General features: G+C 49.6%; 47 protein-coding genes and 2 pseudogenes. 9 read left to right on the forward strand and 40 right to left on the reverse strand.

Annotation, left to right across the window (positions count from 1 at the left end; genetic code table 11):
• Positions 1–247 precede the first annotated feature (247 nt).
• Positions 248–1,003 (forward strand): M15 family metallopeptidase, encoded by a 756-nt coding sequence (locus KQJ23_RS21255; protein ID WP_216480922.1) that lies wholly within the window; start codon positions 248–250, stop codon positions 1,001–1,003.
• Here KQJ23_RS21255 and KQJ23_RS21260 read toward each other — a convergent pair.
• Positions 984–1,916, reverse strand: coding sequence for a radical SAM protein (locus KQJ23_RS21260; protein ID WP_249529965.1), 933 nt, complete (start codon positions 1,914–1,916; stop codon positions 984–986). The genes KQJ23_RS21255 and KQJ23_RS21260 overlap by 20 nt on opposite strands.
• Positions 1,917–2,093: 177 nt before the next feature.
• Between KQJ23_RS21260 and KQJ23_RS21265 the strand changes: the two genes are divergently transcribed.
• On the forward strand, positions 2,094–2,435 hold the full coding sequence (locus tag KQJ23_RS21265) for a cupin domain-containing protein (RefSeq protein ID WP_216480924.1): 342 nt from the start codon (positions 2,094–2,096) through the stop codon (positions 2,433–2,435).
• Between the two features lie 5 nt (positions 2,436–2,440).
• Here the strand turns inward: KQJ23_RS21265 and KQJ23_RS21270 are convergent, their stop codons facing one another.
• The 15 genes from KQJ23_RS21270 to KQJ23_RS21340 all read right to left on the reverse strand — a co-directional run bounded on the left by KQJ23_RS21270 (position 2,441) and on the right by KQJ23_RS21340 (position 20,285).
• A complete protein-coding gene (locus tag KQJ23_RS21270; protein ID WP_216480925.1) occupies positions 2,441–3,397 on the reverse strand; it encodes a 3'-5' exoribonuclease YhaM family protein in 957 nt (318 codons plus the stop codon).
• A gap of 350 nt (positions 3,398–3,747) precedes the next feature.
• Positions 3,748–5,937 (reverse strand): FMN-binding protein, encoded by a 2,190-nt coding sequence (locus KQJ23_RS21275; RefSeq protein WP_249529966.1) that lies wholly within the window; start codon positions 5,935–5,937, stop codon positions 3,748–3,750.
• Positions 5,938–6,282: 345 nt separating this feature from the next.
• Positions 6,283–6,603, reverse strand: a complete 321-nt coding sequence (locus tag KQJ23_RS21280; protein WP_216480926.1) for a hypothetical protein — start codon at positions 6,601–6,603, stop codon at positions 6,283–6,285.
• Between the two features lie 173 nt (positions 6,604–6,776).
• The gene (locus tag KQJ23_RS21285) at positions 6,777–7,244 is read right to left on the reverse strand and encodes a disulfide oxidoreductase (protein ID WP_216480927.1); all 468 of its coding nucleotides are present in this window, start codon (positions 7,242–7,244) and stop codon (positions 6,777–6,779) included.
• 17 nt (positions 7,245–7,261) lie between these two features.
• Positions 7,262–7,969, reverse strand: a complete 708-nt coding sequence (locus tag KQJ23_RS21290) for a DsbA family protein (protein ID WP_346779439.1) — start codon at positions 7,967–7,969, stop codon at positions 7,262–7,264.
• 206 nt (positions 7,970–8,175) lie between these two features.
• Positions 8,176–8,802 (reverse strand): 50S ribosomal protein L25, encoded by a 627-nt coding sequence (locus KQJ23_RS21295; RefSeq protein WP_216480964.1) that lies wholly within the window; start codon positions 8,800–8,802, stop codon positions 8,176–8,178.
• Between the two features lie 177 nt (positions 8,803–8,979).
• Complete coding sequence (gene ptsP, locus KQJ23_RS21300; protein ID WP_216480929.1) at positions 8,980–10,692, reverse strand: phosphoenolpyruvate--protein phosphotransferase; 1,713 nt, start codon at positions 10,690–10,692, stop codon at positions 8,980–8,982.
• Positions 10,685–10,960, reverse strand: a complete 276-nt coding sequence (locus KQJ23_RS21305; RefSeq protein ID WP_044480071.1) for an HPr family phosphocarrier protein — start codon at positions 10,958–10,960, stop codon at positions 10,685–10,687. The genes ptsP and KQJ23_RS21305 overlap by 8 nt, the downstream gene beginning before the upstream one ends.
• Before the next feature lie 257 nt (positions 10,961–11,217).
• Positions 11,218–12,063 carry a glucose PTS transporter transcription antiterminator GlcT gene (gene glcT, locus KQJ23_RS21310; protein WP_216480930.1) on the reverse strand — a complete coding sequence of 282 codons (846 nt, stop codon included), beginning with the start codon at positions 12,061–12,063 and terminating at the stop codon, positions 11,218–11,220.
• Between the two features lie 403 nt (positions 12,064–12,466).
• Positions 12,467–14,029 (reverse strand): flotillin lipid rafts scaffold protein FloT, encoded by a 1,563-nt coding sequence (gene floT, locus KQJ23_RS21315; protein WP_216480965.1) that lies wholly within the window; start codon positions 14,027–14,029, stop codon positions 12,467–12,469.
• Positions 14,030–14,041: 12 nt separating this feature from the next.
• Positions 14,042–14,587 (reverse strand): NfeD family membrane protein, encoded by a 546-nt coding sequence (locus KQJ23_RS21320; RefSeq protein ID WP_216480931.1) that lies wholly within the window; start codon positions 14,585–14,587, stop codon positions 14,042–14,044.
• Positions 14,588–14,676: 89 nt separating this feature from the next.
• On the reverse strand, positions 14,677–15,840 hold the full coding sequence (locus KQJ23_RS21325; RefSeq protein ID WP_216480932.1) for an iron-containing alcohol dehydrogenase: 1,164 nt from the start codon (positions 15,838–15,840) through the stop codon (positions 14,677–14,679).
• Between the two features lie 681 nt (positions 15,841–16,521).
• The gene (locus tag KQJ23_RS21330; RefSeq protein WP_430522326.1) at positions 16,522–18,111 is read right to left on the reverse strand and encodes a UDP-glucose--hexose-1-phosphate uridylyltransferase; all 1,590 of its coding nucleotides are present in this window, start codon (positions 18,109–18,111) and stop codon (positions 16,522–16,524) included.
• A 3-nt stretch (positions 18,112–18,114) separates the two neighbouring features.
• Positions 18,115–19,104 carry a UDP-glucose 4-epimerase GalE gene (galE, locus tag KQJ23_RS21335; protein ID WP_216480934.1) on the reverse strand — a complete coding sequence of 330 codons (990 nt, stop codon included), beginning with the start codon at positions 19,102–19,104 and terminating at the stop codon, positions 18,115–18,117.
• A gap of 2 nt (positions 19,105–19,106) precedes the next feature.
• A complete protein-coding gene (locus KQJ23_RS21340) occupies positions 19,107–20,285 on the reverse strand; it encodes a galactokinase (protein ID WP_216480935.1) in 1,179 nt (392 codons plus the stop codon).
• A gap of 129 nt (positions 20,286–20,414) precedes the next feature.
• Here KQJ23_RS21340 and KQJ23_RS21345 point away from each other — a divergent pair, with 129 nt between their 5' ends.
• The gene (locus KQJ23_RS21345) at positions 20,415–21,272 is read left to right on the forward strand and encodes an AraC family transcriptional regulator (RefSeq protein ID WP_216480936.1); all 858 of its coding nucleotides are present in this window, start codon (positions 20,415–20,417) and stop codon (positions 21,270–21,272) included.
• A 24-nt stretch (positions 21,273–21,296) separates the two neighbouring features.
• On the opposite strand, the gene KQJ23_RS21350 is transcribed toward KQJ23_RS21345, so the two are convergent.
• Entirely contained in the window at positions 21,297–22,067 is a 771-nt protein-coding gene (locus KQJ23_RS21350; RefSeq protein WP_216480937.1) for an NAD-dependent protein deacylase, read from the reverse strand.
• Positions 22,060–22,869, reverse strand: coding sequence for an HAD family hydrolase (locus KQJ23_RS21355; protein ID WP_346779440.1), 810 nt, complete (start codon positions 22,867–22,869; stop codon positions 22,060–22,062). The genes KQJ23_RS21350 and KQJ23_RS21355 overlap by 8 nt, the downstream gene beginning before the upstream one ends.
• A 249-nt stretch (positions 22,870–23,118) precedes the next feature.
• Between KQJ23_RS21355 and KQJ23_RS21360 the strand changes: the two genes are divergently transcribed.
• From KQJ23_RS21360 to ilvD, 3 genes and pseudogenes are all read left to right on the forward strand, one after another.
• A complete protein-coding gene (locus tag KQJ23_RS21360) occupies positions 23,119–24,168 on the forward strand; it encodes an acyltransferase family protein (protein ID WP_216480938.1) in 1,050 nt (349 codons plus the stop codon).
• A 128-nt stretch (positions 24,169–24,296) separates the two neighbouring features.
• Positions 24,297–24,548: pseudogene (locus KQJ23_RS21365) on the forward strand (KGG domain-containing protein); the annotation flags it as partial.
• A 187-nt stretch (positions 24,549–24,735) separates the two neighbouring features.
• Positions 24,736–26,421 (forward strand): dihydroxy-acid dehydratase, encoded by a 1,686-nt coding sequence (gene ilvD, locus KQJ23_RS21370; RefSeq protein ID WP_216480940.1) that lies wholly within the window; start codon positions 24,736–24,738, stop codon positions 26,419–26,421.
• A 183-nt stretch (positions 26,422–26,604) separates the two neighbouring features.
• Here the strand turns inward: ilvD and KQJ23_RS21375 are convergent, their stop codons facing one another.
• From KQJ23_RS21375 to cymR, 21 genes and pseudogenes are all read right to left on the reverse strand, one after another.
• On the reverse strand, positions 26,605–28,023 hold the full coding sequence (locus tag KQJ23_RS21375) for a polysaccharide deacetylase family protein (RefSeq protein ID WP_216480941.1): 1,419 nt from the start codon (positions 28,021–28,023) through the stop codon (positions 26,605–26,607).
• A 138-nt stretch (positions 28,024–28,161) separates the two neighbouring features.
• Positions 28,162–29,925, reverse strand: coding sequence for a peptidoglycan D,D-transpeptidase FtsI family protein (locus KQJ23_RS21380; RefSeq protein ID WP_216480942.1), 1,764 nt, complete (start codon positions 29,923–29,925; stop codon positions 28,162–28,164).
• Positions 29,926–30,094: 169 nt separating this feature from the next.
• Positions 30,095–32,272, reverse strand: a complete 2,178-nt coding sequence (locus KQJ23_RS21385) for a methyl-accepting chemotaxis protein (RefSeq protein ID WP_216480943.1) — start codon at positions 32,270–32,272, stop codon at positions 30,095–30,097.
• A gap of 285 nt (positions 32,273–32,557) precedes the next feature.
• Complete coding sequence (locus KQJ23_RS21390) at positions 32,558–33,898, reverse strand: peptidase U32 family protein (RefSeq protein WP_216480944.1); 1,341 nt, start codon at positions 33,896–33,898, stop codon at positions 32,558–32,560.
• A 176-nt stretch (positions 33,899–34,074) separates the two neighbouring features.
• Positions 34,075–35,007 carry a peptidase U32 family protein gene (locus KQJ23_RS21395; RefSeq protein WP_216480945.1) on the reverse strand — a complete coding sequence of 311 codons (933 nt, stop codon included), beginning with the start codon at positions 35,005–35,007 and terminating at the stop codon, positions 34,075–34,077.
• Between the two features lie 25 nt (positions 35,008–35,032).
• Positions 35,033–36,076: an endolytic transglycosylase MltG gene (gene mltG, locus KQJ23_RS21400; RefSeq protein ID WP_249529967.1), complete on the reverse strand. Its 1,044-nt coding sequence runs from the start codon at positions 36,074–36,076 to the stop codon at positions 35,033–35,035.
• 84 nt (positions 36,077–36,160) lie between these two features.
• Complete coding sequence (locus KQJ23_RS21405) at positions 36,161–36,463, reverse strand: DUF1292 domain-containing protein (RefSeq protein WP_216480947.1); 303 nt, start codon at positions 36,461–36,463, stop codon at positions 36,161–36,163.
• On the reverse strand, positions 36,456–36,776 hold the full coding sequence (locus KQJ23_RS21410) for a DUF1292 domain-containing protein (protein ID WP_044479631.1): 321 nt from the start codon (positions 36,774–36,776) through the stop codon (positions 36,456–36,458). Before KQJ23_RS21410 ends, KQJ23_RS21405 begins: the two co-directional genes overlap by 8 nt.
• A gap of 12 nt (positions 36,777–36,788) precedes the next feature.
• Positions 36,789–37,205, reverse strand: a complete 417-nt coding sequence (gene ruvX, locus KQJ23_RS21415) for a Holliday junction resolvase RuvX (RefSeq protein ID WP_216480948.1) — start codon at positions 37,203–37,205, stop codon at positions 36,789–36,791.
• Between the two features lie 8 nt (positions 37,206–37,213).
• Positions 37,214–37,474, reverse strand: coding sequence for an IreB family regulatory phosphoprotein (locus KQJ23_RS21420; RefSeq protein ID WP_044480076.1), 261 nt, complete (start codon positions 37,472–37,474; stop codon positions 37,214–37,216).
• A 278-nt stretch (positions 37,475–37,752) separates the two neighbouring features.
• Complete coding sequence (gene alaS / locus KQJ23_RS21425; RefSeq protein ID WP_216480949.1) at positions 37,753–40,371, reverse strand: alanine--tRNA ligase; 2,619 nt, start codon at positions 40,369–40,371, stop codon at positions 37,753–37,755.
• Between the two features lie 438 nt (positions 40,372–40,809).
• On the reverse strand, positions 40,810–41,877 hold the full coding sequence (locus tag KQJ23_RS21430) for an AI-2E family transporter (RefSeq protein ID WP_216480950.1): 1,068 nt from the start codon (positions 41,875–41,877) through the stop codon (positions 40,810–40,812).
• A gap of 134 nt (positions 41,878–42,011) precedes the next feature.
• Positions 42,012–43,166 (reverse strand): mannitol-1-phosphate 5-dehydrogenase, encoded by a 1,155-nt coding sequence (locus KQJ23_RS21435; RefSeq protein ID WP_216480951.1) that lies wholly within the window; start codon positions 43,164–43,166, stop codon positions 42,012–42,014.
• Positions 43,163–43,600, reverse strand: coding sequence for a PTS mannitol transporter subunit IIA (locus KQJ23_RS21440; protein ID WP_216480952.1), 438 nt, complete (start codon positions 43,598–43,600; stop codon positions 43,163–43,165). Before KQJ23_RS21440 ends, KQJ23_RS21435 begins: the two co-directional genes overlap by 4 nt.
• Before the next feature lie 46 nt (positions 43,601–43,646).
• Complete coding sequence (locus tag KQJ23_RS21445) at positions 43,647–45,725, reverse strand: BglG family transcription antiterminator (protein ID WP_216480953.1); 2,079 nt, start codon at positions 45,723–45,725, stop codon at positions 43,647–43,649.
• A gap of 87 nt (positions 45,726–45,812) precedes the next feature.
• Complete coding sequence (locus tag KQJ23_RS21450; protein ID WP_216480954.1) at positions 45,813–47,237, reverse strand: PTS mannitol transporter subunit IIBC; 1,425 nt, start codon at positions 47,235–47,237, stop codon at positions 45,813–45,815.
• A gap of 334 nt (positions 47,238–47,571) precedes the next feature.
• Positions 47,572–47,778: a hypothetical protein gene (locus KQJ23_RS21455; protein ID WP_044479640.1), complete on the reverse strand. Its 207-nt coding sequence runs from the start codon at positions 47,776–47,778 to the stop codon at positions 47,572–47,574.
• Positions 47,779–47,791: 13 nt separating this feature from the next.
• A pseudogene (locus KQJ23_RS21460) lies at positions 47,792–48,311 on the reverse strand (PRC-barrel domain-containing protein).
• Between the two features lie 86 nt (positions 48,312–48,397).
• The gene (locus tag KQJ23_RS21465; protein WP_216480956.1) at positions 48,398–49,555 is read right to left on the reverse strand and encodes a cysteine desulfurase family protein; all 1,158 of its coding nucleotides are present in this window, start codon (positions 49,553–49,555) and stop codon (positions 48,398–48,400) included.
• 250 nt (positions 49,556–49,805) lie between these two features.
• On the reverse strand, positions 49,806–52,436 hold the full coding sequence (locus tag KQJ23_RS21470) for a cation-translocating P-type ATPase (RefSeq protein ID WP_216480957.1): 2,631 nt from the start codon (positions 52,434–52,436) through the stop codon (positions 49,806–49,808).
• A gap of 240 nt (positions 52,437–52,676) precedes the next feature.
• Positions 52,677–53,096 (reverse strand): cysteine metabolism transcriptional regulator CymR, encoded by a 420-nt coding sequence (gene cymR, locus KQJ23_RS21475; RefSeq protein ID WP_216480958.1) that lies wholly within the window; start codon positions 53,094–53,096, stop codon positions 52,677–52,679.
• 217 nt (positions 53,097–53,313) lie between these two features.
• Between cymR and mnmA the strand changes: the two genes are divergently transcribed.
• Both mnmA and KQJ23_RS21485 read left to right on the forward strand, forming a co-directional pair.
• Positions 53,314–54,447, forward strand: a complete 1,134-nt coding sequence (gene mnmA, locus KQJ23_RS21480; protein ID WP_216480959.1) for a tRNA 2-thiouridine(34) synthase MnmA — start codon at positions 53,314–53,316, stop codon at positions 54,445–54,447.
• A gap of 127 nt (positions 54,448–54,574) precedes the next feature.
• Positions 54,575–54,958, forward strand: a complete 384-nt coding sequence (locus KQJ23_RS21485) for a hypothetical protein (protein ID WP_216480960.1) — start codon at positions 54,575–54,577, stop codon at positions 54,956–54,958.
• A gap of 118 nt (positions 54,959–55,076) precedes the next feature.
• Here the strand turns inward: KQJ23_RS21485 and KQJ23_RS21490 are convergent, their stop codons facing one another.
• Positions 55,077–56,384, reverse strand: coding sequence for a replication-associated recombination protein A (locus tag KQJ23_RS21490; protein WP_216480961.1), 1,308 nt, complete (start codon positions 56,382–56,384; stop codon positions 55,077–55,079).
• A gap of 492 nt (positions 56,385–56,876) precedes the next feature.
• Here KQJ23_RS21490 and KQJ23_RS21495 point away from each other — a divergent pair, with 492 nt between their 5' ends.
• Positions 56,877–57,176 (forward strand): CD3324 family protein, encoded by a 300-nt coding sequence (locus KQJ23_RS21495; RefSeq protein WP_216480962.1) that lies wholly within the window; start codon positions 56,877–56,879, stop codon positions 57,174–57,176.
• Positions 57,177–57,255: the final 79 nt, after the last annotated feature.

Here is a 57,255-nt window from a genome sequence, read left to right on the forward strand (position 1 = left end):
AGGAGACTCCAACAAATAAGTGACATTTTCATAGCACAGTTAAGGTGACATTTTCACAGACGATTGACAGATAGAATAAATAGAAAAATCTCCAAGCCGTTATAAGGCTAGGAGATGAAAAAGAGCTGTTTAATCCATATCTATTTCCGTTACAATTATATAGTAGAGAAAATATAGTAATTATTGGAGGTTCTATTATGCTGACTTATCTCGCTTATCCCCATGTCCTCGTCTAGCGGCTCTCGGCATGGCACTAACCATGCTCGCCTCTTCGTCCGGCTTCGACAGCAGGATTGCAGCGGCAGCAGCCCCTGCAACGGCAACTGCCGGCACCGCAGCAACAGTGAATTCACCTACACCCGAAGCTTCAGCACCCAAGGTAGAACGCGGTACACTTCCCAAGGGATTTGTCTACGTAGATGAAGTCATTCCGAGTGCTCTGTATGATATTCGCTATTATAGTGAAGAGAATTTTATCGGCACCCAAATCGACGGATATGAAGCACCGCTGGCTATATTGACCACAGAAGCTGCAAATGCGTTAAAAAAGGTCAATGAGGATCTGGAAAGTCAAGGATACCGCCTCAAGATTATTGATGCCTACCGCCCGCAAAAAGCAGTAAACCATTTTATTGCATGGTCCAAGGATCCGAAGGACACTTTAATGAAGGAAATCTTCTATCCGGATGTAGACAAGAAGAACCTGTTCAAGTCAGGATACCTCTCTTCGAAATCCGGCCACTCCCGGGGCAGCACAGTGGATGTGACCATGGTCTTTAAGCGGACCGGCGAAGAAGTCGATATGGGAAGCCGCGTCGATTTTCTTGGACCGATCTCTAGCCACGGTACAGATCTGATTAACAAGGAGCAGCGCAAGCACCGCTACATTCTCAAGACCGCCATGGTCAAGCAGAGCTTTAAGCCGTATACCAAGGAATGGTGGCACTACACGCTAAAGAACGAGCCGTTTCCGAGTACGTATTTTAATTTTGATGTGAAGTAGGGAATAGCGCCTCATAGGCAGGACATGGCTCCCGATCCAGGAAGTCGCGTAAAGGCTCCGGCATCTCTTCGTAAAGACGGGTCAGAGAGGTTCCTTGATAAATGTTGCCGATGATGACTGGATAGCATAGCTCCGATATCAAGATATCCCCGTTCCCATGAAGATGAAGCTGCTTCTTTCCTTCAATGCAATGAGGAAAATACACGCCCGGCTGTTCCTTGAATCCAAGCTCGGTCATGAAACGGTCCATGCAGGTAAAGTAGAGTGTTGTATCTTCCTTTTTTCTCGCAATCAGGCTGTTTACGGCTTGCTTGAGCGCCTCCCGGGCAGCAATGGATTTCCAGCCGGTATGATCCATGATGATGCTGTTCTGAATCTCATGCGTCCTTACGCCAAGCTGATAAACATGGTCGCTGATCTCATCCATCCGGTGCTCGGTCTCACTGAACAGCAGGGTTTCAAGCACCGTATCTATTCCCGCCTGGACACACATCGAGATATTCTCCCGAATCTTATAATAGATACTTCGGTGGATTCCGTAATAAGTGGAGAAGTCACCCGCATCAATGAAGTTAAATGAGATATGGATATTCGTCAGCCCGGCTCCGGCCAGCTGATGAATTCGTTCTTCGTTCAGAAGACTTGCGTTGGAATTGAGCTGGGTATGGATCCCCCGCGAAGAGCAGTAGGCAACCACGTCAACACAGTCCTGAAATTTAAGCGTCACTTCCCCGCCGGACAAGCGTACTCTTTTCAAACCGGGCAGTTGTTCAAGCACTTCGATTATTTGAGCCGACCCAATGCTGTTTCCGTCATTACGTTTATATGCACAGCAGTAATCACAGCGAAAATTGCAGCTTGAGGTTACGCCGACCTCCAATCCTTCCAACGAATAAATATCAGGTTTGTTCATTTCCAATGCTTTATAGGCCATTGTAGCAGCATCCTTCCCTATGTGTTCGCCCGGAGGTGTCATTCCGGCATTTGCGATTATAAGGTTTTTCCTTGGAGATGAATATGACAAAATTGATCCTCATCAAGTTTCGTTTTCGGAAATGCAGGTAAAATACAATCAAGGAGGGATTTAATCATGGAAAAAAACATACTGGGCTCCCTGCAGGAATATCAGGAAGCCCGTTTTACGAAAAGAGTAGCTTTTCAAAAAGGAGAAAGTGTCGTATTTGTGCTTAACTTCATGCCCGGGCAGCAATTGCCGGCGCATCAGCATCCGGGTACGCATGTCTTCATTCTTGCTCTGGAAGGTACGGGAACGGTTACCGCTGACGGAACCGCCTACGAGCTTCGCAAGGGAGATATCATCCACCTTGAAGGAGACGAGACCTTTGCCTATGTGAATGACGGGCAGGAAAATGCTTCCCTGTACGTAATTTTAACGAAAACACCGGGGCCCGAATACGCGAAGAACGTTTAAACCGTTTAGATCCGGGTCTTGTATATCGCCTTATTTTCCAATCCCCTAATCATAGGGGTCCATTCATCCTTGTCCGGGGTAGTGTTCATCGCATCTTCCACCATTTGCATCTTGGCATCGAGTGCATCGATGTGATGGAGTGCCACTGCCTCGGCCATTTGTGGTTGAACCGGACTTCCCCATTCCCCCAAATTATGATGAGACAGCACCAAATGCTGCAGTGCAATTACCTTCGGAGAATCAGCCGCGATCCCCATCTTCAGAGCTGCTTCCGTAATCCAGCTTGAAGCCATCGCGATATGTCCCAGCAGCTTGCCCGGTACGCTGTATTCTGAGACAATGCCAAGCTGGGCAACCATTTCTTCCGGCTTCGCAATATCATGCAGAATAATCCCCGCCTTTAACAAGTCAGCGTTCAGGAACGGCCGCTGCTTGCAGAGGAACTCCCCGAGCTCAAGCATGCGAACCATATGATAAGCCAGCCCGCCGTAATAGTTATGGTGGTGAGTCTTGGCTGCCGGCGCCTGCTCCAGCTGATTTTCCACCTTTTGAACACAGAACTCTACAATTTCCCGAAGCTCCGGGTCTTTAATTTCCTGTACAATCTTCATGATAGTCTGAACCAAAGTATCGGACGGGACCGGTGCAGAACGGATAAAATCGGTAAGCTTAACCTGATCTTCCTCTTTTGCAGGTCTGATCTGCAAAATCTTGATCTGAAGCTTATCCCGATAAGTCTGTACAAGCCCCTTCACCTTCACCAGCCCCATCGGGAAGAAGGTTTCCTTGTCCAGCGCAGAAGCATCCCACAGCTTGGCCGGCAATTCACCGCTGCTATCACATAATACGATATCCAAATAATCCTTAGGAGGCGTATTGTTTGTTTGCTTGATCTCGACCTCCTTCAACAGATAAAAACCTACGAACTCATCCTGGCTATTCAATTGATTAATCAATGTCACGGGCGATTCCTCCACACACTTCGTAAGATTACTACTTCGTGATCAAAAACTGATTTTTTGAACTTCCTCGTTCAATAAAGGTTCAAAAGGTCAGCTTTTCAGCACCGAGAAGGTTGCGAGAACCCGAAGAAGGAGGAACGGAGTGTAGGAGAACCCTACATGAGTACCGGACTTCAAGGGTGAACGCAAGATTCGATGCCGAGTCAACTTCCCGAACCACTTCGTGATCAAAAGCTGACTTTTTGAACTTCCTCTATTATACAGCAAAAAACAAGCTTGCTCCGCTTCATAAGGAAGGAAACAAGCTTGTTTTGCTCAATAGAGCTGGTTCATACCGCTAGAATCAGCTATTAAATTCCGGCATTTTCAAGCGCTGATTTAATAGCTTCTACGACTTTGCCGGAGACCGCCTTCACTTCATCGCTGTCTCCGAAGGCTGCCGGGCGGTATCCATACTTATGGAGTCCATTCGTTGTGCCTTCTTCAATCTCTTGTCTAACCGCCAATTGGTCAGCAGACAGCTTGTCGTCCGCGATAATTTTGCCGGCTTGATCAAGGAAGTAGACCTGCATTTTCACAGGAATATTCTTCTCGATAGTAGCCATAACATAGACCGATTTGTCGGAGTTCGTACCTGGGAATACGCCATTAGCATAGGCCGTCTTATACGATTCCGAAACCTCTGCTCTCTTGTATGCCTGACTTACCGCAGACTTCAAAGCTTCGCTGCTGCTGGTAGCGCCAGATACAGCATCGACTTGTGCAGCATTCTCGCGGGTAGCTCCATTAATGAAGCTTGCCTTCAGGATCGGAATCGCTCTGATCACATCTGCATAGGCAGAGGATCCGCGGTCAACCAGGTTGACACCCACACGGTACAGATCAACCGCTACGATTTTTCCGTTACGAAGAGTTACATCCGCCTGATTCGCACCCTTATCATAAGCGCCGCCATAACCGGTGAACTTACCGTCTTTGTAGTTGCTTTGTGTCTTGGAGGCGTTATCCAACGCATCCTGCAAGGCAGCCTTGGCTGCGAGCGTCAATCCGCCCTCACCGCCGATGGAGCCCAAGTTTGCGCCCTTCAGCACGAGACCCTCATTGGCCGCTGCCACAAATGCTTGTTGAGCTTCAGACAGGTCTTCATTCTTAATCAGCTTGCCTGCTTCATCGAACAGATACGTCGTTACCTTGGCAACCTTATCATTCTGAATATCTGCAAGAAGGAGTACGCGGGACTGGTTATCTACCCCTGCGAATGTACCTTCAAAGTATTTCTTGCCATCCTGTACAGCCAGCGCTTTCTCAAACGCTCTCTCTACGGCTTCATTCCAGCTGTGGCTGCTCTCGGTTGCTCCGGAGATCGCATCCGCATCACTGTAATTATCAATATAGGAGCCATTTGCAAGCAACTTGGCAGTCATTGGCGCATTGGCCTTGACCACGTCAGCATAAGCTGTGTCTCCACGGTCCAGCAGATTCGCACCAAGTCTGTACAATTGTACGTCTACGAGCTTGCCATTGCGGATATAAATATCCGCTCTTTCTACTCCCTTATCTCTTGCCTCACCATAAGCGGAGTAGAATCCGTCAATATACTTCACACCACTATCAATCTTGGCATTTTGTTCGGCATCCCAGAAAGCATTAATTGCAGCCTTGAATTCCGCTTCCATTCCCTTCACTGCCACGGCCTTTGTGCCTTGATAGAGCAGGGCATTAGCCAGCGTGTATACCTCTTTTGCCTGTTCAGCCGTCATGTTGGCTTCATCAATGGCCTCGCCCTTCTCAGTCAGCGGATAAACCTTAACGCCGAGCAGGCGGTTGGCATCATAATTTGCAAACACCATATATTTGCCTTCAGGATCCACGCCCATGTGCTCACCTTCGAAGTAAACCTTGCCAGCAGGTTTCTCAACGAGCGCTCTTTCAAAGGCACGATCCACTGCAAGCTTCCAGCCATCGCAAGAACGGGTTGCACCGGAGACCACATCAACTTCAGCAGCCTGTTCCCGGGTCTTGCCGATGATGCTGCTCGTCATTGGCTCATAGGCTTGCCAGAGCCCGCTGTAATTGTTGCGAACATCGCGGTCGATCAGCTTAGGGCTGGTACGCAGCAACTCCAGATCTGCTACCTTGCCATCCTTAATGGTGACCTTGGCTCCTTCTGTTCCTTTGGAATAGGCGTTGCCGTAAGTAACATAGACGCCATCCTTGTATGGATTGGCCGGTGTTACCACAGGCTCAGCAGCAGGTTCTGTTTTTGGTGTTGTCGTTGCTGGTGTTGTTGTCTTTGCAGGGGTTGTCGTCGACTTCGCCGGAGTTGTTGTCTTGGATGGTGTAGTCGTCTTGGACGGTGTAGTTGTCTTGGACGGTGTAGTCGTCTTCGCAGGCTCCTTGGACGGAGTGGTTGAAGCCTCCTCTGATGCGGCAGAGACTGCATCGATGTTATTGATTTTGAGCGGTGATAAATCTACGGTCAGCGCAAGCGATGACAATACCATTGTCGCACTAAGTGTAACGGCAATAAATTTTTTCAAGTTCTGTCCCTCTCCTTTACAAAAATATGAAGTATGTAGCACCTTTGATGTACGGAATAAGTCATTGTACATCTTTCCCGTCTTAATCCATCCTCCCCCTCGACCATTCCCCAACCGCCAGCCTCTTGCATTTGAAGTGATTTTTTTCACATTTTATGCTATACAAAAAAATCCGGCATTTGGCGTTGATTTATGATACTAAGAAAGGAAAAATGTATCTGTGAAATGAATCACAACCACAGGAACATTTGTCACTCTTGTGTGAAAAATCGCTTCATCAAACCGCTTGACGGATTTCAGGCGGTACAGCTTCTCACTGTTCCCGCCTGATAATATCTCCCTTGATTAGTCAAAGTCCCAGGGCTTGTCGTCAATAAGCTTGCCGCTTGTCAGAACACAATCTGCAACCCAGACAGTTTCGAGCGCCCCCGGCTTTCCCCGGGGAAGCGAAGGAGTTTCAATCGCAGCTACCGCAACACTCGGATCATTCCCTATTTCCTGAATAGACTCTTCCCCTTCTGTATATTCTTCCACAGGTGTAACATCCGGATAGTAATGCAGCATCAATTTCTTTCGGTTTGAGGATTCGCTTGTTCCAGAATAATTCGGACTAAACAACGACTTTATAGAATTACGTGACTTGATGGCGCCCATTTGTTTTTTCAAGACCGCTCTCTCCTTTTACCCAGTTCATACTCTCCTGCATCATATGCATGGGCCTAGGCGATCGTCACTAATATACAGCTCTATCACCGCAGTTTCGTGTGAGAGCCCAGCAACGCAGCAATATAAAACTGGCTAGTGATCTGCGTGCGCACCGTAGGCTCGCCCTTTTATGCTCAGTTGCTTTGCTGACCTGCGTCTTCGCCTGCCAAGGATTCGGTGCCATGCTCAGGCTTGTCCTTCGCCGCCCACAAGCACACGATGATAAGAACCGCAGCAATCAGCGCCAGCAAAGGAATCGTGATGAATCCCCACCAGTTAATATAGTCGAAATTACACGGAATGCCGACTTTGCATGGCAGCAGCTCAGACATAAATGGAACCTTCTGAAGCGCATAATGGTAGACAGAGATGACTGCTCCCACGGCACTTAACGGAATCGAATACGTAATGATGTTCCGGTCCTGGCGATAGGCGGCAATCCCGAGCAGGATCACCTGAGGATACATAAATATACGTTGAAACCAGCATAGCCTGCAAGGCTCATAATGCAGGACTTCACTAAGATATAAGCTTCCTGCCGTCGCTACAAGGGATACAAGCCATGCCATATAAATTCCGTAGTTCCGGAAAAATGAGCGCATCCGCTCTGCCCCCTATCTTATTCGCTTTCTTTCAATGCTTCCTCAACCGCTTGCTTAAAGACCGTGTAATTGCCTAATTGGCCATGATATTCAATACCATTTATATAAAAGGTAGGCGTGCTTTGAACATTTAGCTCTGTAGCTTTGTTATATTGCTCAGCCACTTCCGATTGGTAGGTTTTATTCTCGATATCTTGACGAAGCAGATCGTAATCGACCGGAAGGTTTATGTCTTTCGCCAGCTCAACTAAAAAGTCAGCCGTTGCCCACTCCACACTTTCTTCGCCTTGGCGGGTGAATATGGCGTCAAAATAATCCCAGTATGCTTCTGCGTTCTGATGATAGACGGATTGGACGGCGAGGGCAGCCGTCGTCGAATCCGCAGCTAGAAACGGCAGATTTATAAAGTAAAAGGCCACATCTCCCTGCTCGATGTACTCACTATTCAATTGAGGCTTGATGGTCTCATTCGCAATTTTACAGGAAGGACATTTGAAGTCGCCGAATTCAACAATTTTAACCGGCGCATCCTCCGATCCAAGTACAGGCAGATTGGCATAGTCAAATTCTGCCGCCTTAACAACCGGCTTCAGATCCAATGATAATACGATAATAATCAGAACCAATAGAACGCCCACTGTGGAGAACCAGAGCAATCTTCTTTTCCGCTGCTGCTGTTTCAATCTCTCGCTCTCTGCTTTACGTTGATGAATTGTGCTTTTCACTTTTTTCGGCGGCATGGAACCCCTTCTTCCCACAAATTATTCAATAGATCAGAATAACCTAGCAATCTATCGATCCTGCAACCATTCTAGTTACAATTTCGTGACAAGTCAAGCTCTGCTATACAAGTTGGACTGATGCTGGCACATGAAAACAGGACCCTTCCCGCACGGTTCCCCGTACGGAAAAGATCCTGAATTGAATTCTCTTATTCGGCTGGTGTTTCTCCCTCGTCCACAACCTCGCCTGTCTCCTGTGCCTCTTCCGAGGCCAAGAGATCCTCATCGACTACCCGCGGCAATACGATGGACGCCAGCAGCTCTTCCGGGGAAGCCATCAATGTAATGCCATCCGGCAGCTTGACGTCGGCTGCAAGTAGCTTGTCCCCCGTCCCGAGCGAGGTTACATCCACGGTAATCATAGGGGGAAGATCGGTAGGAAGTCCTTCGACCTCCAACTCCGTCGCCTGAACCTGAAGAATACCCCCAACCTTGGTGCCCTCCGGAGTCCCTTCAAGCTGAAGCGGTACCTTGACCCGCAGCGGCTTGTTTTTAAGCACCTTCTGAAAATCCGCATGCACGACTTGACCCGCACGTTGCTGAATATCTTTGATCAGGACCGGAATCGTCTCTCCACCCTCCACCTTCAAATCAAAAAATTCAGATCTGCCTGTCCGCGATACCCGGATCAGATCCTTGGCATCCACATGGACGGGAATGCTTTCCGTCTGGGCCCCGTATACTACCGCTGGAACGCGTCCGCTGGTTCTCAATTCACGGAGTGATGAACGGGCGAAATCCTGTCTTCGTACAGCTTCAAGATGTGACGTAGTCATCATGGATCAACCTCCTGTTATTGGACATATCAGTATATTACCCAATTATGCTCGCATCTAACGTCCGGTATTCCAGAAAAAGAAAAAGAGGACTGCTCATCAGATCCGTAGATCCTCTAAGTCAATCCTCAAAGTATTAGATGGAAAAGATAGGAGAAACCCTATTGTACAATTAAACTATTGCTTAATAGCTTGAACCAATTCTACAACTTCTTGTGCTGTCCGCTTCTGCAGCGCTTCTGCAGCCAGCTTCTCCATCTCGGCCTTAGACAGCTTGGAAATTTGCGATCTGGCAGGAAGAATTGAAGTCGCGCTCATACTGAACTCATCCAATCCTAATCCTAACAGCAATGGAATCGCGGTGGCGTCGCCCGCCATTTCTCCGCACATCCCAGCCCAGCGACCTTCCTTGTGGGCGGCATCGATCACCATTTTAACCAAGCGAAGAATCGCAGGGTTATACGGCTGGTACAGATAGGATACGCGTTCATTCATCCGGTCTGCGGCCATTGTATATTGGATCAGGTCATTCGTTCCGATGCTGAAGAAGTCGACTTCCTGGGCGAATTGATCCGCAAGAACGGCCGTGGAAGGAATCTCAACCATGATGCCCAACTGAATGGAATCGGACACCGTTGTACCTTCACCAACCAGCTTGGCCTTCTCTTCTTCAAGCAGCGCTTTGGCTTGGCGGAACTCGTCCAAGGTAGCAATCATCGGGAACATAATACGCAGATTCCCGTACACGCTGGCACGCAACAATGCCCGAAGCTGGGTACGGAAAATATCCTGGCGGTCCAGGCAGAGACGCACAGCCCGGAAGCCTAGAAACGGGTTCATTTCCTTAGGCAGATCCAGATAAGGAAGCTCCTTGTCCCCGCCGATATCGAGCGTACGCACGACAACCGGCTTACCTCCCATTTTTTCCAGTACGGTCTTGTAGGCCTGGAACTGAACATCCTCGGACGGAAGCTCGGTGCGGCCCATATACAGGAACTCTGTCCGGTATAAGCCTACGCCTTCTCCGCCATTCTCAAGCACGCCGGTCACATCGTTCGGAGTCCCGATATTCGCAGCTAGCTCAACATGCACCCCGTCCTGGGATACCGTTGGGAGATCGCGAAGCTTCTTCCATTCCTCAATCTGACGAAGATGGCGGTCCCGTTTTGCTTCATATTCGGCAACCAGCTCTGGCGCAGGATTAATAATGACTTCTCCATCCAATCCATCTACAATCAGCAGATCGCCAGACTCAATCTGGGACAGGATATCTTTCGTCCCTACTACGGCAGGAATCTCCAGAGAACGGGCCATGATGGCCGAGTGCGAGGTTCTTCCGCCGATATTCGTAGTAAAGCCCTTAACAAATTGACGGTTCAACTGCGCCGTATCCGAAGGGGTCAAGTCCTCGGCCACCACAATGACTTCCGTGCTAATTTCCGCCGGGTTCACATACTTTACACCCAGCAGGTGTGTCAGCACCCGCTTTGTGACGTCGCGCATATCAGCGGCACGCTCGCGAAGGTAAGCGCTTTTCATATTTTCGAACATAGTGATAAATTGCTTCGCCGTCTCATCCAGCGCAAATTCTGCAGTAACCAGCTCGTTAGTAATTTTATCGCGAACAGGGGTCAGTAGTTCCGGGTCATTCAAAATGAGCAAATGAGATTCGAAAATTTCGGCCTTCTTGGCGCCAAGCTCCTGGTGGGTACGTTCCTTAATAGCCTCCAGCTCTTGAATTGAAGCGGCCATTGCCTCTTCGAAGCGCTGAAGCTCTACTGCTGAATCCTTGGCATGCTGCTGCTTTACCGTATAGTCAGGATGTTCCAGCTTGAAGGCTGGAGCAATTGCTACTCCTGCAGATGCGGCAATGCCTGTAATCTTAAGCATGAACTTCTCCCAGCCCTTCACTAATCATTACATCGGTAAGCGCTTGAAGAGCTTCAGCAGCTTGCCCGCCTTCAACGGACAAAGTCAAGGTATCTCCCTTTTCCAGGCCCAAAGAGAGAACGCCGAGGATCGATTTCAAAGTCACTTTTCTGCCGCCTGATTCTGCAAATGCTTCGGATTCCTTAAATTTATTTGCGGTATTAACCAGTGCAGTCGCCGGACGAGCGTGGATACCGTCTTCATCTGTAATTCTGAATGTTTTTTCCATCATAAACAACTCGCTTTCATAAAATATTCTCTTGCTGATTCAAGTCAGAAGCACAGAACATACAACAAAAAGGCATGAGTCAACAAGAAATGATCCCTATCCCCTTAATACGGTTATAATACCCCACATATCAGAGATACAATCAAAAATCTAATCAACTCATGCCTGATCGAATCAGTAACACATTGTGATGATATTCAGTTGCAGTTCGTTAACGAAAGTATATCAAACCTGCTAGCTCGGTGCAAGTTTCTTCCCTAGTTAATCTCTTCGCGAGCCACACGGTGTAAATGCATCGTTAGATAGCTAATCTCAGCCCGGTAGACCGGCTTGTTCAGCCGCGACTCCATCAACCCGGTCAGCTTCCCGGCAAGTTCATATAAGACCGGATACTCATCACTCAGCATCCGTTCCAGCTTCTTCACTTCTTCCACCTGCTCGCCCCGGCGGATCCGCTCAATGGCAAACCGCAGATGCGTCAGCAGGCGGGAGTAATCCAGCGATTGCCGCTGAATCGTAATATGCAGCTCTTCTTCGATCATCTCTATAAGTTCGGCAATTAATTGGGCATGCCCCCGAACCTCACTGATATGACGATTGGTCATCGCACTATTAATATGAAGGGCAACAAATCCGATTTCATCTTCTCCCAGGTCAATGCCTAGCTTCTTCTGGATCAGACGGATCGCATATTCGGCCAGCTCATACTCCAGCGGGTATAGCTCCTTCGTCTCGTACAGGAACGGGTTATGAAAAGACAGGTCCTGGTCGACACGCTTAATGGCGAATGCCAGGTGATCCGTTAAAGCGATATGGATATGTTCATTAAGAGCTGATTGCGTCTTCTCAGAAATATAGTTAATAATCTCGCCGATAATTTCAATCAATTGCTCATCAATCTGTGGAACGAGCTGTTTGTACTGCTCCTGCTCCTGACGGCTGGTCAGAATGAACATCTTCTCCACGGATTCCAAGGGAATCGCTTCACCTGTCTTGCGGTTGAATCCGATGCCCTTCCCGATAATAACCACTTCACCATGAGCAGGATGATTCGCAATAATGACATTGTTATTCAATGCTTTTGACACTTGTAGGCTATTCACAACGGCACCTCATTTGGGGATGCTGATTCTTTTACTTTTTACTATAATACGTATTCAAAAAGTCAACCATTCAGCACCGAGAAGGTTGCATGAATCCGAAGAAGGAGGAACGGAATGATGTAGGCAGTCCTACAGGAAGTAGACAGACCCTACAGGAGCGAAATACTTCCATAGGAGCATACCTCGTAAGCATCCGCTCGGATTTCGAGGGTGAACGCAAGATTCGATGTCGAATCAACCTCTTGAATCACCTCTTGATCAAAAGATGACTTTTTGAACTACCTCTTATACTAAACAGCTTGTTCATTCATGCTTATTATAATCGACACGCCTGCTTGTTGCCACAATCGGGAGTAAATAAAAAGGCCATCCCCGGGGGTCAGCCGAAGATGGCGCACACTAATTAAATGATTTCTGAATCCGTGTCCTTAACAGGGGCTACCGGGGCTTCCTTCGCTGGCTTCTGTGCTACAGGAGCCGCAGGTACAGTAGGAACAGCTGGAGCAACTGGAGCAGCAGACCCTTTGCCTGTCAGCCGCTTGATCAACTGGTTCAGCTCGATGCCCGAGACATCCTTCAACATTTCCGGAGCGGTTGCCATCAACTCGGTCACATAATTGCTGACCCGTGCTGCGCCTTCACCTTTCCCCGTATCCACAACCGTCAATTTATCAATGGAAGAGATCGGAGCGGCAATTTTGCCTGCCAGATCCGGCAGCATTTTCACAACGATATCCAATACCGCAGCTTCTCCAAACTTCTGGAACGCTTCGGCAAGCTTCTCTTTGGCTTCCGCCTCCGCCAAACCGCGCAGCCGGATAATTTCTGCATCAGCAGTACCCTTCGCACGCTCTGCGTCCGCAATCGCCAGACCTTCAAGGCGCTTCTGCTCGGCCGAAGCCTTCGCTTGCGTCTCGATGGAATATTGAAGCGCATCGGCTTCTCTCATCTTGCGGGCCTTATCCGCTTCTGCGGCCTGTTCGACAGCATAACGGTCCGCATCGGCCTTCTTCTTCACTTCGGCATCATATTGCTTCTGACGAACGAGAATTTCTTTCTCCTGAAGATCAATCTCGCGTTCTTTACGGACGAGCTCAACCTTCATTTGCTCCTCTACCATCGTCTGCTTGGCTCTGGCTTCTTGGATATGATAAGCCTGGTCAGCTTCAGCCTTCGCCGTATCCTGATCCTTTTTAAATGAAGCAACCTTCAGTTCCTTCTCCTTGGAGGCCTCAGCGATATTCGTATCCCGCAGAAGCTCGGCCTTCTGGCCGGATTCCTCTGCCAAAGCTTTTTTGATTCTTGCATCGCGCATGGCTTCTGCTTCCGCAATATCTGCATCTCGCTTAACCGCTGCAATTCTTGGCTTCCCTAGCGCTTCAAGATAACCGTGCTTGTCGCGCACATCCTTGATCGTGAACGATACGATCTGCAGTCCCATTTTCTTGAGATCGCGGGCAGCAACGCCCTGCACTTCTTGAGCAAATTTATCGCGGTTCCGGTAAACTTCCTCTACTGTCATCGCACCGAGAATCGAGCGCAGATGACCTTCCAGCACTTCTTGTGCTTCGCCCTTCAAGGCATCGATAGGCTTGCCCAAAAATTGCTCGGCTGCAGTAGCCACATCTTCTACGGAGCTTCCGACTTTAATAATCGCCACACCGTCCGCCGAGACCGGAACACCTTGCTCCGTATAGACCTCTGGGGTCATGACATCGAGCTTGTGGGACAAGAGCGACATAAATTCCGCTTTTTGAAAAATCGGCCAGATAAATGCCCCGCCACCGCGCACGATCTTGATCCGGCGGCCTGATTCATCCTCTGAAATATTACGGCTTCCTAGAAATGAACCGGTTACGAGCATCGCCTCATCCGGGCTTACGGTCTTATAGCGTGCCCAGAATGCAAGGCCCAGTACCACAATAACAGCAATGACCACAACAGGGATTAGCAAAAAATCTGGAATCGGCAAATCCAATTACATCCTCTCCTTCTCTAGTTCATCAGATTCGTACAACTCAGTTACATGAACCACGCCGTCCTTCATTTCAACAATGACAACCAGCGCTCCGGCAGGAATACTGCGGCGGTCCCAGCTTGAAGCTGTGTGCAGCGTATTTCCGCCCACCATCTTGACCATGATCTCTCCGAACCCTTTAGCGGGAATCGGAACGGTCACTTCACCAAGCTTGCCAGGGAGCTCGGCATGGGAGAAGCCAACTGAATTCTCGCTGTTCTCCATCGGCTTGACATACACGAAATAAAGCAGGATGGAGACCACCAGAGCAATCAGAATTGCCAATACGACGATATTTCCGTGACTTAACGCCGTATAGCGTATCAGCAGAATGCCTGCTCCGCCAAAGGTGGTGATCGCGGAAGCGGTGATGACCGGCTTCAGAAAATCCACCGAGAACATATCGAAGATTCCTTCCAGCCAATTTCCGATAAGGTCACCTAGTATAGCGCTAAAGAAAGCAAACAGTGCACCGCCGATAAAACAGCTCCAAAATAAAGTCTCCATCCGCTTCTCCTTTCACTGCAGCCAATTGCCTTTCATGTAATATTTACGCAGTACGGTTTCCAATGTTTCACTTTTTTGTATTCATGAGCTTAGAGAGAGCTTCTGTATATGTCCAGTACGTCTTGTTTTTCCAATAGCGCGAAGTTGCCAAAAGCTCCGAAGCGAACCGCCTTGTCCGCCATTAGCTCCAGTTTACTATCGTCAATCTGGTAGTCTGCAAGTCTGCTAGGAGCCCCGATCGAGTTCCAGAAAGCCCGAAGCGCTTCGATGCCTGCTTCTGCAATTTCCTCGTCGCTCTTGCCTGCCGGATCAACCTCGAAGACCTGAATGGCCAAGCGTTTAAAACGGGCTATATCATGATGCATGACATGCTTCATCCAGTTCGGGAACAAAATTGCCAGACCTCCGCCATGCGGAATATCGTACACTGCCGAGACGGCATGCTCGATATTGTGAGTCGCCCAATCGCCCGATAACCCCATATTCAACACCCCATTAAGAGCCATCGTTCCGCAGTACAGAATCGTCTCACGGTAGGTTTCATTCTCCAAATCCTTGATAAGCAGCGGCGCAGTCTCGATGACCGTGCGCAGCACGGTCTCACAGAAGCCATCCTGTACCGGCGTATTAGGGGTTTGGTGAAAATAATGCTCGAACACATGGGACATGATGTCAACCATCCCATAAACAGTTTGCTCCTTGGGCAATGTTGCAGTATTAGCCGGCTCCAGAATCGAAAATGCCGGATAAGCCAGCTTGCTTCCCCAGCCCAGCTTCTCCTGAGTATCTTCATTAGTAATAACCGAATTCCCGTTCATCTCGGATCCGGTAGCAGCCATGGTCAACACGGTGCCCAAGGGAAGCGCATCGACAGGAGCAGCCTTCCGCTCGGCAAAATCCCACATATCGCCATCGTATTTGGCCCCTACAGCAATCGCTTTTGCACAGTCCAGCACGCTGCCGCCGCCAACGGCTAGCACCAGTTCAATGCCTTCTGAACGGCACAGCTCCACGCCGCGATGTACCGTTGAGAGCCGAGGATTCGGCTCCACGCCGGCAAGCTCAGTAATCTTTACGCCGAGCTCCTGAAGAATGGTAACGACACGGTCATACAACCGGCTCTTCTTAATACTGCCTCCGCCATAGACCAGCAGCACCTTGCTTCCATAGCGAGGCACTTCTTGCCGGAGCTGTTCTAATTGTCCCTTGCCGAATATAAGCTTGGTCGGATTGTGAAATTGAAATTGGTCCAAGACGAAATCCCTCCTAAAGATGGTGAAATAGACAAGCCGCTTAACTAATCTGATTATACCTTTCTTAGCGTAAACAGCAAAAGAGCCGGATTCTGCGTGCCAGGGGTAACGTGTGAGGTGTGCCTTCGATCGCTGTTGTTCGCGGATTCCTTGATTGAATAAGCCATACAAAGGGAGAAATCCACTCACAAAGGCGACCGCTATATGACAGCTAAAGCAGTATCCTCGCATCCCTCGATCTGCATATACAAGCTCGTCATCCGGCATAGGGCCACCGGACGATGCTGCTTTATAAACAATAAATATACACCACTGCACCAGACTCACAGTATCCTGCTTGCATGCACAAAGAGCCGTCCCGCTGACCAAGCTTCGGGACGGCCCCAACATTTGTTTGTTGCACATACGGCACTTGCTTCTCGCATTTGCACACACGCCAGTAATTTTATTGCATTTCGGCACTTATTTTGCCCAGCAACTTATCTGCTCACTCTGTTACTCATTGTCATTGATCACAAGAGTTTTCTACAACCTACGTTGTTGCTCATATGAGGGGTATGTCCTAAGCAGTTGATTTCTTCTTTGTGAGAACTTAGTCCAATTCAAGAAATCCGCGAACAACAGTGATCGTAAGCACACTTCACACGTTGCCCCCTAACTCGCCCTCCGATGTTTAGCTGTCTATGCTATTGCATGATAGCCTATAGCTCGGACGAAGCGTGTAAAGGCTTGCCGTCCTGCTGGATCTGTCTTGAATACGCCTGCATGCTCCAAGATCCGGGCAAACTTGCTGCCCACTTCTTGCCGGAGCAGCTCTTCTGCCTGCTCTGGAGGCACTGAGGTTCCATGCTGCCGAATAAGCTGCTGGATCCAATCCCCGTGCACGGCCAGAGGATGACCGGAGTTCGAGACCGCTGCTTGCAGAAGCTCCGTATTTCCTCCAAGAATCGCAGCAATATCAGCCAGCTCCTGCTTCAGCCGTCCAGGAAGAATGGCGAGCCCCATGACCTCAATTAAGCCGATGTTCTCTTTCTTGACATGGTGCATTTCCCGGTGAGGGTGGAAGATACCCTCCGGATGCTCCTCACTGGTGCGATTGTTGCGCAGTACGATATCCATCTCGTAGGCGCCATCTGCTCTGCGCCGAACAATTGGAGTCACCGTATTATGCGGCACTCGTTCCCCATTCTCCTCGCTGAAAGCAAGCACTTCGGCCGCGGGATCACTATATGCCTTCCAGGATTCATACACTTGATCAGCCGCTTCCAGCAGTAGGGAAGGATCATGACCGGACAGACGCAGAACCGACATCGGCCATTTCACCAAGTTGGCGGTTACGCCCGGATAATCCGGATGCGAGAAGGATGCCTCGGAAGGAGCGAGCTGAAGCGGGAATGTATGTCTGCCCCCTTGGAAATGGTCGTGCGTCAGAATCGAGCCGCCCACAATCGGCAGATCGGCATTTGAGCCGATAAAATAATGCGGAAAAGCCTCCGTGAAACTAAGTAGCCGTTTAAACGTCTGCTTGGTCAGCTTCATGGGAACATGGTCATGATGGAACACGATGCAATGCTCGTTGTAATACACATACGGCGAGTATTGGAATAACCACGGCTCATCGTTCAGTTCCAGCGGAATCACCCGCAAATTTTGTCTGGCCGGGTGGTTGATCCGTCCGGCATAGCCCACATTTTCCCGGCAGAGCTGGCATTTAGGATAGACCGGCGGCGGAAGAAGCTTCGCCATGGCGATTTCCTTCGGATTCTTCTCTGGCTTGGACAGATTGATCGTGATCTGCATGTCACCATACTCGGTCGGTTGATCCCAATAAATATTCTGGGCAACCCGATCCATCCGGATGTAGTTGCTCGCAACGGACAATTTGTAGAAGTCATCCGTTGCGGCTTGAATGCCGCCTTCCGCCGCCTTGCTGCGGAATGACGCGATGCATTCCGATGGACGGGCCATCAGCAGCCCCATAATCCGAGCGTCCAGCAAATCGCGGTAAGTATCTGTATTTTCCGGAATCAAGCCGACTTCAAGACCGTAATCAATCAGCACGGCAAGCGGCTCCTGGGGACCTTGCAGCGATTCATGCTCCAGAGCTTCAAGATAAGCTTCGTCAAAGCCGAACAGTTCCAGAAGACGATTCCGTGAATAATCAACATCCGTTTCTTCAATCATTGCCTGTTCCAGCGCGTAATGGACAAGACGTTCAATCGCCTTCCGGGCTTCAGACCTTCTCTGCTCTTCTGTACTCACGCTTCTCACTCCTTACTTGTCACCATAGCCGTCTGGATGATGCAAATGCCATTCCCACGCACTGCGGATAATATCATCTAGCTTATTGCGGGAAGGCTGCCAGCCAAGCACTGTTCTCGCCTTATCCGAAGAGGCGATCAGCACAGCCGGATCTCCGCCTCTGCGAGGAGTCACTACAACCGGGAAATCACGGCCGGTGACTTCCTTGACCTTGGCAATAACCTCCTTGACGGAGAAGCCTTGGCCATTGCCCAGATTGAATACGTTGCTATCATGACCTTGAATCAGATATTCAACCGCACGCAGATGCGCATCCGCCAAATCTCCTACATGAATGTAATCCCGTACACAGGTGCCGTCCGGTGTATTGTAATCATCACCGAATACTTGAATCGATGGACGCTGTCCGAGTGCTGCTTGCAGAATCAGCGGGATCAAATGGCTTTCCGGCGTATGATCCTCTCCGATCTTCCCGCTCTCATGCGCTCCCGCCGCATTGAAATAGCGAAGCGCCACATATTTAATGCCAAGCACCTGATCGAACCAGGCCATCATTCGTTCCATCGTCAGCTTGGTTTCACCGTAGACATTGGTCGGATTCGTAGCATCCGTCTCTTCGATAGGTACCTTTTCAGGTTCGCCATAGGTAGCTGCAGTCGAGGAAAATACGATTTTCCGTACGTCAGCCGCATGCATTGCTTCCAGCAGACACAGCGTCCCGTAAACATTATTGTCATAATACTTTACCGGATCTTTCATACTTTCACCGACCAGGGAATTCGCCGCAAAGTGAATGACAGCTTCAATCTGATTCTCGGAAAATAGCTTTGCAAGCAGCTCTTTATCGCGCAAATCTCCTTCATACAGCTTCCCGCCAAGCAATGCCCCCCGATGACCGGTCTGCAGATTATCAATGACTACAACTTCCTTCCCTTGTGCCAACAGCTCCGCTACAGTATGTGAGCCGATATAACCGGCTCCGCCAGTGACCAGAATTGCCATAATTAGTTCTCTCCCTTCATTTCATGGACTCCGTCGCCTACGCCGCATACATAGAAGTCACCTTCCAGGCCCGTGCGTTCCTTGTAAGCAGTTCCTACTTCTTGAACAAAACGCTCTACCGAATCCTCATGAACCAGCGAGACCGTACAGCCGCCGAATCCGGCACCGGTCATCCGCGAGCCGAGCGTGCCCTCAATCTTGCGTGCTTCTTCAACCATCACATCGAGCTCCAGACAGCTCACCTCGTACAGGTCGCGAAGAGAATCATGGGAAGCATTCATCAGGCCGCCGAAGGCTGCCAGGTCATTAGCTGCAAGCGCATCAACCGATTTCAGCACACGGGCATTCTCTTCAACCACATGAGTTGCACGCTTCAGCAGGACTTCACTGTTAAGCTTGCCCTTCAGTTCCCCGAACCGCTCCGGCGTCAACTGTGCCAGGAATTCGATCTCCGGCGCTTCTTCGCGGATCAAGCGGAGTGCTTCATCGCATTCGCTCCGGCGCTCGTTATACTTGGAGTCAACCAGACCTCTACGCTTGTTCGTATTGCCGATGACGAGCTTGTAAGCTCCTGTCTTGAACGGAACATGCTTATGCTCCAGCGTGTCGCACATCAGCAAGATGGCATGATCGATAGCCCCGTTCGCCACAGCGAATTGATCCATGATTCCGCTATTTACGCCGACATAGAGGTTCTCGGCCTTTTGGGACAGAACAGCGATCTCAACCTTATCGGCAGGCTTGCCTTCCATAGAAAGCAGTGCAAAGGCTGTAACTACTTCAATCGAAGCGGAGGAGGACAACCCGGCTCCGTTAGGAATCTCACCGTGATAGAACAGATCATAGCCGCTCGATAGGATTGTCCCTCTTTTCGCCAGCTCCACAATGACTCCGACCGGATAATCCACCCACTCATCACTTTTCTCCTTGCCCAACTCTTCAACCGGAATTTCAGCAGTATAAGGGAGGTTGGTCGAGGCAAAGGAAACCTTGCCGTCTTCTCTTTTGCGGACAGCCAGCGTTGTTCCGAATTCCAGTGCAGCCGGAAGCACGTATCCGCCATTATAGTCAATGTGCTCGCCAATCAAATTCACACGTCCGGGAGCGTTAAATACGCGAACAGCCTCCGCATTTCCTCCACATTTCGATATAAACAATTGTTCCATTTCCTTCTTCTTCATTCTTTACACCCCATCTTCATGGAATCTTGAATTTCTTGTCTTCAGTATAAGAAAAAGCGTTCTCTTTGATAATGCAACTATGCGTGTATAATATAGATATATGTGACTTCGAGAAATGGAGGATTTCATGTGATTCAAGAAACCTACAGCGCTGCGGCCAATCCCGAAATCAGCGAGACCAGCGAATTGCATGTGCTTTTTGCCGGCGAAAGCCAGACTGTAAACAACCATCGCCTGGGCCCAAAGGTTTACGATTACTACTTGCTTCATTATGTAGAAGAAGGACAGGGCTCCTTCCAGACCGAGTATGCCCAGTATGATCTTCAGGCAGGCGACTGCTTTCTCATTCTTCCAGAGCAATTGGTCAGCTATGCCTCTGATCCGGAGAATCCCTGGCGCTACCGCTGGATTGCCTTTGCAGGTGTACAGGCCAACCTCCTGATTGAGCGCGCAGGGTTCACCCCGCGCACAGCGGTATGCAGTCCAGGCACCGAGAGCGGCATTCCCTCTCTACTGGAGCAGGTCCTGCAAACCTTCCGCAGCAAAAAATCAAACTCCGATCTGGCCTCGCTGGGCTGTCTCTATCTCGTCATGGCGGAGGCAGAGCAGTCTCTCGTTCAAGCTGGGGCGCTTCCCGCTGGTGAATCCGGCGTACAGCGAATCGTAAAACAAATGATCCAATACATGGCAAGCCAATATGCACATCCCATGTCGATTGAACAGATGTGCTCCAGTCTTGGCTATAACCGGGCGTACTTGTCCCGAATCTTCAAGAAAGAGACCGGCTTCACGCCGGTTACGTATCTGCTCAAGCTGCGAATCGACAAGTCCCGGCAGCTGCTGCGCGAACGGCCTGAATTATCCATCGAGCAAATATCTTCTTCGGTCGGCCTGGCAGATGCCTTGTATTTCTCCAGACAGTTCCGCAGGTTCCACGGTCAATCGCCGAGTGAATATAGACGGGATGCCGCCCATGGCAACAGGTGAGAATACGCCCTGACCTGATATAGTTCACAGAACAACTGTTTTCAGGGCATCCATGACCGCCCCGATCGGATCCGTGATCAGCAGATCGGCTCTGCTGTCATAAGGCGTTGAGCCGGCATTCAACAATACCGTGCGGCCGCCTTGATAATATGTCACCAGATGGGCCGCCGGCTGTACCGTCAATGAAGTTCCCCCGATTAGCAGCAGATCTGCTTCAGCAATTGCACGAATGGAGCGCTCAATGGTATCATCATTCAAGTTTTCACCATACAGCACTACATCGGGCTTGATCACACCATGACAAGTTGTACAGAGCGGAACCGGTGCCGTACTCTGCATAACTTGATCCAGAGTGCAGAATTCACGGCAGCTCATGCAATAGTTGCGATGAATCGAGCCATGTAGCTCCAGCACATTTTGGCTTCCTGCCATTTGGTGCAAGCCGTCGATGTTTTGCGTAACGATTGCTTGAAGCCGCCCCGCCTTCTCCAGTGCCGCCAGCAGCTGATGAGCCGGATTCGGCCTGGCTTCCGGATGAATCATCTTGGTCCTGTAAAAGTCGTAGAATACTTCCGGATGCCGGTTGAAAAAGGGACGACTCAAAATTTCTTCAGGGGAATAGGACAGCTTGTTCTCCTGATGATAGATTCCGGCTGCCGATCGAAAGTCAGGAATTCCGCTCTCTGTAGAAATGCCTGCCCCGCCAAAGAATACGATTCGATTACTCTCAAGTATCCATTCTCCCAATTTTTCTATTTCTGGCTTGCACTTAAAGTCATGTTCAAGGTTATTCACGCTGTTTGTCCTCCTTCAGGGTCGTAGAATCCGCATTAGCAATCGGCTCCAGGACGGTATAATCCGGAATAATCCAATCTGCATCCACTAAATAATCCGTCGCATCGGGCTCTGAGGCAATGCCGATTGTGCCGTAGAGTCCTGCAAGCTTGCCCATCATCATATCGGCATTACTGTCTCCGATCATCAGGCAATCCTCCGCCCGGATTCCAAGCTCGCCCATTGCTACCTCCGCCATTTCGGGATCTGGCTTGCCATTGACCACCCGGTCCCTGCCCACAATACTCCCAAAATACTTGCGGATCCCTAGCCAGTCCATATGCTTCACTGCCTCTTTCGTTGTATCTGAAGTGACGACGCCTAACCGGATTCCGGCAGCCTCACAACGAGACAAGAAGCTATGGAGCCCCTGAATCGGAACCGCATTCTGCTTCTCCTCCAGCTTTTGCATGGCTACGGTATTGAAGGAGCGGATCTGCAGGAGCGCCTCATTCCAGGGAACACCTGCTGCATACAGCTGCCAGGCCAGTATTGCGGTTACCTCTTCTTCTGTGCCCATCGCTAGAGGGCCGGTCTTGTCATAGCCTTTCATCTGCCCGTCTGTATCCAGCATCAGCCCCAGCAGGCTCCCTACAGGAACCGTCGCTGCCGCTCCCATCACCGTTAGCTGGCCGTCCACCAGCCGGGTTAGCGTAAGCGCCCAATCACTCCATAGCGCCATAAAATCAAGCAAGGTTCCGTCCTTGTCCAATAGGATGCCGCGGCATGGGAAGATGCTGTCTTCTGTTCGTATTGCCGGCACGAAGCCACCTCCTGATTACTACTCTCTTCTTATTCTAACCCCGCCTCTCTTCCTGCACCAAATCAAAATTCATCACGATTCATGAGTTGGTCACATTTCAGCGCACTGATAGCGCTTTCTCTGGTGATTTTTATCACAAAGTTAAAGGGGCAAATCCAGTATCTTAGAGCCAGAAGCATTTATTCAAATTTTAAATATCCATTTTTCAAATCAAACTTATTGGATGTGCAGAAAGGAGTTAACGTCAATATGTCAGCACCTACATGGGAACAGCGGGGAGAGACGTTTTTCCTGAATCTGCGCTTTCTGCTCATACTCTGCGTGTTTGTCAGTAATGCCATTGAGCCGCTAATCTCACGCATGATCGGGATGAATTCGCTCTATATGTGGATTTTCACATTCCATATGCCCCTATTCGTATTTGTAACGGGGTATTTCGCCAAGACCAGCTTGACCGGAAGCGTTGGACGCAAGGTTCTAGTGCAGATTGGATTGCAATATGTTATTTTCCAGACGCTGTACTCCATCCTGGATATTACCGTATTTCAGGTCAACCATATTCATCATTCCTTCTTCGCTCCTTACTTGCTGCTTTGGTTCCTTGCCAGTCACCTGTGCTGGCGCCTGATCCTCCTTCTTCTGCAAAAGCTGTCGCCGTTCCGGCAGATTGCCGCCGCTCTCATTCTCGGCATTCTAATCGGATATTTGCCGCTTGACGGTACCTGGTTGAGCGTATCGCGAACCTTTGTGTTTCTGCCCTTTTTCATCGCAGGCTACCACTTCTCATTTGCCTGGATCGGACAGCTGTTGACCAAGAAATTCCGAGTGGTCGGAATTCTGCTATCAATTATCTTGTTCTTTACACTTGTGATCGTCGGAAATGAATTTGCACCGGGTTGGCTGTACGGCAGCATGACCTATATGCAGCTGGACACAGCATACTGGTACGCAGGCCTGATCCGATTCGCCCTTTATTTCCTGCAGTTGTTCGCAGGAGCGTGCTTCCTGGCCTTTGTTCCACAGCAAGCCTCAAGGCTGACTGATTACGGACGCCGCACTCTTTATGTGTTCCTGCTGCATGGTCTGCTCATCCGCTGGGCCGCCGCCTCGCCGTTATATGATTATATTGATAGCTATGCCGGTGCTTTTACAATCATTGCCTCAGCCGTATTGCTCACGATCCTTCTCAGCCAGCCAACGGTCAAGAAATGGACCTCGGCGGCAATTGAGCCTCCGGTAGAGTGGGCGCTGCACCTGGAACGCAGAGCTCTTGGAAATTCCGGAGCTGTCAGCAAGTAAATTCAGCCAAGGCGGCCCTTTCAGAAGGGCTTCTTTTTTTATTTTCGGCACATTTCGAGTTTCATCTTGCTAGCATGTGGTAAATAACACCATACCCTACCAAAAAATCAATCCAAGGAGTGATCTGCATGGCACGGGAAAATGGCAAGATGAGCCGGGAAGAAGCCGGACGTCTCGGAGGAAAGGCCACCTCCAAAAACCACGGTAAAGAATTCTACCAGGAGATTGGGCAAAAAGGCGGGAAAGCTACCTCCAGCAAGCACAGCAAGGAATTTTATCAGGAGATCGGCCAAAAAGGCGGGGAAGCTACCTCCGAGAAATACGATAAGGACTTCTACCGCAGCATCGGCCGCAAAGGCGGGCGGGCACGCGGCAGCAATTCATAATATGCAGACGGATCCTGCCAGGCGCGGATTTCCGTATAACAGCTCCGGTACAACGTACCGGAGTTTCTTTATTCTGTTGCTAGAAAAACAGGAATACATATGATAGACTTTATAAAAAGCTTTAGCGGTGTAAAGTTACAAAATTCACCAAGAGCAAAATAGATATGGAGGGATCTTTACTATGGCAGCTGGTAAAATGCGTTCAGATATGATAAAAAAAGGCTTTGACCGCGCTCCTCACCGCAGCTTGTTGCGGGCAGCAGGAGTAAAGGAAGAAGATTTCGGCAAGCCGTTTATTGCGGTATGCAATTCGTACATCGATATCGTGCCGGGGCATGTGCACTTGCAGGAATTCGGGAAAATAGTCAAGGAAGCCATTCGCGAAGCGGGCGGCGTGCCGTTCGAGTTCAACACGATCGGTGTGGATGACGGGATCGCAATGGGACATATCGGCATGCGCTACTCGCTGCCGAGCCGTGAGATTATTGCAGACGCTCTCGAGACGGTCGTATCCGCTCACTGGTTTGACGGTATGGTCTGCATTCCGAACTGTGACAAGATCACACCGGGCATGATGATGGGCGCTCTTCGGGTGAATATTCCAACTGTCTTCGTCAGCGGCGGACCTATGAAGGCTGGTGTTGACAGCAAGGGCCGCAAGCTCTCTCTCACCTCCGTCTTCGAGGGGGTTGGCGCTCACCAGGCTGGCCAGATCTCGGATGGCGATTTGTATGAATTGGAACAATTCGGTTGTCCGACCTGCGGCTCCTGTTCTGGGATGTTTACAGCGAACTCCATGAACTGTCTGGCTGAAGCTCTGGGACTGGCGATGCCGGGTAATGGCACAATTTTGGCCGTAGCCGAAGAACGCCGCGATTTCGTGCGGAAGTCCGCTCGCCAGCTCATGGAATTGATCAAGCTTGATTTGAAGCCTCGCGATATCGTTACAATCGAATCAATCGACAATGCCTTTGCCTTGGATATGGCAATGGGGGGATCCACCAATACGGTTCTGCATACACTTGCTCTGGCTCAGGAAGCCGGGATCGACTATCCGCTGGAGCGTATCAACGAAGTTGCCAACCGCGTGCCGCACATCGCCAAGCTGGCTCCGGCATCCGATATCTTCATCGAGGATGTGGATCGTGCCGGCGGCGTAAGCGCCGTGTTGCATGAGTTGCTCAAGAAACCAGGCGCCATCTATGGCGATCGTATCACCGTGACCGGCAAGACAATTGCAGAGAACGTTGAAGGCTGCGAAATTCTGGATCATAACGTCATTCATCCGATCGATCAGCCTCACTCCGAGAGGGGTGGCCTGGCCATCCTGTACGGCAACCTAGCACCGGAAGGCTCGGTCATCAAAGTGGGCGCCGTTGATCCATCCGTAGGCGGCTACCATAAAGGACCGGCAATTTGCTTCGATTCCCAGGAGCAAGCCCTGGAAGGCATCGCAAACGGAAAAGTGAAGGAAGGCTCTGTCGTTGTTATCCGCTATGAAGGACCTAAAGGCGGACCAGGGATGCCTGAAATGCTCGCTCCTACTTCCCAAATCGTAGGTATGGGACTTGGTGCGAAAGTCGGCTTGATCACGGACGGCCGCTTCTCGGGCGCTTCCCGCGGTATCAGCATCGGACACATCTCTCCGGAAGCGGCAGAAGGCGGCCCAATCGCATTCGTCGAGGATGGAGATATCATCGAGCTGGATCTGAATAACCGGAAGATTGAGCTTCACGTTGCCGATGAAGAGCTCGCCCGTCGCCGCTCCAATTGGAAAGGTTTTGAGCCGAAGGTGAAGACAGGCTATCTTGCACGTTATTCCAAGCTTGTAACGAACGCCAGCTCCGGCGGCGTACTTAAAATCTAACTATAATTTAGTTCAACTTATAGAATCACAAAAAATAAGGGTGTCCCAAAATCATCTTGCGACGATTTGGGGACACCCTTTTCACTGGAGCAAGATATTAAAATTTCTGGTGCTGCAGCTTAATTAGCTATGTTCCTGCAGTCTAATTTATAGCGTATGAATTTCATGAGTTCTATCTGCTTTTTAAAGGCTTGCAGGGATTGCAACCGGCTCCGGCTCTTCTATGCTCTCATTCGGATTCTCTGAAATATTTCGATGAGACCCATTTTCGGCATAATGTTCGGCAAGGTACCCAAGCGGCATCAGGATCAGTTTAGGAATCAGCAGTTCCGGAGATTGATTCAATCGTGATCCTCCTTCTGGATGGATGACCCGCATCAGAAACTTCAGGTAAATCCGGGATGACCCGGAGAACAATCCCTTAGGAAGATCTGTAACCGTAAATCCGAATTTCTCCGGTCCCCGGTTAATCATACTCACCCCATACAATGCCTTTACCTTGGCAAGCTCCGCATGATCGGATATATAACGGGCAATCAGCGGCATCTCCTGCTCCATTCGCCGGACCATCTTAATCGCAAGCTGTACAGGCGACTTCGACTTCATTCCCAGCTCGAACAACAGCTTATTATCAATATGCAGTTCCATGATCTGATCGCCTGATGTAAGTACAGAACCATCACTCATCGTGACTTGCTGTCCGCGATAGCTCCGGATGCGAAAATGCATCAGCGGGTTTTCAGGGTTAATCGTCTTCAGACGGAACAGAAGGTGGAACAGCTTCTCCCATGCCATCCACAATGCAACGATGGTCTTTTTGAACAGACTAATCTGCTTTTTCTTGGAATCGGCTTGCTGGACCGAAGAGTTCCGTTTCACCTTTTTCCCCTCCTTCGCCGCCTCGCTGATCCTAATCATCTCATCAATACGGATACTGTTCAGACCGCGGTTCCTTGCTTCCTTCAATACGCGTTCGAGCGCTACCATCATTTCACCCGGTGCCGTCGTATTGGCCCCCAGCGTCGCACCGCAATCATGCAGCAAAAACACCTCGCCGCCTCGCAATTTCTTCAGCATCCGCTTCGTCAATTTGTCGGCGCCAATCTTGACCCGCCAATCACTGAACATCGCCGACCAGAGTACGATCTGAGTTTCATTTCGCTTGGCGAAATCGAAGAGATTCACAATCCCCCAGGGCGGCCGATAGAAGTGCGTACGCGCGCCGGTTGCGTCCAGAATCACCTTGCCTGTCTTTTGAATCTGCTTTTTTACTTCAGCAGGTCCCATCAGCCAATTCGTCTTGTGGACATAATTATGAATACCGATCAAGTGTCCCTCTTCGTGCATTCTCTTCACCAGCTCTGGATGCCGTTCTGCATTCGAGCCAACCACGAAGAACGTGGCCTTGGCATCATAGCGCTTCAGCAGATCAAGCAATTCCGGCGTATATTGAGGATCAGGTCCATCATCAAAGGTAAGCGAGAAATATTCCTTGCTTATGCCGCGCCTAAACACGCGAAATCCGAAGATTCTTGTGATCAGCCCGGGAATAAAAGCATATAGCGATGAAATATAAAATAACCACAGCAGCAAAGTCTCCATGTCGTCTTCCCCACTTTTCTATAGTTCATGACTTTGGCATGCCCTAAAGCATAGCATCCCCACTATTTTATCATACAGACCTGCCAAGTTGGGGCATTTTTTTGGAAAAGAAGCTGTTGATGATGAAAGCTGACTATGCTAAGACATGTCCGCGTCCTGTGCGAGAATATCCATCACTCGCCGGAACACATCAGTTGCAAGATGGCGAGACCCGGCCGGACGGTTCTGAACCAATACAGCTACAGCGTATTGAGGTCGACTCACTGGCCCATATCCGATGAACCATTGCTGATTGAGCTTCTTAGTCAATTTCATAACTTGGGCTGTTCCTGATTTGCCTGCTAACTCCCATTTTGAGGATCGCATTGATCTTCCAGTCCCTTCAGTGACGACACGCCGCATCATGACAAGTAATTGATGTGACGTCTTAGGGGAAATTCCCGGTGCGCGTCCTGACTTTTTCACAGGAAAATCAGCCATCGTGGAACCATCCTTATACTTAACCTTGCTCACCAATCGGGGAGAAAATAATTGACCATCATGAAGCAGCGTTACTACCAAATTGGCTGCCTGAAGCGGAGTTACCAGCACATCCCGCTGGCCTAGCGCCGTTTGAGCCAGCACGCCGCCGTCAACCGCAGCAGTTGGATGAAAGACCCTCCCAGCCTCCTCTTGATCAATCTGCCGCAGTTCTTCACCGCCCATGAAGGAGTCAGCATGCCATCCGATTTTACGAGATAATCCCAGCCCCGATGCGGCCCTTGCAATTTGGGCCTGTGACAAGCGCTCTCCCAGCTCGGCAAACACCACATTACATGATTGCGCCAGGCCTTGCTCCAAGGAAATTTCGCCATGACCTCCGGCCTTCCAGCAGGAAAGACCGTAACGGTTATATTCGCCTGAGCAATGAAACATTTCTCCTGGCTTGGTCGCACCCGATTCCAGCGCAGCAGCCGCTACAACAAGCTTAAAGATAGAGCCCGGCGCCTCTGCCTTGACCGCTCTATTGCTCCAAGCTCCAGCTTCAATCTGAATACGGTTAGGATCATAAAATGGGCTTGAGACCATAGCTATAATATCTCCCTGCCGCGCATCCAGGACGACAATCGCTCCCTCTTCAACCTTCATGGCCTGGCTGAGCTTTTCCAGTTCACGCTGAATCCCTTCCTTTATCGTGGTCTGGACTTGGATCGGATAATAAGGATTATCCGTCGTTCGAATTCTGGTTCCGATGCTGGGCAATGAGCGGTACTTTCCGTCGGTGCCATAAGATACTCTGGTTCCGCCGATCCCTCTTAAGAAGCGATCCATGGATAACTCCAAACCTGAAGCCCCGACCTGCATTTGAATCGGAAAGGGCCTGCCGGACTCTTGTCCGATCTTCAGCCCTCTTATTACATCAGGGCGTTGAGCGACATAACCAAGCCATTGATTCCCGCTTGTCCCCTCTGGATACCGCTTCATATAAGGCAACCATTCCACTCCAACCGGCAGTTCGCCGATCGGCGGTTTTGAAGACTCCTTATTCTCTATCTCTAGCGCAAAAGGAGCTTGAATCATCTTCCATTTCGTCTTCAGCTCATCTAGTGACATATCCGCAAGAACAGCGAGCTTCATCAAGCTCTCCTCTTCGGGAAGATCACGGACAGGGAAAAGAGTGGGGAGCCATTGAATTTGCCCTGTGAGCCTAACCCCATCACGGTCAACAAAATGCCCCCGCCCTGAATCCAGTTCAATTCCTTGTTCCCGTTGTCTTACAGCCAGCTCGTTTATAGTTCGTCCTCCAGCGGTTACAGGGCGTGCGGCAGCACTCCATGCCAGCCAGCCCATTCTTACGGCAAACACCGTTAGTAGAAATGAAAATGTAAACAATACAATAAATATCCGTCGTTTCAAGCCCATGAACAATTTAACCGCCTCCTGTGTGTTAACATTATTTCCTGGGAAAAGATTGTTCACACTTCCAGGGACAAATTGAATTGAACGGATATTTTTTCATACAAAAAACAGGTCCATCATAGCTTATGACTATGTGGGACCTGTCTTGTCATTCATATTAAAATTGGAATGATTATACCGTAAACTTAGACAACGAGTCCTTCAGGCCTGTCGATACATTCTCAAGCTTCTTGGACAGCTGTACCAACTGTTCCCCAATCGTCTGCTGCTCGCTGCTTAACGATGCAACTTCTTCAGAAGTGGCAGAAGATTCTTCCGCTACCGCACTTACGTTGCTCATCGCATCGGAAAGGATATTTTGCGATTCGTTCAATTGATCGATCGAGGATGTAACCTTATCCAGATGAGTAATGAAGTTATCCATTTGCTGTTGTACAGAGACAAAGATCTGTCCTGTTTCCTTCACAGAGCTCATTTGCTCTTGGAACAATGGGCTGGCTTCAGAAAGTGCCTGTACCGTTTCATTCATTTCCTTCTGAATGTTGTCGGTAATCTCTCCTACCATGGCAATCGATTGCTTGGACTGATCCGCCAGTTGGCGAATTTCGTCCGCCACGACCATGAATCCGCGCCCAGCAGCTCCGGCGCGTGCAGCTTCAATCGTTGCATTCAAGGAAAGGATATTGGTTTGCTGCGTAATATTCTTCATAACATCAAGCACCTTCATTACTGAAGAGGTACTTGTCTTCAATTCATCCACCTTGTTGGTCAATTGGCTAATCATCTCGGCGGAAGCTTCTGTCTTGTCAAGCAGACCATTCAAATACTCGGTTCCCCGCTGACTGGACTCATGAACCTGATGCGCAGAGTGCTCCATCTGCTGGTTCACACTAATCACGTGCTCCATTTGACGGGCAATGTTATCCGTCAACGAGTTGCCCCGCTCAGCTTCGTTTGCTAAGCTGGTTGCACCATTCGCGATTTCTTCGGTTGCTGAAGCGATTTCTCTTGCGGAGATCGCCGTTTTATTGGAAGCATCCGTCAATTCTGCTGCGGTTTCCAGCACATCTTGAGCGGAATGATTGGTCTGACTAACCAGAGATGTAATCTGCTCCATCATCAGGTTGAAGCTGATCGAGAGTTGCCCGATTTCATCCTTCGCCCGAGTTTCCATACGGACATTCAGATTCCCCTTGGCTCCCTCTTCCATTAATTCCTTCATCTTGCCCAGAGGATGGGCAATCATGCGTACCATCCAGAATGCGATTAAGATGGTAATGAAGGCGACGATTAATGCTGACAGGAAAGTATAACTCAGAATACTCTTAGCATCCTTCGTCAATTCGGAAGTTGCTACAGTTCCAACCAACTTCCAGCCGGTCAACTCATGCTGCACGAATACAGCCAGGACGCTTTCACCGGATTGATCCTTAGTTATGAAGCTGCCGTATGATTCGGTTCCGGCTTTAGACATATCGATAGTATCTGTCAGACCCACATTCTCCGTATTCGAAGAGCTTACAACAAAATTGTCGGCTGTCATCATCTTGACTTCCGAGCCGTCTCCAAGGGAAACTTCCTTCAGGTAGTCTTCCAGTACCTTCAGCTTGATATCTGCCACCAACACAAAGCGCTCCATACTGGTTACGCTTTGAACCGAACGGACCAGACGGAAGACTTCAGGCGTGCTGCCGTCTTCTTTCGGAACAGGCATCCATTGGGTTGTCGTCTTCTCAGAGACTTCCTTAAACCATTCGGTATCCCGAATCGTACCTAAAAGCGCCGGATCGGTATTGCCTGCACTGATATCATCAATAGCCTGCTTGCTTGAAAGCATATAAATCGCTGTGAATCCATCATTTGAAAAGGTCAGTCCATTCAGGCGGGTTCTCATCTTTGTCACCTGAGTAAACCGGTCATAATCCGACAATCCCGGGAGATAAGCTTCCGTAATTGCTTTTTGCATCTCATCATCCAAAAATGCCTGTTGCAGATTATCCGCGAACTTCTGGAATACAATATCCAGCTTCTGTGTCGTTTGCAATATGGTCTGTGTATTGGAGGTCTCCGCATTACGCTGAATCGTATTTTTTGCGACTCCATAGGACATCAAACCAATGGCCAGAACAAACGTCATAATTGCTACAAAGAAGATTAAGAACAATCTTACGCCAACCGACTTGCTTGGGTTAATCTGACCAGGTATCATCTTACCGACAGATGACTTCCAGCCGCCCCCCGCCTTTTCCAATGAAGGGGGTTTCAATTTTCCCTTCAAAGCATTAAGGCCTTTCTGTTTCGATTCCTTGCTGTCCGTGTCTTGCTCCTTCTTCTTAGGAACCATACCCATTCATACTCACCTACCGCTCGTAATAGTCGTCGTACTTTAAGCATGGGTTTAAAGTCATACCATTTTCGATCTGGTGGTAAGACACCCTTACGTGCATAATTCGACATGCTTTGACGACTTCCTCTATAATATCGGAAAAGTTAACACCGAAAATTACATTTTTTTGTTGCAAAAATCAAATAAGGACTTTCGTCCCATGATCCCTCTCTTGTGCAAACGATTTCCATAAAAAGAAGACCTTATATGCCGAAAAGCACATAAGGTCTTCCTGATATTTTCAAGTAATCACTTCTTTTTTCTCATCATATCAAAATAAGCTACAGGCTGATTTACCTTGAATTTTACTCTTTGCAAAGGGTGGCGGGCTGCATCCAGCTCATTGCCTTCTTCATCCCAGATCGTTTCGACCGTCTGCTTGAAGAACGTGCCGCCAGGGCCGAAAAACTCCACTTCTTGCCCAGGCTTGAAGTGATTGCGCTGCTGCACCGTTGCCATACCTGTCTTGGAATCATATTCCATCACAAGTCCAGCAAAATCATAAGGGGCCGCCTTCTCTTCAGGTTCATAGATATGGTCCTCGTGATCCGGCGTGTCGTAGAAGAAGCCAGTGTTCAACGGACGATTCGCTGCTTTATTGATTTCTTCGATCCATTCCGGCTTCAGGACATAGTTGTCCGGGTCCGCCATGTACGAATCAATCGCTTGACGGTAAACATTCACCACTGTGGCAACGTAGTGAATAGACTTCATGCGTCCTTCAATCTTAAAGCTGTCAACACCGACATCGATCAGATCCGGGACATGCTCAATCATGCACAGATCCTTGGAACCCATCGTAAAGGCATTGTCATCTTCCGTAAATTGCGGCAACTGGTTGACTCCCAGCTGGAATTTTTGCAGAACCGGATCACTCAGTGCCTCTTCTTCCGAGATCCATGTTTCAGCCTCCGGACGTGCGTCCTCAAAAAGATCATATTTCCAGCGGCAGGATTGGCAGCATCCGCCGCGATTGGAGTCGCGATCCGTAAAATGGTTCGATAATACGCAGCGTCCGGAATAGGAGGAACACATCGCACCATGAATAAAGGCTTCAATCTCGACATCTACATGCCGTTTGATCTCTTCTATCTCTTCCATGCTTGTCTCTCGGCCCAGCACCACCCGCGGAAGGCCTTCTTCTTTCCAGAACTGGACTGCCTGCCAGTTCACTGTGGACTGTTGGGTACTTAAATGAACCTCGAGGCCAGGCACTGCCTTCTGCGCCGTCTCAACAATAATCGGATCCGCTACGATAATGGCTGAAATTCCGGCATTGTACAAGTTGCGCAAATATTCCTCGATTCCCTCCAGATCCTCATTATGGGCGTAGATGTTCGTGGCAACGAATACCTTGGCTCCGTATTGCTTAGCAAATTCAACGCCTTCTCGCATTTCCTCAAAGCTGAAGTTATCCGCATTCGAACGAAGGCCGTATTTTTGTCCTCCAATATATACCGCATCTGCTCCATAATGAATTGCGAATTTCAGCTTCTCCAAATTTCCGGCAGGTGCCAGCAATTCCGGTTTGCTGAGGCGATTTCGTCTGCCAGAATATTTATGCACATGTGTCTTGGTTGTTGTCTGCATCTCGTTCACCTCTCTGCTAAAGTGAGTGTTCAAAAAGTCGGCTTTTCCAGCACCGAAAGGTTGCGAGGACCCGAAGAAGGAGGAACGGAGTGTAGGGTGAACGCAAGATTCGATGTCGATTCAAGCTCTTGATACACTTCGCGATCAAAAGCTGACTTTTTGAACTGCCTCTTAAATTAATAAACCTGCTCTTTATAGAAGAAGCCGAAGGAGAGCTCTCGCTCAGGGTCTTGAACCCGGCGAATCTCGTCCATCCACGCCTCATTAAATTCATAGTCTTCAGGATTTTCAATATAGGTATCAATAGCTTGACGGTATGCCTGAATAACTGTCTTGTTATAGCTCATCGGCTTCATTAAAGTTTCAATCTTAAAGCTGTCGAGTCCGGCTGCCAGCAATACATGCAAATCCTCAAGAATGCATAAATCATCTGAGCTCATAATATGCGTACCATTCTCATCTTCATAGATCGGATACTTTTCATTGGGGCGTTCAGCTTCGATCAGGAACAACCCCCGCTTTGAACTGAGGTCGCTTCCGGAAACGGGCCGCCCCTGATGGGTCATATAGCTTTTGACCAGACGGCGCTTCGAGTGATAAATATTCGTCATGCCATGCACCTGCACCTCCGACTCAATGCGAAGTGACGGCTTCATTTCCGTAATTTCATCCATATTCAGCTCACGGGCAAGCACAACCCTGCTCGCTCCTCTGTCACCCCAATAATTAGCGGTTGAATAATTCGTCGAGGTCATCTCGGCGTTCCAATGGAGCGGCAGTTGGGGAGCTATCTCTTTGACAAGTCTAAGAACGGCAGGATCACCAAATTGAATCCCGTCTACCCCAGCGTCTGCCAGATGAAGAATATAAGTCTTAAGCTCCTCCAATTGCTCATTATGAAAAAGCTTGCTTATACTTACGTATATTTTCGCATTGTGCTGACGCCCATAGGCAACAGCTTCCCGAATGTCTTCGATCGAAAAATCACCGGGCAAACGCATCGCGTATTCTACATTACCAATCAATACAGCATTCGCTCCTGCTTCCAGGTATGCGCTGATTTCTTCCAGCGAACCTGCCGGTACCAGAAGCTCAGGTTTCTTGCACATTGCTTGTTCACCTCAATTAATTAGCCTAATTCTTGCTAGTCTCGATGTTTTTCAAATGCTCTTTATACGTCTTGGCAAACAGATGCTCCCCGCTGCCGTCCTTTTTGGTTACATAGAACAAATACTCGGAGGCTTCCGGTTCCAACGCGGCTTCAATGGACTTCAAGCTTGGCGCAGCAATTGGACCGGGCGGCAACCCGGCGTACAGATAAGTATTATATGGACTGTCTACACTGCGCAGATCCGAGTTAAGCAACCGTTCCTTGGGCTTGTCGAGCAGGTACTGAACCGTTGCATCGATTTCCAGCTTCATATCCTTTTCCAAGCGATTGTAGATTACGCCGGCCACGGTTCTTCGTTCAGAATCCGCAACTACCTCACGCTCGATCAGCGAGGCCATCGTCATAAGCTCATTCAAAGAAAGGCCGGTCTTCGACAGCTTCGCTTCGAAATCATCAATTCCGTCAAGCCGTTTGGCCGTCTCTTCTAACATCCGGTTAACAATATCAGCCTCTGTACTCCCCTTCTTCAGCTCATACGTTTCGGGAAAAAGATAACCCTCCAGACGGTATTTCAGAGCATCTTCACTCGGCAAATCACTTAACAAAGGAGATGTCAGCCCATTTCCTTGCTTCACTAACTCTAAAAATATCTCTTTATCCGCGATCCCCTGTTCCGCAAGCTTGTCCGCCATCTGCATAACGGTATAGCCTTCCGGAATTGTAAAGCGAATCATCTCTGCCTTTACAACATCGCCTGAATTGAGTTTGGAGATAATCTCGTCATAAGTCACGCCTGGCTTCAAATCATAGATGCCCGCCTGAAACCGGCTGCCTTCAGATTTCCATTTCAGATAAGACACAAAGAAAAATGAATTTTTGATAAGGCCATTCTCTTCCAACAGATCTGCGATGGCGTTCGTCCCGGTTCCAGGCTCAATCGTAATTCGCACATCCTGCTCAGCAGAGTCAACCGGCTGCATCCCTGAATATACATACCATCCGCCTGCGGCGGCACCAAGAATCAGGATCAGAAACAGAATCCCGAACCATTTCAATACCTTCCTCAACAGATCAACCCCTTTACAGCCAAAAAGAGCGGTTCTCCCGCCCTTCCCAGTCCGATCTATGATATCACACATTCCAGACCCGGTCTATTCCGGGAACGTTAATTCATCATACAGTTCCGCCACATTTTCCCACTCTTCATCGTCATCAATGGTAACGAGTTCAAGTCCTCCATCCGGCAGTACAACAATCTTCAGAAGCTCAGGCTCATCCTCTTCACGGCCTTCATCATTCCGCAGAACGGCATAAGAATTACCTGCAACGTCAAATTCCTTCTCCACGGAATAGTAGGAAGCCTTACCTGTCTCATCCTGCAATTCAACGATTTCACCGAACGCATCAGTGACACGGGTAGTCCATACAACTTGATCCGCCCGATACTCAGTCATGATCGTCCTCGCTTCCGTCGAACTCGTCAATGAGGGTGTTGAACGTCTCTTCAACAATTTCCCACTCCTCATCGCTCTCTATCGTATACAGCTTCAGGTCATCTCCGTCTTCTTCGTAACGGAATGCGTATACTTCTTCGCTCTCTTCATCTTCCTGTTCAGTTGAATCCAAAGGAACGACCATCATATACTTGGCATCCGAACCGTCGACTTCGAATTTCATAATCACTTCGAATTCTTCTTCATTCCCCTCATCATCAGGGATGTAAATAATTTCCGGTTCTTCTTCATTGCCGATACGATCTTTAGACATGTGCGATCACCCTCACCTTTGACTCTTAGAGTCCAAATAATTTTGCAAAATCAGACTTGCGGCCATCTTATCAACGACCCCTTTGCGCTTTTTCCTGCTGACATCCGCCTCGATCAGCGTGCGATGGGCAGATACCGTAGTTAAACGCTCATCCCATAAATGAACGGGAAGCTGGAGCAAGGCTCTCAGTTCCTCGGCAAAGGCTATGCATAATTCCCCGCGGGGGCCGATGGTACCGTTCATATTCTTCGGAAGTCCAACCACAACCTCCTCGATATGATGCTCCCGCACCAGGGCTGCGATCCGATCAAGCTCGGTTCCCTCTTTGCGTCGCTCAATAACCTCCAGGCCTTGAGCGGTCCAGCCGAAAGCATCGCTGACAGCTGCTCCGATTCGCCGATCCCCGTAATCCAATCCTAAAATTTTCATGAAATCTCCTAACGATGTCCGGCAAGATAATATCTGACCAATTCCTCGATCAGCTCGTCGCGCTCCTTCTTCCGAACCAAACTCCGGGCATTATTATGCCGGGGAATGTAGGCCGGATCTCCGGACAACAGATACCCAACGATTTGATTAATCGGGTTGTAGTCCTTCTGTTTAAGCGCTTCGTATACCGCAAGCAGGATTTCCTCCGAAGAAGCCTCCTGCTCGTCGCCTGTGACATTAAACTTGACGGTTTTATCCATGGAGTCCACGATAACACCTCGTTTCTTCAGACTGCGGCCTGCACTATTGCCTAGTTGAGTCTAATTCTACCTTTACTATATCACATCATAGGCCTCATAAGGAAATATCCGGTTTTATAAGTTGGATAATGATTCTAAGTTCCGCAGGCAACGTGTGAAGTGTGCTTACAATCGCTGTTGTTTGCGGATTTCTTGATTGAACTAAGCCATTTAACACTCCACACTTATGCCTAATATACGTATTATCAGTCCAACTTATAGACGGATATAATCACATAGCTAATTGCTTAGCCAGCAATTAGCTTAGCCGGCAGCTTCAAGGCTTCCTCCAGCTTGGAAATATCCTTCCCCCCGGCTTGAGCCATATCTGGCCGGCCGCCGCCGCCGCCGCCGCAGACAGCTGCTACTTCCTTCACCAGCTTGCCCGCATGCAGCCCGCGCTTCACTTCCTCTTGCGGCACCACAACGACAAAGCTAACTTTGTCTTCTACGCTTGCACCAAGCACAAGAACCGTATCCGGGAGCTTAACCTTCAGCTCGTCGGCCAGACCGCGCAATGCATCCATGCTGCTTGCCTGAACCTGAACCGACAGCAGCTTGGTATTTCCAACTTCAATCACGCGGTCTGTCAATTCCCCGGCTTCAATTGCGCTCAGCTTACTCTGCAGAGACTCGTTCTCACGTGCAAGCTCTTTAAGCTGTGAATGCAATGCTTCAATACGTTTCGGCACATCAGATACATTGGATTTAAGCAATGCAGCCGATTGCTTCAACAGTTCAAGCTGGCCATCCATGAACAGATAAGCGCCTCGGCCCGTTACTGCTTCGATCCGGCGAACACCGGAGCCGATGCCGCTCTCGCTTACCAGCTTGAACAGGCCGATTTCGGCTGTATTGCTCACATGGCAGCCACCGCAAAGCTCCAGGCTATAAGACCCGACTTGCACAACACGAACGATATCGCCGTACTTTTCGCCGAACAGAGCCATAGCTCCCATCGCCTTCGCCTCATCAATCGGCTTCAATTCAATCTTGACATCGAGCGCCTTCCAAATCTGTTCATTCACTCGGTGCTCAATCGTCGCCAATTCCTCAGCACTAATGCTGCCCAAATGCGAAAAGTCAAAGCGCAGACGATCAGCTTCCACCAAGGAGCCCGCCTGATTGACATGCTCGCCCAGTGTCTCCTTAAGCGCCTTATGCAGAAGGTGGGTCGCTGTATGATTCTTCACCACACCGCCGCGAAGCTCACGGTTTACCTCGGCATTCACGCTAGAGCCGCTGCGAAGCTCGCCAACCGTAACCGTAACCTGATGCACGTGCTGACCATGCGGAGCCTTGAACAAGCCTTGAACCTCCGCCGCTCCCATTTCTCCTTGAAGCGTTCCTTTATCGCTGACCTGACCGCCACTCTCTGCATAGAACGGAGTTTTCGACAGGATCACCTGGCCGCTCTGGCCGGCTGACAGAACATCTACGAACTGATCATCCGCAATCAAGGCTATAATCTCGGAGCGAACTTCAAGCTCATTATATCCAATGAATTCTGTTTTAGTCGTAAAGTCGGACAAGACCCCTCCCTGCACCTTCATACTGCCGCTTTCATGCCGGGCCGCACGAGCGCGCTCGCGCTGTTCTTCCATTGCCGCTTCGAACCCTTCCCGGTCAACACCGAGTCCATGTTCAGCCGCGAAATCTTCTGTCAGATCAAGCGGGAAACCATACGTATCGTACAACTTAAAGGCATCCGCGCCACCGATCCATGTTTTCCCTGCCGCTTTAGCTTCAGCGCTCATCTCAGCAAGAATGGCGAGGCCATCGCTCAGCGTCTCATGAAAACGCTCCTCTTCCGAGGAAATAACCTTCTCAATGAACTCACGCTTTGTAACGACATCCGGATAGTATCCACCCATAATATCGCCTACCGTCTCCACCAGCTGGTACATGAACGGCTTATCCAATCCGATCAGCTTGCCGTAGCGCACCGCACGGCGGAGCAGACGCCGGATCACATAGCCTCTTCCTTCATTCGACGGGAGAACACCGTCAGAAACAGCGAAGGCAACCGTACGAATATGGTCGGCAATAACCTTCAGCGCGACATCGCTTTCTTCCTTTTCACCGTAAGTTACCTTGGCAAGGGCAGCGCTCTTCTGAATGATCGGCTGGAACAAATCGGTGTCAAAGTTGGAATTCACATCCTGCAGGACGGAAGCAAATCGTTCAAGACCTGCACCGGTATCGATATTTTTATTCGGCAATGGCGTAAAGCTGCCGTCTTTATTGTGATTAAATTGGGTGAACACCAGATTCCATATCTCAAGGAATCGTTCGTTTTCCCCGCCCGGGAAGCATTCCGGATCACTAAGATCCCCATAGGCCTCTCCACGGTCGTAGAATATTTCAGAACATGGTCCGCACGGACCTTCACCGATATCCCAGAAATTTTCTTGCAGCTTAATAATCCGTTCAGCCGGGAGTCCAACGACCTCGTTCCACAGCTTGAATGCTTCCTCATCCTCAGGATAGACAGTTACAGACAACCGATCCGGGTCAAGCCCAATCCACTCTTTGCCCGTTAAAAATTCCCATGCCCAGGTAATGGCCTCCGCCTTGAAGTAATCCCCGAACGAGAAGTTCCCCAGCATTTCAAAAAAGGTATGGTGACGACGCGTCTTGCCGACATTCTCAATATCGGTGGTACGAATACATTTTTGCGAGTTGGTCAGACGCGGATTGTCAGGCTTGACCCGTCCGTCAAAGTATGGCTTGAGCGGCGCCATGCCGGCACTAATCCAGAGCAGCGACGGATCATTATGGGGAACGAGCGAGGCGCTGGGCTCCACCTTATGTCCCTTTTCTTCAAAAAATTGCAGCCATTTAGAGCGGATTTCACTTGCTTTCATCTATAACATCCTCCTGTACCATGGAATATGAAGCGAAATGGTGCCAAACAGAAAAAACGCCCCTGAATATCAGGGACGATTGTCTCGCGGTACCACCCTGGTTATCGCTTCTGAAATAGAACATCGCAGAAGGCGATCGCCTTGTACGGTCCGATAACGGGCACCAGCCGGTGAATTTTTAACTCACACTCGGAAAACAGCATTTCTGTCCGGCGAGGTTCGGGTTCTTTCAGCCATTCCCCGTGTATCTATTGCGCCAGTAAAATACTTATTGCAACGGGGAAGGAACACCTTCTCTGGGAAAATCGGGCGGACATACTTTTTTTCGTCAACGTTTTTATCAACATGTAGACATATAAATTTAGTATATAAGCGGACCTCTCTGCTGTCAATCTGCTTTGCAGTGCTTGCTTTACAGTGCTTTAAATTTTGGCACAGCTAAGCTGTTTTCCTGCGAATGTAGTAGGCGTAGAAATGCTGGATCACCACTTTGCATACGGCGAAGAAAGGGACTGCCAATACCAGGCCAATGATCCCGCCGATCTCCCCTCCGACAAGCAGAGCGAAAATAATAAACATCGGGTGCAAATGCAAGGTTCTGCCTACGACTTGAGGTGAAATAATATTGCTCTCAACCGTCTGGCAAATCATGTTGACGAGCAGCACCAGCAGTACCATTTTCCACGAGATTGTGGTTGCCATCAGCATGGCGGGTGCAGCTCCCAGGAACGGCCCCACATAGGGAATGATGTTGCAGACGGCAACAATACCGGCGAGCAGCAGGGCAAAGGGCATTCCGATGATCATATATCCAATATAGGCAAGCACGCCAATGATCACGCAGACCAGCAACTGACCACGGATATAATTGCCCAGCGCCTCGTCAATATTCTTGAGCAAAGTTACAATGGACTTTCTGCGCGATTTCGGGAGGATACGTAAAATCATGCGTTCTATCGACTCGAAATCCTTCAGCATGTAAAAAATTAAGAACGGTACGATAAAAGCGTTAAATACAACGCCAAGCGTGGTTCCCAGATTATCCAGAAAGCCCGAGATGGAAGCCGCAAGCCGATGCTCGAGCTGAAAAAACCAATTATTCATGCCCATTCGAATACTCCCCGGAAAAATCCCCTCATCCCAGCGATTCATGAGCTGCTGCGTCTGAAACGTGATCTGGGGCAAATGCTCGCCAAGCTCCTCCACCTGCTCAATGAACATCGGAATGACATTCATTAGAATGACGGCCAGGCTGGTCAGGAATACCGCATAGATCAGCAGCACCGCCACTGTCCTTGGAACCTTCCGGCTGCCTAGCATGCGAACAATGGGATTCAAGACATAGGAGATGATCATCGCGACAATAAATGGGGCGAAGATCGTGCTTAGAAACCGGTAGACCACTGCAAATAACGGGCGCAGCAGCCAAATGAAATACAAGATGACCAAACCAAGAAGCAGCCATACTCCGTAACGAAAAGCTTTACTTTTCATCAATTGCTCCATCCTTGTGTCCCCCTTCCGCACCTCGGAGTCGGACCAGCTATGATGAAAGTATATGCCCTTCCGGAAAAAAATAATCGCCGTCCGCAAATCCGTATATCACGGAGATGCAGCACGGCGACTATTTTTTGTCCTAATTAGACGCGGGATTGAAGAATTTCATATTGCTTCATCACTTCCTGATGTACCGGATGGGAGTCAGGAATTTGCGAATATTTACTGATGGTATAGGCCGGGCCATGCTCCTTAAGTGTCTCTTGTACTTCGTTAGCCTCAGGATCATCTGCTGCGGTAAAGAACAGGGCTGCAGCCATCGTTCTCGCCAAGTACAAATACCCGGTGCCAAGCTCATGTCCGCGCAATGCCGGCAAAGTCAGACGATCAAGCGGAGACAGCTTGCGGATAGGAGAACGGCCTACCCGGGCTACCTCATCCTTAAGAGCCGGATTCCGGAAGCGCTCCAGAGTGGTGGTGATATAAGCTTCATGCTCTTTTGGATCGAAGCCGTGCTTAGCAGTCAGCATTGCTCCTGTTTCTTTCAGAACAGCCGCCACATGGTTGACGACCTCGGAATCATTCATCGCGCTCTGGATCGTATCATATTCATGCAGGTTTCCGATGTAGGCTGCCGAGCAGTGTCCGGTATTCACCGTAAACAGCTTCCGCTCGATATAAGGCTCAAGATGCTCTACATACTTGACTCCTTCAATCACATGGTGCTCCGGAAGCAGTTGGGATTTGTCCACAACCCATTCAAAGAAGGGTTCTACCACAACCTTCAGAATATCCTCATGCTGCTGCAGCGGCACGATACGATCTACGGCGGCATCCGGGAAGGCAATATGCTCATCCGCATACTTTCTTCCTTCAGCATCCAGTTGTTCATAGACCAACTGCTTTAGTTGAGAGCTTGCACCGATGGCATTCTCGCAGGCAATAATATGTAGCGGTGACGATCCGCGATTTGCACGCAGGGTGATGCCTTTGGCGACAGCTCCAGCAATATGCTTCAAGATGGAGACACCGACAGCAGTCGTGACCAAATCCGCTTCAGCGATGGCTTCAACCAGCTCGGCCGTTTCTGTATTGCTGTTCACTGCAGTTACCCCGGTGACAATCGTTGTCTTCTGATCCTCATCCGCCAAGGTAACAGGATATTCTTTACGCTCCTTCAAAGCATCTACAAGACGCTCGTTGACGTCGGCAAAGCATACCTCGTAACCGGAACGGGCCAGAAGCAGCCCGATAAATCCCCGTCCGATATTACCCGCTCCAAAATGGACTGCCTTCATGCGAGATCTCCTCCTTGGAAGATGGATAGAATTTCTTCCTTCGTCTGGGCATCCATAACCTTCTCAATGCTGTCGTCATCCGAGAAAATCATGGCAACCTGCGTCAAAATCCCCATATGATCCCCGCCTGCTCCAGCGATACCGATCACGACAAATGCAGGCTCATCGCCGCCAAAATCAATGCCTTCCGGGAAGCGTACAATCGACATCCCCGTCGATTTAACCAGGGACTTGGCTTCTTTGGTGCCATGGGGAATTGCCAGCCCGCCTCCCATATAGGTGGATACAATTTCTTCGCGTTCAAGCATTTTATCCACGTAATCCTCAGTAACATGGCCCGCTTTTACTAGCAATTCGCCAGCCAGGCGGATGGCTTCATTTTTATGACTTGCTTTCGCATCCAATACAATTTTCTCTGTAGACAGTATGCTCATCAATTCTCTCTCCTTCAGTCAGATTTTGTTCTGAAGCAAACATTACCTAGTTATTCTCGAAAAAAGTCAGCAGCTCTTCGGCCAATTCATTGCGAATCTGCTCCTCGGAGCCGACCTCCAGCAACTGAACCACTTCAGCCTTCAGCAGCAGGGAACTGATCTCGCTTAATACCTCAAGGCTCTCCCTTGATAATTCGCGATTAGCGAGCATCAATAGAATGACCTGGACGGGCTCTCCTTGCCCTAACAGCATCGGTTGAGTCAGTCTGAATAATGAAACAGCCCTGTTATGGATAAATCTGCTTCTTGTATGGAACAACGCCAGTGAAGTGCCTGGAATGATCTGGGTCGCCATACGTTCCCGATCCGTCAACCTTTGGACGACTGCCGGAACATCTGCGATTATTCCATTTTCGCTTCCCGCCCCTGAGGCATTCATCAGCTCCAGCGCTTCCCCCAAGATTCCGTCCAAGGACCAATCGGTATTATCCAATTCATATAGGCGGAAGCCTTTTAGCAGGGAGACGATTTCATTGAGCATATTCCCCAGCTTTACAAGGCGGTGAATCGCTCCTTCCTCCTGGAAGTCGACCTGCTTGGGAGCCGAGCGCTCCCGCAGTGTGATGCTCTGGATATGGGCAAGCAATCGTTCCACATCCTCCTGGCTTAGCAACGGGCTCAAGCGGATATAACGATCCTCAGGAATCGGCAGATTAATCGTTGAAATAATAAGATCATAATCCTCCTCCGGAAGTCGTGCTGCTTCATACCAGGATGCATTGCGGAGCACTTCAATCTGAGGCATCTCCTTGGCCAGCCTTGTAGCCAACAGCTTGGATGAGCTTAGTCCGCTGGAGCAGACCAGAATTGCCTTCACATTCCTGCCCAGCTGGCTTAACCGTTCAGCCGAGGCGCCAAAGTGCATGACCAGAAAACCTATTTCCTCATCAGGCACTTCAAAGCTGCCTTTGATTTCATTGACGGAAGAGCGCATCACCTTGAACAATTCTTCGTAATCCTTCCGAATCGCACTGAGCAGCGGATTGCGGATTCTTGCTCCTTCCTTGATCCGTTTCAGTGCCGGATTCAGATGCTCTTGAAGTCCTGCACGAAGCGATCGATCTTCATGGAAGGGCAATCCTGTTCGCTTGACCACCTCTTCAATCAAACGCTCGACGATATCCATGATTTCCAGATCGACACGGGCTAATTCCGGCGAATCTTCCCGAGCCGCTAGAAATAGTCTTGCGATATGATGAATTTCGCCCGGAGGCAGTTGAATGTCGAACTCCCGCTCCAGCGCGCCTGCAATTTGTCTAGCCTGGTCGATGACCTGGTGTTCACCGCTCTCTGCCTGCAGATCGGCCTCTTGAAGCTCAATGGCCCTGCCAGAGGCCACCCTGGTCAGCATCACGGATAGAGCAATCAGAAGCGAGGTATAATGCTGCTCACTCAGCTTCTCGGTCCAATCCCAGTTCATGTCCCAAAGACTGTTCTCCAATTGCAGCAAGTTCGCTTTGCCCGCAAGCTGTAAGAGTCGGCGGGTAACCAAACCTTCCTTAGAGGAGGAATTCCCGATCAGATCTGAATATTCCAGCTCATCGGAAGCAATTTGGGCAATCGCGGCGCGAATATCCTCTTCTTCCCCTTCAATCTCTACACCGTAGCCCCTGCGCCGAATCAAGTTTAGCTTGAGTTTGGACAGCTCAGACTCCAGTACATCAAGATCGTTGCTGATCGTCGCCGAGGTTACGTTCATCGTGTGGGCCAGAGCAAACATTTTAACCGGCTCCACAGCCTCCAGCAGCTCGCACATTAACAGAATCAGCCGTTCCTCGCCGGAGAAGTCTGTCGGCTTGACGGACAGAACCGTTTCACGGAACGCCTTGAGCGTCTCTTCTCCCGGAATTTCTCCGCCTAGCAGGCGAATCGATATGCCGGTTCCCGATTTACGGTACAGCTCGAGACCGTAAGGGCTCAGTCTTAAGGCCAAATCATCCATCTCCCGGTGCACTGTGCGCACGCTCACGGAGATCGTCTCTGCGATTTCGGCGGCTGTCACCCCGTTTTTCCGGTTCAGGAGAAACATGAGAATTTGTCTTTGTCTTGCGGAAAATCTCCTCATATCATCCCTCCCGCATAAAACTAAGATAAACGCTGGAGGGGTGCTCCAGCGTTTTTAGGGAACGCAGTGATGATATCACGAATGCTGTTAGCCTTTCAAACGGTCAACGAGCTCATCGTACTTCGGACTCTTCAGGAAGTTATCGATGGAAATATGCTCGGCATCCGGCTTGGCAATTCTGGCGCGTTCGGTTAATTGATTCTGTGTAATGACGATATCCGCATCCGCAGGAATTTCGCTGACTGCCGAGTTCACCACAGTTACGTTAATACCTGCTTCCTGCATCTTCTTGCGGAGGATCGAAGCGCCCATGGCACTGGAGCCCATTCCTGCATCACAAGAGAATACGATCTTGTTCACATTTTCCTTGCGAACGCCGGATTGCGCGGCAGGAGCGGCGGAAGCGCCGGCAGCCTTCATTTGACGGCTCTTCTCGGCAGCTTCTTCCAGAGAAGTATCGTCTTCTTTTTGTTTACCCGTTTTCAGCAGCAATGCCGCAATCAGGAACGATACGATCGTTGCCGTGATAACACCGGAGAACACCGCCAGCAAGCCGCCCTTAGGAGCCATGGCAATGTAAGCAAAGATACTGCCCGGCGCTGGAGCTGCGACCAAACCTGCATTGAACAGCTGGAACGTGAATGTACCAGTAACACCGCCGCCAATCGCGGCTAGAATCAGACGAGGATTCATCAGGATGTAAGGGAAGTAAATCTCATGAATACCTCCGAAGAAGTGAATAATCGCAGCGCCCGGAGCAGATTGCTTAGCCGATCCTTTACCTACCAGCATGTAAGCAAGCAGGATGCCAAGACCAGGACCTGGATTGGATTCAAGCATGAAGATTACGGATTTACCAACCCGAAGCGATTCCTCCAACGCGATCGGGCCCAACACCCCGTGGTTAATGGCATTATTCAGGAACAGTACCTTGGCTGGCTCAATCAGAACGTTTACAAGCGGCAGCAAGCCTGCTCCTACCAGAACGTCTACGCCTGAAGATAACGCTTTAGTGATTACTTCAACGAAAGGACCAATCCCGGTCAAAGCGGCGATCGCCAGCAATGCACCAAGAATACCCAGCGAGAAGTTGTTGACGAGCATTTCGAAGCCGGACTTGATTTTTCCATCAACCAACTTATCGAATTGCTTCAAAATCCATGCGGACAAAGGACCTACAATCATTGCCCCCAAGAACATTGGAATGGATGCGCCCACGATGACACCCATCGTCGCAATTGCACCGATAACTGCACCACGCTTGCCGTGGATCATGGATCCGCCTGTATAACCGATGAGGAGCGGAAGCAGGTATGTTATCATAGGGCCTACCAATGTGGCTAATGTTTCATTTGGAAGCCATCCATCTGGGATAAACAAAGCGGTAATCAGACCCCAAGCGATAAAGGCGCCGATATTCGGCATCACCATACCGCTGAGCAAACGCCCGAATTGCTGGACCCGTACTCTTACCCCGCCACCGGATTTTGTTTCTGTTGTTTCCATACTCATATTTTGAACCTCCTTGGAAGCTTATATCGAAAGCTTGAGGGGCTCTGCCCTCGTGCTCTTCTTAACTCCATCCTATTTCATAGCGCTTTCATTATCAATCAATTGAAAATGTGATTTCGTCATGATCATTGTTGTCATTATTTAAATGTCCGTTGTAGCTTTTGCCGCGGCACTTTGAACTATGCAGATGAACGAATGATTATGCGATGGAGGCAGCGTGTGAAGTGTTCTTACGATCGCTGTGGTTCCCCGATTTCCTTGACCGAATTAAAAAAAGCAGCGGAAAGAGTTTTTTACGCTCCACCGCTGCATTCAAACCGATATCTATTTTGCTTTAAGTCAAATGCATTTGCGGATAATCCTGCATAACCTCGTCGCCAAAGAACAAATCATCCAGCGAGCTGAGCGTGCCGTCCTCTTCCACCTGATACACTGACATCTTGTCTCCATTTACCGTCAATTCAATAAAACAACCCCAGCAATAAAACTGATGGGATCCAATCTTCCCGATATCCTTAGAGCTACAATTTGGACACTTCATCTTCATTAATCACCTATCCGTTAACAGATTCAAGGTGCCTCAAGCAGCTCATCACTGTTGGGGGGCACCATAATTGCATTTTCGCCCTTGATCATGCCGTCTATGTAGGGCAGCACCTTGCGGCCTTCCATCAGGTCGGAGATTAAGCCGTCGCTGATTTCTATCCCTGTAATTGTATTTCCCATTTCCTGGTCAAAATAAACATCACTAACGTGACCAAGCATCGTACCGTCACCGGTCAGAACCGGAAGTTCCTTTAATTTCCCGTTGCCCGATAAAAAGGTAAGTTGTATATTCTCGGCTTCCCATTTGCGGATTGCCTGTCTATTGCGAATCATTACGGCATCTTCGCCGTAAGCGATAATGTCATCCCAGAACACAACCTTCACGCTGGATGAAAACATTTGCTTCCCTTCCAGCAAAATGCCGACGATGTTCCATTGTTCATTCAGCAGGACATCTAGGACATCCCCGACCTGTTTACCGTCTTCTACATCAAATACGGCCAAACCTGTCAATTCCTGAAGTTTCATGCGATGGATCCTCCTGTATGGGCAATCTTGTGGATCCCCTGTATTACGAGCTAACCTCCTCCCCGAAAAAACGTGCAGAAGCCCATTTATCTTCTATTACGAAGACGGTTCAGTATAGTTCCAATTTTTTCGGCGGTTTTCTCTAATTCTTCCCTAGTATTACCCAAACCAAAGCTGAATCGAATCGCTGAACGCAAAAATATTTGTGGAAGATTCATGGCAGCAAGCACATGGGATGGTTCCAGAGAGCCTGATGAGCAAGCCGACCCGCTGGCAGCCGCAATACCTTCAAGATCAAGATTCATCAGCATCGTCTCTGTATCACACGCCGGAAAGCTGATATTCACAATATGCGGCAATCTGTATCCAGCCTCAGGATGCCCGTTCAGATGATAGTTCTCGGCACCGACATGAAGATTCAGTGCTTGAAGCAGGCTTAATCTCATATGCTCATCCTGCTCCCTGAGCACCGGAAGCTGCTTGCCAGCTAACGAAGCAGCCGCAGCAAAACCGGCCATGCCGGCAATATTCTCGGTTCCCGCCCGACGCTTCCGCTCCTGAAGTCCCCCGAAGAACAGCGGATCAAGCGGTGTGCCCTGGCGGATATATAATGCTCCGACGCCCTGCGGGCCGTTGATCTTATGGGCGGAAAAGCTCATCAAATCTACCGCGAGCTTGCTTGTATCGATGGAAAGCTTGCCAAAGGCTTGTACAGCATCGACATGAAACAGGATCCCTCGGGCGGCCGTAATTTCCCCAATTTCTGTAACCGGCTGGATCGTCCCCACTTCATTGTTGGCGTACATCACGCTGACGAGTATCGTATCCGGACGAATCGCTTCCTCTACTTGCTCAGGATGTACTCTTCCGTACTTATCCACGGGCAGGTATGTCAGTTCAAAGCCTTCTTTCTCCAACTGTCTGCACGTATGCAGTACGGCATGATGCTCCACTTGGGTCGTTATGATATGACGGCCGCGATGCTGATTCGCCTTTGCCGCACCGAACAAGGCCAGATTGTCACTTTCTGTTCCCCCGCCCGTAAAGACAAGCTCTTCAACCCGGCATCCCGCCAACAAGGCAACCTGCTCTCTCGACTCGTTAACGAGACGCTTGGCCGCACGGCCCAAAGCATGCACACTCGAAGCATTGCCGTAATGTTCCTTCATCACACGCAGCATCGTCTCCACAACTTCAGGATGAACGGGCGTCGAAGCCGCATGATCAAGATATATTGTATTCATTATCTCATCACCTTGATTTTTTTCAGGGATAGCAACTCCTGCTGCACTTTTTTAGCAACGAGCTGAAAAACACAAATACCGTCCCGAACGGGACGGCGATCGTGTTGATACCACAGTGGGTTCTGTGATTCATGTATTGTTATCTAATCCGACCGTCGCAAGTGCATCCCCATCTTAATATGTTTCCCGGGTTTTGTACAGCGTAACCTGGCCTGATAAGAGGTTTTCTACAAAAGCAGCGACAATCCGATTAATTTCTTGCCCGAAGCCGCGTGCCAAGCTTGATGATTTCGTTAATGCACAGAGGCACCAAGGCGAGACCGATGACGATCCCCCAGTCAGCCAGACTCAGGTTCTGTACCTTAAAGGCGTCGGCCAGGAACGGAATCGTAATCGAAGCGAATTGTAGTGCAAAACCAGCAACGACTGCCAGCACAAGAAACTTGTTAGAGAATAGACCCAACTCAAAGATCGACTTGGTCGAACTCCGCTTGGCGAAGGAGTAGAACAATTGGGAAGCCGCAAGTACGACAAAGGCCATGGTGCGGGCGTATGTCATCACATCCTCAGGAATGGAGCCAGCTCCAAGGCTGTATCCGTGCTCTCTGAGCCCCAGATAGAAGGCAACGAGTGTTAACGTTCCGATGAGCAGCCCTCCAAGTACAGCCTGAGTTGCTACTCCCTTCGAGAAGAAGCTTTCCTTCGGGTCTCTCGGCTTGCGCTTCATGACATCCTTCTCTCCCGGATCGATACCCAGCGCGATGGCCGGCAGTGTATCAGTAACGAGATTAATCCAGAGAATCTGAGTCGCAAGCAACGGCAACGGCCAGAAAAATATAATTGAAGCCAGAATGGCTACGATTTCGCCAAAGTTACAGGACAAGAGGAAAGTAACCGTCTTGCGGATATTGGCATAAATATTTCGTCCTTCCCGAATGGCTTTTACGATCGTAGTGAAATTATCATCTGTCAAAATCATATCGCTGGCGCCCTTGGATACATCTGTTCCGGTAATCCCCATAGCCACACCGATGTCTGCGCTTTTCAGCGAAGGGGCGTCATTAACTCCATCGCCCGTCATGGAGACTACATTTCCCTGAGCCTTGAAGGCTTTCACAATCTTCACTTTATGTTCCGGCGATACGCGAGCAAAAACCCGAATGTTCTGAATTTTCCGGCCAAATTCCTCATCGCTCAGCTCATCGATCTCCGCACCGGTCATGCTCTGATCGATTGAAGCAGCGATCTCCAGCTCCTTAGCAATAGCAACGGCCGTGTTCCGGTGGTCTCCCGTAATCATAACCGGAGTAATGCCGGCAAGCTTGGCTTCGCGGATCGAATCCTTCACTTCAAGGCGAGGCGGATCGATCATACCGACAAAGCCCAGGAAAGTTAACTCCTTCTCCATCTCATCCGGGCTAATCACAGCCTCCGTATCCTTGAATGCCGCGGCCAGCACCCGCAAGGCATCGTCAGACATTGCTTCCGCCGCTTGCAAGTACTGCTGCTTCAGCTCTTCCGTAAACGCCACGACCTCTCCATTCACTACGGCTGTCGTGGACACCTTCAATAACTGATCAATCGCACCCTTTGTGTGTACTCGATACCCTTTTCTCGTCTGGTTCAAGGTAGACATCAGCTTCCGGTCCGAATCGAACGGCTTTTCGGCTACCCGTTTATATTCCGCTTCCAGCGATTTCTTCATTAGATCATGCTGTTGACCATACACGACCAAAGCAATCTCTGTCGGGTCTCCCGTTCCCTTGCCCTCTTCAAAGGTAGCATCCGAGCACAGCACGAAGGTCTTGATCATCTCCACCGGAGGTTCTTCACCCAGTGGAGCGGCTGTGTAATGCTTGACTACGGTCATTTTATTTTGTGTCAGGGTCCCTGTCTTATCTGAGCATATAATATTGACCGATCCAAGCGTCTCAACCGCAGGAAGCTTCTTCACGATGGCATTCAGCTTTGACATGCGGGTTACGCCCAGAGCAAGCACTATCGCTACAATGGCCGGCAAGCCTTCCGGGATAGCAGCTACAGCCAAGCTGATCGAAGTCAGGAACAGCTCAAACAAATCACGTCCCTGGAGCAAGCCGATGACAAAAATGACAACACATATGCCAATCGCGATGTAGCCAAGCACCTTGCCGAGCTCCTCGAGCTTGATTTGCAGCGGAGTCATGCTTGGATCATCTTCGTCCAGAATTTTTGCAATTTTGCCCATTTCCGTATCCATCGCCGTAGCGACAGCCACACCCTCACCGCGTCCATATGTAACAAGTGTAGACATGAATGCCATGTTGGCCATATCACCGATTGGCGTCTTAGGTCCTTCCAAGACAGCGCCAGGATCCTTGTCTGAAGGCACGGATTCCCCGGTAAGCGCGGATTCTTCAATCTGCAGATTCGCTCCCGAGATCAGCCGCAGATCGGCTGGAATATATCGTCCGGCATCCAAAATTACAATGTCGCCCGGAACAACATGGACCGAATCAATCTCTTTAATATCTCCATCCCGTCTCACGAGCGTACGGGGGGTGGTCATTTGTTGTAGTGCTTCGATGGCCTTTTCTGCTTTCTGCTCTTGAAATACGCCGATCGCCGCATTTAAAAGAACGACCGCAAGTATAATAACCGCATCTACATATTCGCCAACAATAAGCGTAATAATGGCTGCGCCCAGCAATACGTAAATCAGCATATCCTTCAGTTGAGCAAAAAAGAGGGCAACAAGGCTTTTCTTGGGCTTGCCTTTCAGCTTGTTTTCGCCGTACTTCGCCAGTCTGGCCTCGGCTTCCTGTGATGTTAATCCCTCGCTTGGATTCACTGCAAGTTCCTGTAGAACAGAATCTGTTGACTTGTCATGCCACACCAGCAACACCTCTTCTATAGAATCTGAATGTACAATAAGTATTACGGCTATTGTGAGCGGAATGACTCATTATTAATCAAAATTTACAATGAATTTACGGACAGTCATATTGGAATCTCTGTAGGTATGCGCTGCTTCAAGCAAGATGGCATGCAAAAACAAAGAGCCCGCAAATTATTGCAGGCTCTTTGTTTTAATTGCCCAAGCAAGGAAAACTCCCTGGATGGTTATGATTCAAGTTTTAAATTAAATATAAAACATATAGGAATCTTTAGCTCCGTGCTCTTCGTACGTAACCAGGCTTTCCAGTGTGGTAGAATCCAGCACGTCGGCAATGCTATCGCGAATCCGCAGCCAAAGGTCGCGTTTGGCAGGATCATCCTCCTCCGTGAAATCCACCGGGGAAATCGGGCCCTCCAGCACGCGGATAATATCACCTGCAGTAATCTCGCTGGCATCACGCGACAGGATATACCCCCCATATGCCCCGCGAACGCTCTTGACCAAACCTGCATTGCGAAGCGGAGCGATCAATTGCTCCAGATAGTGTTCGGATAGTTGATTTTTTTCCGCAATGCTCTTCAAGGATGTCGGCCCTTCGCCCAGCTTGGCAGCCAACTCCATCATAATGGTCAAGCCATAGCGTCCCTTTGTAGAAATCTTCAAAGAAGCCACCTCTTTCATTTTTCGGATAAACTTTATATAATGAACCTTTGGTCGATTAAGAATAATATACCTTCTTATTCCTATCACTTATCTCTGTAATATAACACATCCTGATGCTTTTGCAAAACACGCTGAATAGCTTGACACTAGCTATCGATTGTCAGGGATAGATTTGATAAAATATACACAGGCTCAAGAAGCCTGAAGGAGTGATTGAATGAATACAGCCAACCAGCACACCCGCGTCGTTGTCGGCATGTCCGGGGGCGTCGATTCATCGGTGACTGCGCTCCTGCTCAAGCAGCAAGGTTATGATGTCATCGGTATTTTCATGAAAAACTGGGACGACACCGATGAATTCGGTAACTGTACTGCTGAGTCGGATGCCGAGGATGTCCGCCGTGTCTGCGAGCAGATCGATATCCCCTATTACACCGTGAATTTCGAGCGGGAATATTATGATAAAGTATTCGCCTATTTCCTGGAGGAATACAAGCGCGGACGCACTCCGAATCCGGATGTGATGTGTAACCGGGAGATCAAATTTGGCGAATTCCTGAACAAAGCGCTGGATCTCGGCGCGGATTATGTAGCGACAGGCCACTATGCAAGAGTCCTCGATGAGGGCGGCACTTACAAGTTGCTTCGCGGTGTCGACAGCAACAAGGATCAAACCTACTTCCTTAATGCACTTAATCAGGCACAGCTCTCCAGGGCAATGTTCCCAATTGGTCATTTGCCAAAGCCTGAAGTGCGCAGAATTGCGGAGGAAGCAGGGCTCTATACCGCCAAGAAGAAGGACAGCACGGGCGTCTGCTTTATCGGCGAACGGAATTTCCGGGAGTTTCTGAGCCAATATCTTCCGGCCAAATCCGGCGAGATGATCGACATCGTGACCGGTGAAGTTATGGGCCGGCATGACGGTCTGATGTACTATACTCTCGGACAGCGCCAGGGCCTTGGAATCGGCGGTTCGGGTAACGGAGAGCCTTGGTTTGTTGCAGAGAAGGACCTGGATCTCAACATTTTGTATGTGGTACAGGGGGACAAGCACCCTAGCCTATACTCGACGGGTCTGATTGCTTCCGATATCAACTGGATCGCAGGAGCGGACCATATGCCGGCCGATACGTTCAAATGCACCGCCAAATTCCGCTACCGTCAGCCTGATCAGGACGTCACGGTCTCAAAACGCGAAGACGGCACCTTGTATGTACAGTTTGATCAGCCGCAAAAGGCGATTACGCCTGGACAAGCCGTCGTGTTCTATGACGGAGAGGTCTGCCTTGGGGGCGGGATTATCGAAGCGGCCGAAAAGCTGCCTGTTCCTGAGCTGGGACGGCACCGCTAAGAGCGTATATTCTGACTCTTTGACTGGATCATAAGGCTGTCAAGTTCGATTGGATATAAAGCATGGGGACCATGCGGACGAAATAAGTGTCAAAAGGCATTAAAATTGCTGGCGTGGATGCTCATCTGTGAATTTAGTGCTAAAAGGCATTATAATTGCCGGCTCGGACGCTCATCTGGCGATTTTAATGCTAAAAGGCATTATAATTGCCGGCTCGGACGCTCATCTGGCGATTTTAATGCTAAAAGGCATTATAATTGCCGGCTCGGACGCTCATCTGGCGATTTTAATGCTAAAAGGCATTATAATTGCCGGCACGGGCACTCATCTGGCGATTTTAGTGCTAAAAGGCATTATAATTGCTGGCACGGGCGCTCATCTGGCGATTTTAGTGCTAAAAGGCATTATAATTGCTGACACAGGCGCTCATACGACTAATTTAGTGCTAAAAGGCATTATAATTGCTGACGCAGGCGCTCATACGGTGAGTTTAGTGCATACGGCTAATTAAGTGCATAGGCGCATATTACTTTGACCAAAGTGAACGGACAAAAAGTTGAGCGGAACCCCCTTGCGGTGGTTCTCGCCCAACTTTTTTTTATTTTGGGGACTTATTTGGCTGTCCCTTCTTATTCTGTTCGCCGCAGTTCTTGATTATGACGGATCTTGCTCTCATTCCCCTGCTCTGTTGCCTTATAGAACACTTTCCCCTGCAGGGATTCCGGCAGATAATCCTGCTTCACATAATGATTAGGATAATCATGCGGGTATTTATACCCGACATGACCAAGCTTGACGGCCCCTTTATAATGGGCATCCCGCAAATGCAGCGGCACCTCGGCGGAGCGGACTTCTTCGATCGCTGACATCGCCCGCGAGATTGCCGCCACAACGCCATTGGATTTCGGACTCTCCACGGCAAATAGAATGGCCTGGGCCACGTTCAGCTTCGCTTCGGGCCAGCCGTTATTGCGATACGCCTCCAAGGCGCTTACCGCCTGAACCATCGCCTGGGGATTCGCCAGGCCGATATCCTCACTGCAAGCCGCTATCAGCCTGCGGATGAAGGTCATCGGGTCCATGCCGAGCTTCTCGACGGCATAAAGGAACCAGAAGAGCGCGGCATCGCTGGAGCCGCGAATGCTCTTGTGGAACGCGGAGAGCACATCATATTGCGTGGACTCGTCCGCCTTCACCAGAGGACGGCGAACAGACTCCTCAGCCACGGCAAGGCTGATGTGCACGGAGCCGTCCTGCTCAGGCGGCGTGGTTAGAGCCGCCAGCTCGAGCGCATTCAGCGCCCGGCGAATGTCGCCGTTTGCCATGGCCGCGATATGCAGCAGTGCATCCTCATCCACCTGGAGCGGCATATGGCCCAATCCCTTGTCCTTGTCTGCCAGAGCCCGCTTCATAGCATGCAGCGAGTGCTCCTTCGTCAGCGCCTGGAGCTCGAACAGTGTAGAACGGCTCAGAAGAGCCCCGTTCACGTAGTGGAACGGGTTCTCCGTCGTTGCCCCGATAAATATAATCGTTCCCTTCTCCACCGCTGGCAGCAGCGCATCTTGCCGGGAACTGTTGAAGCGATGAACCTCGTCCAGGAAGAGGATCGTCTTTGTTCCATAGAACGCTTTATCATTCTGAGCCTTCTCGATCACCTCGCGAACATCCTTCACGGAAGCATCGACGGCATTGAGACGAACAAACTCGGCCTGGGTATGGTGCGAAATAATATGGGCCAATGTGGTCTTGCCGCAGCCAGGTGGGCCATATAGCAAGATTGATGAGACCTGGTCCGCTTCAATCGCACGGCGCAGCAGCTTGCCCGGTCCTACGATATGCTCCTGCCCGATATATTCATCCAGCGTTACCGGACGCATCCGGTCGGCGAGCAGCCTGCCGGAGGGATTTTGCTCCTGTTGAAATGAAAATAAGTCCACTGCCTTCACTTCCTTGATTCGATGATATTCTTCTTACAGTGCGTAATCAAAAAATCGACTTTTGAACAACTTCTTATAGCTCTATGCAGCTCCGACTTCCATTCTATATCAGTTGAACTAAAGAAGCTACGTAGAAAGGCAACGAGTGAGTTGCAACTTATATCCCACATACACGGTAAAAAACACTTATAAACGTTCTTTCGCTTTCGAAGCTGCTGACAATATGAGTTAATATAGATGTCGGGCCGACGAATCACTGGAAAGGGGGCTGATCGAAGTGATTACAGTGAGTGAGGTGGCTGTCGCTTAACGCGACAGCCCGTACGTTGAGGGGCTTTCAGGCCCCTCTTATTTCCGTTTATTCAATGATGTGCTAAAATAAATCCAAATCTTAATTCTAATTCGAACGAAAGGGGGGAGTTGCGACCATGAACACTAGCAAAAGCCAGGTAAATACACTCCAGAACGCAAGTTATAAGGAGGATCATGATCGTGAACTACAAAAACGGGAAGGATGTGCTTCCCCCTAGGCTATTGAAGGAGCTTCAAAGCTATATTCAGGGAGAACTGCTGTACATACCCAAACCGGAATGCGCCAAGGCTTCCTGGGGTGAACTCAGCGGAACCCGCACATCCATGGCAAAACGTAATGAAAATATTTATAAGCTGTATGATACCGGTCATTCCGTGAGCGATCTGGCTCAAATGTTCTTTCTGTCCGACGAGAGCATTCGGAAGATCGTGTGCAAGGTTCGCTCTTCTCATCGAGAGGCGGCGACCGTATCTGAATAAGTATTAAAGAGGCTGTCCCAAAAGTCATAAACAATGATGACTAAGGGTAAGCCTCCTTTTAAAAAAATGTAAAACAAAA

It is taken from the genome of Paenibacillus brevis (assembly GCF_018919145.1).
GTDB classification, from domain to species: Bacteria; Bacillota; Bacilli; order Paenibacillales; family Paenibacillaceae; genus Fontibacillus; species Fontibacillus brevis.

Coding starts and splice junctions, on each gene's coding strand:
- KQJ23_RS21320 (WP_216480931.1), bottom strand. CDS start 14,587: ATGGAGACTTTATTTTGGAGCTGTTTTATCGGCGGTGCACTGTTTGCT.
- KQJ23_RS21340 (WP_216480935.1), bottom strand. CDS start 20,285: ATGAAGAAGAAGGAAATGGAACAATTGTTTATATCGAAATGTGGAGGA.
- ilvD (WP_216480940.1), top strand. CDS start 24,736: ATGGCAGCTGGTAAAATGCGTTCAGATATGATAAAAAAAGGCTTTGAC.
- galE (WP_216480934.1), bottom strand. CDS start 19,104: ATGGCAATTCTGGTCACTGGCGGAGCCGGTTATATCGGCTCACATACT.
- KQJ23_RS21445 (WP_216480953.1), bottom strand. CDS start 45,725: ATGAGGAGATTTTCCGCAAGACAAAGACAAATTCTCATGTTTCTCCTG.
- KQJ23_RS21450 (WP_216480954.1), bottom strand. CDS start 47,237: ATGAGTATGGAAACAACAGAAACAAAATCCGGTGGCGGGGTAAGAGTA.
- KQJ23_RS21265 (WP_216480924.1), top strand. CDS start 2,094: ATGGAAAAAAACATACTGGGCTCCCTGCAGGAATATCAGGAAGCCCGT.
- KQJ23_RS21385 (WP_216480943.1), bottom strand. CDS start 32,272: ATGGGTATGGTTCCTAAGAAGAAGGAGCAAGACACGGACAGCAAGGAA.
- KQJ23_RS21440 (WP_216480952.1), bottom strand. CDS start 43,600: ATGAGCATACTGTCTACAGAGAAAATTGTATTGGATGCGAAAGCAAGT.
- ptsP (WP_216480929.1), bottom strand. CDS start 10,692: ATGCTTAAGATTACAGGCATTGCCGCATCTGCAGGAGTAGCAATTGCT.
- KQJ23_RS21390 (WP_216480944.1), bottom strand. CDS start 33,898: ATGCAGACAACAACCAAGACACATGTGCATAAATATTCTGGCAGACGA.
- KQJ23_RS21295 (WP_216480964.1), bottom strand. CDS start 8,802: ATGACTACGTCACATCTTGAAGCTGTACGAAGACAGGATTTCGCCCGT.
- KQJ23_RS21380 (WP_216480942.1), bottom strand. CDS start 29,925: ATGGGCTTGAAACGACGGATATTTATTGTATTGTTTACATTTTCATTT.
- KQJ23_RS21260 (WP_249529965.1), bottom strand. CDS start 1,916: ATGAACAAACCTGATATTTATTCGTTGGAAGGATTGGAGGTCGGCGTA.
- mnmA (WP_216480959.1), top strand. CDS start 53,314: ATGAATACAGCCAACCAGCACACCCGCGTCGTTGTCGGCATGTCCGGG.
- KQJ23_RS21305 (WP_044480071.1), bottom strand. CDS start 10,960: ATGGAAAAAACATTCAGAATTACAGATGAAGACGGTATCCACGCTCGT.
- KQJ23_RS21405 (WP_216480947.1), bottom strand. CDS start 36,463: ATGACTGAGTATCGGGCGGATCAAGTTGTATGGACTACCCGTGTCACT.
- KQJ23_RS21375 (WP_216480941.1), bottom strand. CDS start 28,023: ATGGAGACTTTGCTGCTGTGGTTATTTTATATTTCATCGCTATATGCT.
- KQJ23_RS21410 (WP_044479631.1), bottom strand. CDS start 36,776: ATGTCTAAAGATCGTATCGGCAATGAAGAAGAACCGGAAATTATTTAC.
- KQJ23_RS21455 (WP_044479640.1), bottom strand. CDS start 47,778: ATGAAGTGTCCAAATTGTAGCTCTAAGGATATCGGGAAGATTGGATCC.
- KQJ23_RS21285 (WP_216480927.1), bottom strand. CDS start 7,244: ATGCGCTCATTTTTCCGGAACTACGGAATTTATATGGCATGGCTTGTA.
- KQJ23_RS21435 (WP_216480951.1), bottom strand. CDS start 43,166: ATGAAGGCAGTCCATTTTGGAGCGGGTAATATCGGACGGGGATTTATC.
- ruvX (WP_216480948.1), bottom strand. CDS start 37,205: ATGAAAATTTTAGGATTGGATTACGGGGATCGGCGAATCGGAGCAGCT.
- KQJ23_RS21395 (WP_216480945.1), bottom strand. CDS start 35,007: ATGTGCAAGAAACCTGAGCTTCTGGTACCGGCAGGTTCGCTGGAAGAA.
- KQJ23_RS21255 (WP_216480922.1), top strand. CDS start 248: ATGGCACTAACCATGCTCGCCTCTTCGTCCGGCTTCGACAGCAGGATT.
- KQJ23_RS21360 (WP_216480938.1), top strand. CDS start 23,119: ATGTCAGCACCTACATGGGAACAGCGGGGAGAGACGTTTTTCCTGAAT.
- alaS (WP_216480949.1), bottom strand. CDS start 40,371: ATGAAAGCAAGTGAAATCCGCTCTAAATGGCTGCAATTTTTTGAAGAA.
- KQJ23_RS21465 (WP_216480956.1), bottom strand. CDS start 49,555: ATGAATACAATATATCTTGATCATGCGGCTTCGACGCCCGTTCATCCT.
- KQJ23_RS21430 (WP_216480950.1), bottom strand. CDS start 41,877: ATGGAGCAATTGATGAAAAGTAAAGCTTTTCGTTACGGAGTATGGCTG.